The organism is Allobosea sp. GW821-FHT10B12 (assembly GCF_059415545.1).
The window spans coordinates 111,340-165,956 of the sequence record NZ_JBWKNL010000007.1 but is presented as its reverse complement, the minus strand read 5'-3'; the positions used below and the strand labels follow the sequence as shown (position 1 = coordinate 165,956).

Annotated in this window: 54 protein-coding genes, 1 tRNA gene and 1 pseudogene (1 of these 56 running past the window's edge); 23 read left to right on the top strand and 33 right to left on the bottom strand. The window is 66.2% G+C overall.

Going from position 1 to position 54,617, the window contains the following annotated elements; translation table 11 throughout:
- Window positions 1-424 precede the first annotated feature (424 nt).
- Both AC07O0_RS23085 and AC07O0_RS23080 read left to right on the top strand, forming a co-directional pair.
- Window positions 425-813: pseudogene (locus tag AC07O0_RS23085) on the top strand (transposase); the annotation flags it as partial.
- A 424-nt stretch (window positions 814-1,237) separates the two neighbouring features.
- Entirely contained in the window at window positions 1,238-2,938 is a 1,701-nt protein-coding gene (locus AC07O0_RS23080) for a phospholipase D-like domain-containing protein (RefSeq protein WP_494626060.1), read from the top strand.
- 103 nt (window positions 2,939-3,041) lie between these two features.
- Here the strand turns inward: AC07O0_RS23080 and AC07O0_RS23075 are convergent, their stop codons facing one another.
- From AC07O0_RS23075 to AC07O0_RS23065, 3 genes are all read right to left on the bottom strand, one after another.
- Window positions 3,042-3,302: a hypothetical protein gene (locus AC07O0_RS23075; protein WP_494626059.1), complete on the bottom strand. Its 261-nt coding sequence runs from the start codon at window positions 3,300-3,302 to the stop codon at window positions 3,042-3,044.
- Between the two features lie 48 nt (window positions 3,303-3,350).
- Complete coding sequence (locus AC07O0_RS23070) at window positions 3,351-3,581, bottom strand: DUF6538 domain-containing protein (protein ID WP_494626057.1); 231 nt, start codon at window positions 3,579-3,581, stop codon at window positions 3,351-3,353.
- A 105-nt stretch (window positions 3,582-3,686) separates the two neighbouring features.
- A tRNA-Leu gene (locus tag AC07O0_RS23065) sits at window positions 3,687-3,771 on the bottom strand.
- Window positions 3,772-3,888: 117 nt separating this feature from the next.
- Here AC07O0_RS23065 and AC07O0_RS23060 point away from each other — a divergent pair.
- From AC07O0_RS23060 to AC07O0_RS23050, 3 genes are all read left to right on the top strand, one after another.
- Window positions 3,889-4,500, top strand: coding sequence for a YqaA family protein (locus AC07O0_RS23060; RefSeq protein ID WP_454028193.1), 612 nt, complete (start codon window positions 3,889-3,891; stop codon window positions 4,498-4,500).
- Window positions 4,501-4,508: 8 nt separating this feature from the next.
- Window positions 4,509-5,042 carry a disulfide bond formation protein B gene (locus AC07O0_RS23055; RefSeq protein WP_494626055.1) on the top strand — a complete coding sequence of 178 codons (534 nt, stop codon included), beginning with the start codon at window positions 4,509-4,511 and terminating at the stop codon, window positions 5,040-5,042.
- Between the two features lie 140 nt (window positions 5,043-5,182).
- The gene (locus AC07O0_RS23050) at window positions 5,183-6,733 is read left to right on the top strand and encodes an ABC transporter substrate-binding protein (protein WP_494626053.1); all 1,551 of its coding nucleotides are present in this window, start codon (window positions 5,183-5,185) and stop codon (window positions 6,731-6,733) included.
- 183 nt (window positions 6,734-6,916) lie between these two features.
- On the opposite strand, the gene AC07O0_RS23045 is transcribed toward AC07O0_RS23050, so the two are convergent.
- Complete coding sequence (locus tag AC07O0_RS23045) at window positions 6,917-7,840, bottom strand: LysR substrate-binding domain-containing protein (protein WP_494626051.1); 924 nt, start codon at window positions 7,838-7,840, stop codon at window positions 6,917-6,919.
- 90 nt (window positions 7,841-7,930) lie between these two features.
- Here AC07O0_RS23045 and AC07O0_RS23040 point away from each other — a divergent pair, with 90 nt between their 5' ends.
- The 6 genes from AC07O0_RS23040 to AC07O0_RS23015 are packed head-to-tail and all read left to right on the top strand — an operon-like array spanning window position 7,931 to window position 13,654.
- Entirely contained in the window at window positions 7,931-9,049 is a 1,119-nt protein-coding gene (locus tag AC07O0_RS23040) for an NAD(P)/FAD-dependent oxidoreductase (RefSeq protein WP_494626049.1), read from the top strand.
- On the top strand, window positions 9,030-9,326 hold the full coding sequence (locus AC07O0_RS23035; protein ID WP_494626047.1) for a (2Fe-2S)-binding protein: 297 nt from the start codon (window positions 9,030-9,032) through the stop codon (window positions 9,324-9,326). The genes AC07O0_RS23040 and AC07O0_RS23035 overlap by 20 nt, the downstream gene beginning before the upstream one ends.
- Window positions 9,323-10,723: an FAD/NAD(P)-dependent oxidoreductase gene (locus AC07O0_RS23030; protein WP_494626045.1), complete on the top strand. Its 1,401-nt coding sequence runs from the start codon at window positions 9,323-9,325 to the stop codon at window positions 10,721-10,723. The genes AC07O0_RS23035 and AC07O0_RS23030 overlap by 4 nt, the downstream gene beginning before the upstream one ends.
- Complete coding sequence (locus tag AC07O0_RS23025) at window positions 10,720-11,850, top strand: NAD(P)/FAD-dependent oxidoreductase (protein WP_494626043.1); 1,131 nt, start codon at window positions 10,720-10,722, stop codon at window positions 11,848-11,850. Before AC07O0_RS23030 ends, AC07O0_RS23025 begins: the two co-directional genes overlap by 4 nt.
- Window positions 11,847-12,791: an ABC transporter permease gene (locus tag AC07O0_RS23020; RefSeq protein WP_494626041.1), complete on the top strand. Its 945-nt coding sequence runs from the start codon at window positions 11,847-11,849 to the stop codon at window positions 12,789-12,791. The genes AC07O0_RS23025 and AC07O0_RS23020 overlap by 4 nt, the downstream gene beginning before the upstream one ends.
- Window positions 12,788-13,654: an ABC transporter permease gene (locus AC07O0_RS23015; protein ID WP_494626039.1), complete on the top strand. Its 867-nt coding sequence runs from the start codon at window positions 12,788-12,790 to the stop codon at window positions 13,652-13,654. Before AC07O0_RS23020 ends, AC07O0_RS23015 begins: the two co-directional genes overlap by 4 nt.
- Before the next feature lie 23 nt (window positions 13,655-13,677).
- Here the strand turns inward: AC07O0_RS23015 and AC07O0_RS23010 are convergent, their stop codons facing one another.
- The gene (locus tag AC07O0_RS23010) at window positions 13,678-14,646 is read right to left on the bottom strand and encodes a LysR family transcriptional regulator (protein WP_494626037.1); all 969 of its coding nucleotides are present in this window, start codon (window positions 14,644-14,646) and stop codon (window positions 13,678-13,680) included.
- Between the two features lie 29 nt (window positions 14,647-14,675).
- Between AC07O0_RS23010 and AC07O0_RS23005 the strand changes: the two genes are divergently transcribed.
- On the top strand, window positions 14,676-14,966 hold the full coding sequence (locus AC07O0_RS23005) for a hypothetical protein (RefSeq protein ID WP_494626036.1): 291 nt from the start codon (window positions 14,676-14,678) through the stop codon (window positions 14,964-14,966).
- 12 nt (window positions 14,967-14,978) lie between these two features.
- Here AC07O0_RS23005 and AC07O0_RS23000 read toward each other — a convergent pair whose 3' ends face one another.
- The 7 genes from AC07O0_RS23000 to AC07O0_RS22970 all read right to left on the bottom strand — a co-directional run bounded on the left by AC07O0_RS23000 (window position 14,979) and on the right by AC07O0_RS22970 (window position 20,336).
- Entirely contained in the window at window positions 14,979-15,536 is a 558-nt protein-coding gene (locus AC07O0_RS23000; protein ID WP_152013598.1) for an HNH endonuclease, read from the bottom strand.
- 213 nt (window positions 15,537-15,749) lie between these two features.
- Window positions 15,750-16,631 (bottom strand): 3-hydroxybutyryl-CoA dehydrogenase, encoded by an 882-nt coding sequence (locus tag AC07O0_RS22995; protein WP_494626034.1) that lies wholly within the window; start codon window positions 16,629-16,631, stop codon window positions 15,750-15,752.
- A gap of 74 nt (window positions 16,632-16,705) precedes the next feature.
- Window positions 16,706-17,653: an electron transfer flavoprotein subunit alpha/FixB family protein gene (locus tag AC07O0_RS22990; RefSeq protein ID WP_494626033.1), complete on the bottom strand. Its 948-nt coding sequence runs from the start codon at window positions 17,651-17,653 to the stop codon at window positions 16,706-16,708.
- The gene (locus AC07O0_RS22985; protein ID WP_494626031.1) at window positions 17,653-18,399 is read right to left on the bottom strand and encodes an electron transfer flavoprotein subunit beta/FixA family protein; all 747 of its coding nucleotides are present in this window, start codon (window positions 18,397-18,399) and stop codon (window positions 17,653-17,655) included. The genes AC07O0_RS22990 and AC07O0_RS22985 overlap by 1 nt, the downstream gene beginning before the upstream one ends.
- A gap of 135 nt (window positions 18,400-18,534) precedes the next feature.
- Window positions 18,535-19,236, bottom strand: coding sequence for a rhomboid family intramembrane serine protease (locus AC07O0_RS22980; RefSeq protein WP_494626029.1), 702 nt, complete (start codon window positions 19,234-19,236; stop codon window positions 18,535-18,537).
- A 4-nt stretch (window positions 19,237-19,240) separates the two neighbouring features.
- Window positions 19,241-19,822: a cob(I)yrinic acid a,c-diamide adenosyltransferase gene (locus tag AC07O0_RS22975; RefSeq protein WP_454028176.1), complete on the bottom strand. Its 582-nt coding sequence runs from the start codon at window positions 19,820-19,822 to the stop codon at window positions 19,241-19,243.
- Window positions 19,823-19,865: 43 nt separating this feature from the next.
- The gene (locus AC07O0_RS22970) at window positions 19,866-20,336 is read right to left on the bottom strand and encodes an Lrp/AsnC family transcriptional regulator (RefSeq protein ID WP_494626027.1); all 471 of its coding nucleotides are present in this window, start codon (window positions 20,334-20,336) and stop codon (window positions 19,866-19,868) included.
- 128 nt (window positions 20,337-20,464) lie between these two features.
- Between AC07O0_RS22970 and hppD the strand changes: the two genes are divergently transcribed.
- The gene (gene hppD / locus AC07O0_RS22965; protein ID WP_494626025.1) at window positions 20,465-21,598 is read left to right on the top strand and encodes a 4-hydroxyphenylpyruvate dioxygenase; all 1,134 of its coding nucleotides are present in this window, start codon (window positions 20,465-20,467) and stop codon (window positions 21,596-21,598) included.
- 147 nt (window positions 21,599-21,745) lie between these two features.
- Window positions 21,746-23,071, top strand: a complete 1,326-nt coding sequence (locus tag AC07O0_RS22960; RefSeq protein ID WP_494626024.1) for a dicarboxylate/amino acid:cation symporter — start codon at window positions 21,746-21,748, stop codon at window positions 23,069-23,071.
- An 11-nt stretch (window positions 23,072-23,082) separates the two neighbouring features.
- Here AC07O0_RS22960 and AC07O0_RS22955 read toward each other — a convergent pair whose 3' ends face one another.
- Complete coding sequence (locus AC07O0_RS22955; protein WP_494626022.1) at window positions 23,083-23,949, bottom strand: LysR family transcriptional regulator; 867 nt, start codon at window positions 23,947-23,949, stop codon at window positions 23,083-23,085.
- 130 nt (window positions 23,950-24,079) lie between these two features.
- Here AC07O0_RS22955 and AC07O0_RS22950 point away from each other — a divergent pair, with 130 nt between their 5' ends.
- Window positions 24,080-24,976: a DMT family transporter gene (locus AC07O0_RS22950; RefSeq protein WP_494626020.1), complete on the top strand. Its 897-nt coding sequence runs from the start codon at window positions 24,080-24,082 to the stop codon at window positions 24,974-24,976.
- A gap of 174 nt (window positions 24,977-25,150) precedes the next feature.
- Entirely contained in the window at window positions 25,151-25,594 is a 444-nt protein-coding gene (locus AC07O0_RS22945) for a hypothetical protein (RefSeq protein ID WP_494626018.1), read from the top strand.
- 94 nt (window positions 25,595-25,688) lie between these two features.
- Here the strand turns inward: AC07O0_RS22945 and AC07O0_RS22940 are convergent, their stop codons facing one another.
- Window positions 25,689-26,249 (bottom strand): dihydrofolate reductase family protein, encoded by a 561-nt coding sequence (locus tag AC07O0_RS22940; protein WP_494626017.1) that lies wholly within the window; start codon window positions 26,247-26,249, stop codon window positions 25,689-25,691.
- A 111-nt stretch (window positions 26,250-26,360) separates the two neighbouring features.
- On the opposite strand from AC07O0_RS22940, the gene AC07O0_RS22935 reads away from it, so the two are divergent.
- On the top strand, window positions 26,361-26,879 hold the full coding sequence (locus AC07O0_RS22935) for a winged helix-turn-helix transcriptional regulator (protein ID WP_494626016.1): 519 nt from the start codon (window positions 26,361-26,363) through the stop codon (window positions 26,877-26,879).
- An 80-nt stretch (window positions 26,880-26,959) separates the two neighbouring features.
- Complete coding sequence (locus AC07O0_RS22930) at window positions 26,960-27,484, top strand: hypothetical protein (protein WP_494626014.1); 525 nt, start codon at window positions 26,960-26,962, stop codon at window positions 27,482-27,484.
- Between the two features lie 48 nt (window positions 27,485-27,532).
- On the opposite strand, the gene AC07O0_RS22925 is transcribed toward AC07O0_RS22930, so the two are convergent.
- The 3 genes from AC07O0_RS22925 to AC07O0_RS22915 are packed head-to-tail and all read right to left on the bottom strand — an operon-like array spanning window position 27,533 to window position 32,609.
- Entirely contained in the window at window positions 27,533-30,757 is a 3,225-nt protein-coding gene (locus AC07O0_RS22925; RefSeq protein ID WP_494626012.1) for an efflux RND transporter permease subunit, read from the bottom strand.
- A gap of 11 nt (window positions 30,758-30,768) precedes the next feature.
- A complete protein-coding gene (locus AC07O0_RS22920; RefSeq protein WP_494626011.1) occupies window positions 30,769-31,953 on the bottom strand; it encodes an efflux RND transporter periplasmic adaptor subunit in 1,185 nt (394 codons plus the stop codon).
- 14 nt (window positions 31,954-31,967) lie between these two features.
- Complete coding sequence (locus AC07O0_RS22915) at window positions 31,968-32,609, bottom strand: TetR/AcrR family transcriptional regulator (RefSeq protein WP_494626010.1); 642 nt, start codon at window positions 32,607-32,609, stop codon at window positions 31,968-31,970.
- Between the two features lie 250 nt (window positions 32,610-32,859).
- On the opposite strand from AC07O0_RS22915, the gene AC07O0_RS22910 reads away from it, so the two are divergent.
- Together AC07O0_RS22910 and AC07O0_RS22905 are read left to right on the top strand one after the other, a co-directional pair.
- Entirely contained in the window at window positions 32,860-33,651 is a 792-nt protein-coding gene (locus AC07O0_RS22910) for a glutamine amidotransferase (RefSeq protein ID WP_494626009.1), read from the top strand.
- Entirely contained in the window at window positions 33,648-34,892 is a 1,245-nt protein-coding gene (locus AC07O0_RS22905) for an NAD(P)/FAD-dependent oxidoreductase (protein WP_494626007.1), read from the top strand. Before AC07O0_RS22910 ends, AC07O0_RS22905 begins: the two co-directional genes overlap by 4 nt.
- Window positions 34,893-34,895: 3 nt before the next feature.
- On the opposite strand, the gene creD is transcribed toward AC07O0_RS22905, so the two are convergent.
- The 6 genes from creD to sdhC form a co-directional block, all read right to left on the bottom strand.
- Entirely contained in the window at window positions 34,896-36,317 is a 1,422-nt protein-coding gene (creD, locus tag AC07O0_RS22900) for a cell envelope integrity protein CreD (RefSeq protein ID WP_494626006.1), read from the bottom strand.
- A 137-nt stretch (window positions 36,318-36,454) separates the two neighbouring features.
- A complete protein-coding gene (locus AC07O0_RS22895; RefSeq protein WP_494626004.1) occupies window positions 36,455-36,934 on the bottom strand; it encodes a macro domain-containing protein in 480 nt (159 codons plus the stop codon).
- 86 nt (window positions 36,935-37,020) lie between these two features.
- Window positions 37,021-37,806, bottom strand: coding sequence for a succinate dehydrogenase iron-sulfur subunit (locus tag AC07O0_RS22890; RefSeq protein ID WP_494626002.1), 786 nt, complete (start codon window positions 37,804-37,806; stop codon window positions 37,021-37,023).
- Between the two features lie 14 nt (window positions 37,807-37,820).
- Window positions 37,821-39,653: a succinate dehydrogenase flavoprotein subunit gene (gene sdhA / locus AC07O0_RS22885; protein WP_494626000.1), complete on the bottom strand. Its 1,833-nt coding sequence runs from the start codon at window positions 39,651-39,653 to the stop codon at window positions 37,821-37,823.
- Window positions 39,654-39,655: 2 nt separating this feature from the next.
- Window positions 39,656-40,048, bottom strand: coding sequence for a succinate dehydrogenase, hydrophobic membrane anchor protein (sdhD, locus tag AC07O0_RS22880; protein ID WP_494625998.1), 393 nt, complete (start codon window positions 40,046-40,048; stop codon window positions 39,656-39,658).
- A 12-nt stretch (window positions 40,049-40,060) separates the two neighbouring features.
- A complete protein-coding gene (gene sdhC, locus AC07O0_RS22875) occupies window positions 40,061-40,453 on the bottom strand; it encodes a succinate dehydrogenase, cytochrome b556 subunit (RefSeq protein ID WP_494625996.1) in 393 nt (130 codons plus the stop codon).
- A gap of 263 nt (window positions 40,454-40,716) precedes the next feature.
- Here sdhC and AC07O0_RS22870 point away from each other — a divergent pair, with 263 nt between their 5' ends.
- Together AC07O0_RS22870 and AC07O0_RS22865 are read left to right on the top strand one after the other, a co-directional pair.
- Window positions 40,717-41,541 (top strand): hypothetical protein, encoded by an 825-nt coding sequence (locus AC07O0_RS22870; RefSeq protein ID WP_494625994.1) that lies wholly within the window; start codon window positions 40,717-40,719, stop codon window positions 41,539-41,541.
- A gap of 47 nt (window positions 41,542-41,588) precedes the next feature.
- Window positions 41,589-41,897: a hypothetical protein gene (locus AC07O0_RS22865; protein ID WP_494625992.1), complete on the top strand. Its 309-nt coding sequence runs from the start codon at window positions 41,589-41,591 to the stop codon at window positions 41,895-41,897.
- A gap of 15 nt (window positions 41,898-41,912) precedes the next feature.
- On the opposite strand, the gene AC07O0_RS22860 is transcribed toward AC07O0_RS22865, so the two are convergent.
- The 3 genes from AC07O0_RS22860 to AC07O0_RS22850 all read right to left on the bottom strand — a co-directional run bounded on the left by AC07O0_RS22860 (window position 41,913) and on the right by AC07O0_RS22850 (window position 45,483).
- A complete protein-coding gene (locus tag AC07O0_RS22860) occupies window positions 41,913-42,974 on the bottom strand; it encodes a MaoC family dehydratase (RefSeq protein WP_494625990.1) in 1,062 nt (353 codons plus the stop codon).
- Window positions 42,975-43,051: 77 nt separating this feature from the next.
- Complete coding sequence (locus AC07O0_RS22855; RefSeq protein WP_494625988.1) at window positions 43,052-43,780, bottom strand: aspartate/glutamate racemase family protein; 729 nt, start codon at window positions 43,778-43,780, stop codon at window positions 43,052-43,054.
- Complete coding sequence (locus AC07O0_RS22850; protein WP_494625986.1) at window positions 43,777-45,483, bottom strand: serine/threonine dehydratase; 1,707 nt, start codon at window positions 45,481-45,483, stop codon at window positions 43,777-43,779. Before AC07O0_RS22850 ends, AC07O0_RS22855 begins: the two co-directional genes overlap by 4 nt.
- 101 nt (window positions 45,484-45,584) lie before the next feature.
- On the opposite strand from AC07O0_RS22850, the gene AC07O0_RS22845 reads away from it, so the two are divergent.
- Window positions 45,585-46,460 carry an HpcH/HpaI aldolase/citrate lyase family protein gene (locus AC07O0_RS22845; protein ID WP_494625984.1) on the top strand — a complete coding sequence of 292 codons (876 nt, stop codon included), beginning with the start codon at window positions 45,585-45,587 and terminating at the stop codon, window positions 46,458-46,460.
- 84 nt (window positions 46,461-46,544) lie between these two features.
- Here the strand turns inward: AC07O0_RS22845 and AC07O0_RS22840 are convergent, their stop codons facing one another.
- The 7 genes from AC07O0_RS22840 to AC07O0_RS22810 form a co-directional block, all read right to left on the bottom strand.
- Complete coding sequence (locus AC07O0_RS22840) at window positions 46,545-46,958, bottom strand: F0F1 ATP synthase subunit epsilon (RefSeq protein WP_494625982.1); 414 nt, start codon at window positions 46,956-46,958, stop codon at window positions 46,545-46,547.
- Between the two features lie 152 nt (window positions 46,959-47,110).
- Window positions 47,111-48,571 (bottom strand): F0F1 ATP synthase subunit beta, encoded by a 1,461-nt coding sequence (gene atpD, locus AC07O0_RS22835; RefSeq protein ID WP_494625980.1) that lies wholly within the window; start codon window positions 48,569-48,571, stop codon window positions 47,111-47,113.
- Between the two features lie 64 nt (window positions 48,572-48,635).
- Window positions 48,636-49,505 (bottom strand): F0F1 ATP synthase subunit gamma, encoded by an 870-nt coding sequence (locus AC07O0_RS22830; RefSeq protein WP_494625978.1) that lies wholly within the window; start codon window positions 49,503-49,505, stop codon window positions 48,636-48,638.
- Window positions 49,506-49,603: 98 nt separating this feature from the next.
- A complete protein-coding gene (gene atpA, locus AC07O0_RS22825) occupies window positions 49,604-51,136 on the bottom strand; it encodes a F0F1 ATP synthase subunit alpha (protein WP_494625976.1) in 1,533 nt (510 codons plus the stop codon).
- Entirely contained in the window at window positions 51,136-51,708 is a 573-nt protein-coding gene (locus AC07O0_RS22820) for a F0F1 ATP synthase subunit delta (protein WP_494625974.1), read from the bottom strand. Before AC07O0_RS22820 ends, atpA begins: the two co-directional genes overlap by 1 nt.
- A 257-nt stretch (window positions 51,709-51,965) precedes the next feature.
- On the bottom strand, window positions 51,966-54,155 hold the full coding sequence (locus tag AC07O0_RS22815) for a primosomal protein N' (protein ID WP_494625973.1): 2,190 nt from the start codon (window positions 54,153-54,155) through the stop codon (window positions 51,966-51,968).
- 237 nt (window positions 54,156-54,392) lie between these two features.
- Window positions 54,393-54,617, bottom strand: the 3' end of a protein-coding gene (locus AC07O0_RS22810; RefSeq protein WP_494625972.1) for a tripartite tricarboxylate transporter permease. Its footprint extends 1,278 nt past the window's final position; 225 of the gene's 1,503 nt are visible here — the last part of the coding sequence; its start codon lies off the right edge, out of view; the stop codon is at window positions 54,393-54,395.

The window sequence follows — 54,617 nt, the reverse complement described above, 5'->3', positions numbered from 1 at the left end:
TCGCGGCGAACAAGGGCGCTACGAAGCGGAGCCGTATCGGCGCCCGGTCGGCGGCAAGGCATAGTGGAAAATGGTAACCTGGCCGGGACCAAAAAAATTTATCTCAGCATCAGAATAATATGATGAAAAATACTACGCCTCTTCGCTCAGGCCAACGAATAAGCCGACGCTTTTTTCTGCCATCGAGCGGCGCGACTACATTCCGACCATGAAGGGCGCCTATCCTCGACTGCTGGGCAAACTCGGCCCACAAGTGTCGACATAACCGTCAGGGGCAACCTGGCAGCCAAGTTCCAGGAAATCGAATCAAAGATCTCTATTTCCAACATTCCGAAAATATCGATTGACTCCGTCACAGGCGCTGAGCTGAGACCCTGATCCTTCTCCAGATTTGAGGAGAGTCCGTCACTCACGGAGACGGACAATGCGCGCCTCACGATTGACGGAAGAGCAGATCATCGGGCTGCTGAAGGAGCAGAAGGCTGGAGCTGCGACAGCGGCTGTCTGCCGCAAGCACGGCATCTCTTCGGCGACCTTCTACAAGTTCAAGGCGAAGTATGGCGGGATGGACGTGTCGGATGCGCGCCGGCTGAAGACCCTCGAGGACGTCGCGATAAACCCGGAACGGGTTTACGCTGTGAACACCCGCCTCAAGAAGCTACTGGCCGAACAAATGCTCGACAACGCGATCCTGAAGGATGTCGCCGCAAAAAAATGGTGACGCCCGATGCGAAGCGGAAGGCGGTGGCTCATGCCTGCAACGTGCATGCCGTGAGCCAGCGTCGGGCGTGCCTGGCCTTGACGATCGACCGCTACTCCGAGCGCAAGCAGAAGCAGATCGTCCTTGATCCTGCCGCAGATCTTTCGGCAATCGCCACCGCTGATCAACGTCGCATATGGGCGGTAAGCTCGACCGCTAACGGTCTCAGCGGCCCGGCGTTTCGAGGCAAGTGGAAGCGGAAGGCGCGATGTCGATCGACCTCTTCCGGTCAACGCGACAAGCCGACGCCCAGCATATAAGTCATGGATGTTTCTACTGTTGGCCGCCAATGAACCGGCAGCTAATAGGGCGAGGTTGCCCCAAGCGGTTATTTAGCTGTCTATCTGATGGACTCTTTTTCCATTCCGAAATTCGTATTCTGATCTATGGTGGATTCGACAGCGTAGCGTCAGAAAGTAAATAGCACTTGCGAGGCGCCGCAGTACCATCAATATTGATGATACGATGGAGGGTGCGATGCGCGCGCGAGCAAGTAACAATGGCATCTCCGTGCATGCCATCGCCGGCACGGACGTCGTGATGTTCGCGTTCGACGCAACCAAGGCCGCGAGAAAGAACCTGCTCGGCTTTGCTATACATCGGGCCGAAGACGGCGTCCCCGGGGATGGCATCTGGCTCAAGGCGTCTAAGGTATTCAAGGCTCTTGAGCCGACGCCGGCGAAAGGAGAAACCTACCCGACGAGCGACCACCCCATGCAGAGCTTCCTCTGGGGTGACTACATCGCGGACGAGGGTCGACGCTACACCTACTCGGTTTATCCGATGTATGGTCCGTTCGCGAACAGGAAATTGGGCGAGCCGGTAGTCCTGGAGGTGAAGACCGAAGAGGATGACGACGGCGACCATGCCGTGTTCTTCAATCGAGGCGCCGTCGCGACGCAAGGCTACATGAAGCGGTTCGGCAACACCTTGCGTCCTCCCGAGCCGGACAATCCCGACCATCCGCAAACGGCTTGGTTGTCGCGCGGCCTGTACGAAGGGTTGAAGCGGTTCGTCGACGATGCGGGACCGGGCGACGCGCTGAGAGTCGCTGCCTACGAATTCCACTACAGGCCGGTCATCGAACTGCTACGAAACGCTCAGGAGCGTGGTGTTGACGTCAAGGTCGTCTACGAAGCCGGAACGGAGACAAAAGAGGGCGTCGTTGTGGAAACACAGGCGACGAAGTCCAACAACAAAGCACTCGCCAAGCCGTGGGCAAATTTCAAATCTGCCACACTGATCAAGAGGACCAACCGTTCCTCGATCCCACACAACAAGTTCATCCTGAAACTGCGGAACGGGAAGGCGATCTCGGTCTGGACCGGTTCGACGAACTTCTCGGCTTCGGGCTTCATAGGCCAGGCGAACACCGGACACCTCGTCCGCGACAAGGATGTCGCCGCCAAGTTCCTCGACTATTGGAGCGTGCTGGCGGATGATCCCCTGCCGGAGGACTTCAAGGCCTGGGCAAGCAAGAATTCGCCGAATCCAGGCGACGACCTGAAGCTTGGCACCACCGTTGTCTTCAGCCCGCGTGTCGGCGCGAAAATGCTGAAGTGGTACGGCCAGCGCGCGGCCGAACGCCAAAAGCCGTGGTTCTTCACCGCGGCCTTCGGTATGAACCCGGCCACGAACGCCATGCACGAGCTGTTGCTACTGCCGCGGGATCATTTGCGCTTCGTGCTGATGGAAAGCGACGAAAAGAATGTGGTGCCCGGTTTCCGCAAGGCCGATCCGAACATCTGGTTCGCTATCGGCTCGCTTCTTGGGCGCAAAAAACGCACAGATAAGAATGCTCTCGATCTGGAAAACTGGCTGGTTGAGCAACACCACAAGAGCAGCGGACACGTTTTCTATGTGCACCAGAAATTTATCCTGATCGACCCTCTCGGCGACGACCCACTAGTATTCGCCGGATCGGCCAATTTTTCGCCCGCCTCGCTGTCGAGCAATGACGAGAACATGCTGCTTATTCGAGGAGACCGGCGGGTCGCTGATATCTATTTGACCGAGTTCGACCGCCTGTATCGTCACTTCCTCTATCGGGGAGCGGCGAATCGCAACAAGCCGCAGAAGATCGACAGCGACCGTTTCCTGGCCACCGATGACAGCTGGGTGGAAAAGCACTTCAAGCCGGGCTCCTATCAAACACAACGGCGGGAGATGTTCGCATAGGGCCATTTGCGGATGCGCTCAGGTCCCTTGCGATAGTCGCGACGGGGTTAGCCGTCGGGGCCGCTGCCGCGGTGCCGACCATGCGAAAAGGGCAGATCTCCAATTAGGTCCGATCGAAGGATAGTCCGCTCGCCGCCACCAATCCCACCAGCGCCCCGGCGATCTGCGCAAGCACGAACATCGGCACATGCTCAATCGCGATGCCGGCGAAGCTCGTGGTGAAACCACGCGCCAGAGTCACCGCCGGGTTGGCAAAGGAGGTCGATGCCGTGAACCAATAGGTCGCGGTGATGGTCGGCCCGACTATCAGCGGCACGCTGTCCGGTCGCGCCTTGAGCGAGCCGAAGATGGCGAGCACGAGCATGAAGGTCGAATACCCGTCGACGTAGTAAAAGCAGGAAACATCTTAATGTCATCTACTTCCGAAGGCACTCCACTTTGACGCCCACAAGGCATCGTCAACCGCCGCAAGCTTCGCGACCTTCTTAAGCGCCTCGCGCTCATCAGCGATCTTTAGGCTCTGAACCCGAAATCGCTTGCGCCCGCAGTGACCCAGTAGGTCCTTCGGGATGCGCCGGTAATAGTAGAACAGGCCGCTTGCGCGACGTTTGAAGATAGTTCGCTGACACCGTGAGGAACCCACGGCCCAGGAAGATTAGTGCCACTCTGTGTCACCCGCTGTATTACCGCGAGCGTCAAGCGAGATATGATAAAGCTTTGGAGAAGCTGAACAAATCAGCGAAAGCCTTGGTGCCCCTGGCCGGGATCGAACCAGCACTCCTTGCGGAACTCGATTTTGAGTCGAGCGCGTCTACCAATTCCGCCACAGGGGCCCCTTTCGGGCCGGCGGACTATAGCGATCGGCAAGGGCCGGTCAATCTCGCGTGATCGCCTTTCTCTGTGGCGCCCGCGCCATGGACGGACGCCCCGGCGCCCGCTAAGGGGCAGCGATGTTCGAACGCCTTTATCTCTGGACGCTCTCGCTCGCCGCCCGCCGCAGCGCGCAGGTCTGGCTCGCCGTCGTCGCCTTCATCGAGAGCTCCTTCTTCCTGATCCCGGCCGACGTGCTGTTCGTGCCGATGGCTCTCGCCAAGCCCGCGCGGGCCTATCGCCTCGCCCTGATCGCGACCATCTTCTCGACGCTCGGCGGCATCGCCGGCTACGCGCTCGGTTACTACGCCTTCGACGCGCTGGCCCGGCCGGTGCTCGCCTTCTACGGCAAGCTCGGCGCCTTCGAGCAATTGCGCGCCTGCGCCAGCCCGGACATGACGCTGCTACTCCTGACCACCTCCGGCCTGGCGCATCTGCCGCCGATCAAGGTGGTGACCATCCTGGCTGGCGCCGTCCATATCGGGCTCGGCTTCTTCGTCCTCTCCTGCATTCTCGCCCGCGGCGCCCGCTTCTTCGCCCTCGCCTTCCTGCTGCGTCGTTATGGCGAGACGATCCGGCACTTCATCGAGAAGCGGCTGAAGCTGATCGCGCTCGGCGGCGCCGCCTTGCTGATCCTGCTCTATTTCGGCCTCAAGCTGCTGACAGGCTCGGGCCAGATGTTCTCCTGCTGAGTTACGCCATGACCGGCTCCTTCTCGCGCCTGCTTGCTGATCCCCGCCGCCTGATCGCGCTGATCGGGATCGTGAGCCTCGCCTTGATCGCCGGCGCCTGGTTCTTCGAGCTGGTCCTGCATTTGCGGCCCTGCAAACTCTGCCTCGAGCAGCGCGCGCCGCATTACGCCGCGATCGGGCTTGCCGCGCTGGCGCTGGTTTTCGCCCGCTCGCGCCGCCTTCAGGTCGTCGCGCTGATCGGCCTCGCGCTGCTGATGGCCTGGAGCACCGGGCTCGGTATCTATCACTCCGGCGTGGAATGGGGCGTCTTCGCCGGTCCGAACGATTGCGGAGGCACGCCCGCGCCGGCCGCGGCCGGCGTCCAGGACCTGATGAAGCAGTTGCAGACGACCCGCATCGTCTCCTGCACCGAAGCCGCCTGGCGCTTCCTCGGCCTCTCGCTCGCCGGCTGGAACGCACTGGCCTCGCTCGCACTGTTGGCGCTGACGTTGCTGGGACTGAGCAACCTCGCCCGACGGCAGTCGGGCAAAGCAGCGGCCTGATTCGCGGTTCTGCCAGCCGGCCACGGCGCGGCGCCGATCACGCCATAACCTGACAGAATACCCCATCCCCGATTTCGACTTGGACAGACTGGGAGGGCGATCCCCACTATCGCGTCAACAATGATCGAGGGGATCAAACCATGAAGACGCATGTCGCAGGGCTTGCGGGCCTGATGCTGTTCGCGGGCCTTCCGGGGCAGGCCAGCGCACAGGAAACCATCCTCAGGGTCAGCTCCGGCGCCAGCAATGTCTCGACCCTCGACGCCCACCGCGCCAGCGCGACCGACGACAAATCGCTGATCGGCTGGCTCTATAATGGCCTCGTCCGCTTCAAGCCCGGCAGCGCCGATCCCAAGGACCTCGAACCCGATCTCGCCGAGCGCTGGGAGACCTCGCCGGACGGCAAGGTCTGGACCTTCCATTTGCGCAAGGGCGTCAAGTTCCATGGTGACTGGGGCACGCTCAATGCCGACGACGTGGTCTATTCCCTGCAGCGCGCCGGCGACCCGAAGCGCTCGACCTTCTCGTCCGACTTCTCGGCGATCGACAGGGTCGAGAAGGTCGACGACCTCACCGTCCGGGTCACGCTGAAGTACCCGGACGTCAACTTCCTCGGCCGCGTCTCGAATTACCATGGCGGCAACATCGTCAGCCGCAAGGCCGGCGAGGAGCTCGGCGATCGCTATGGCGCCAAGCCCGTCGGCACCGGTCCCTTCACCTTCGTCGAGCAGGTGACCCAGCAATATGTGAAGCTCGCCGCCAACCCCGATTATTTCCGCGGCAAGCCCAAGATCGACACGATCATGATGCGCGCGATTCCCTCGGACAGCGCCCGCGAGCTCGCCTTCACCTCTGGCGAGCTCGACCTGTTCTACGGCAAGCGCGAGCAGCGCTGGGTCGATTCCGCCCGCCGCCGCCCAGGCTTCAACGTCGAGATCTTCCAGCCCGGCGAATACCGTTTGCTGCACATCAACCGCAGCCAGCCGCCGCTCGACGACATCCGCGTGCGCCGCGCCATCGCCGCCGCCGTCAACGTCGACGACCTCGTGCGCTTCGTCGGCAAGGATGTCGGCCCCAAGGGCTGCTCCGTCGTCCCGCCCGGCTATCTCGGCGAGGATTGCACGGTCCGCTATGGCTTCGACCTCGCCAAGGCCAAGGCCCTGCTCGCCGAGGCCGGCCACAAGGACGGCATCACCATCAAGGCGATCGTCTCCAATATCTCGGCGCAGCAGCCCTTCATGGAGATCATCCAGGCGCAGCTCGCCAAGGCCGGGATCAAGCTGGAGATGCAGGTCGTCGACCACGCGACCTATCAGAGCCAGAGCCGCAAGGATCTGAGCGGGCTGGTCTTCTACGGCGCGGCGCGCTTCCCGATCGCCGACACCTATCTCAGCGAGTTCTTCCACTCGCGCGCGACGGTCAACACGCCGACCGCCGCGACCAACTTCTCGCACTGCGCCATCGCCGACAAGGAGATCGAGGAAGCGCGGGTTGCACCCAATGCAGACGCCCAGAAGGCGCTCTGGAAGGAAGCGCAGCGCAAGATCATGGACGATGTCTGCGCGATTCCCCTGTTCGAACTGCGCCAGGTCTGGGCCCGCAGCGACAAGCTCGATTTCGGCTACGAACTGAAGGGCGCGCTCAACCTCGCCCCGCCGATCACCGAGGCGACGACGCTGAAGGCGCGCTAGGTTGTGCGGACTCCAGGCTTACTGACTTACCGAGAGACCACACCGTCATCCCGGGCTTGACCCGGATCCATGCCAGAGCGCGTCCGATTAAGGTTCGGGCATGGATCCCGGCTCTACGCTTCGCTCCAGCCGGAATGACACGCGTTTCCACGATTAATCAGCAAGTTCTGGACCTCAACGCGCTTAAGCCGGAGTCGGCATCAGGATAGTCCGCGAGATCTCCGCCGCCGCTTCGCGGGCGCTTTCCAGAAAGGCGGCGACCAGCCTGGCATTGCGGCTGTCGCGGTTGCGGCAGAGCTGGAAGTCGAGCTGGAATTCCGGCTCGAAACGGCGGATCGCGATCTTGTCGCGCAGGCCGCCGACGATCAGCGGATGCACCAGCGAGACGCCGACGCCGGCCGCGACGAACTCGCAGAGTGTCGGCGAGACATTCGCGACCATCACCACTTCCGGCGTGACGCCATGGCCCTCCAGCACCCGGCTGATGCTGCGGTGGGTATGGCTCTCCGGATCGAACGAGATGAACGGCACGCCGGCGAGATCGCGCGGGGTGATCACGTCCTTGGCCGTCAGCTTATGGCCGAGCGGCAGGATGCAGACCACCGGATGGCCCATCATCGGCTCGGCGGCGACATAGGGGTTGTCGACCGGGGCGATGATCAGGCCGACATCGAGCCTGTGGGTGACGAGCGCGTCGGAGATCCATTGCGAGCTGCGCGACTGCACCGAGCAGAACACGCCGGGCTGCCTGGCGAGGAAGCGCGAGGTCGCCTCCTGGATGAAGGAGCCGGAGAGCGCCGGCATCACCCCGATCAGGAGCCGGCTCTGCTCGTCGCGGCGGATCGCCTCGACCGCGTTCTCGACCTGGCGCACGCCGGCGAAGATCCGGTCGATCTCCTCATAGAGGCGCATGCCGCGCCGCGTCGCCACCAGCCGGCCCTTGACCCGGTCGAACAGGCGTAGAGCCGTATCCTCTTCGAGATGGGCGATCAGCTTGCTCATCGCCGGCTGCGAGACGTTCATCATCTCGGCCGCGCGGCTGACGGTGCCGTACTCGATCACGGCTTTGAAGGCCTCGACCTGGCGCAGGTTGAGCCGCCTCACCATGGCATAACCTCCGGGAATAGACTGCAGAGAAAAACGACTTTGACGAAATACAATGTCCCTCCCTAACGTCAAAGGGCGAAAGGGATTTTCATGCGGCCGGACATCGTCGTCATCGGGGGAGGAACGGTCGGCGCCGCCATCGCCTATGGCCTTGCCCGCAAGCAGGAGAAGGTGCTGCTGCTCGACGGCGACGATAGCGATTTTCGTGCAGCACGGGCGAATTTCGGACTGGTCTGGCTGCAGGGCAAGGGTCTCGGCATGCCGGCCTATCAGGCCCTGACCCGCGATAGCATCGCGCTCTGGCGCGGTTTCACCGAGCAGCTCGAGACCGAGACCACGATCGATCTCGCCTATGAGCAGAATGGCGGCCTCGCCTTCTGCCTCGGCGAAGAAGGCTATGAGAAGCGCCGTATCGACCTCCTGCGCCTCCATAACCAGCGCGGCGACGACGAGCCGGATTGGGAGATGCTCGATCGCTCCGCGCTAGCGCGGCTGCTGCCGAAGGTGACGCTCGGTCCGGATGTCGCAGGCGCCAGCTTCGGGCGGCACGACGGGCACACCAACCCGTTGCGGCTACTGGCGGCGCTGCATGCCGGTGTCCTTAGCCATGGCGGCGCGCTTCGCCATCGCGCCAAGGTTCAGCGGGTCGAGCGCGCCGGCGCCGACTTCAGGCTCGTGCTCGATGGCGAGACATTGACGGCGCCACGCATCGTCATTGCTGCCGGACTCGGCTCGCCCGAACTGGCCCGTCAGGTCGGGCTCGACGTGCCGCTACGACCGGAGCGCGGCCAGGTGCTGGTCACCGAGCGGCTCGCACCCTTCCTGCCGCTGCCGGCGAGCGGCCTGCGCCAGACCGGCGAGGGTACGGTGATGATCGGCGCGACCAAGGACGATCCCGGCTACGACGTCTCGACCACCGGCGAGGCGGCGGCACATCTCAGCCGCAAGACGGTGCAGATTGTCCCAGCCTTGGCCAAGGTCGGCCTTGTCAGGCAATGGGCCGGCCTGCGCATCATGACGCCCGACAGCTACCCGATCTATGCGCAGTCGCAGAGCCATCCCGGCGCCTTCGTCGCGCTCTGCCATTCCGGCGTGACGCTCGCCGCTCTCCATGCCGAGGACCTCGCCGCGGCCATCGCCGCGGGCAGCCTGCCCGAGCGCTTTTCTCCCTTCCACCAGAGTCGGTTCGATGTTCCGCAAGCTGCATGATCCGGGGCCGCAGGCGGTCACCATCTTCATCGACGGGCGCCCGGCCGCCGCCGAACTCGGCGAAAGCGTCGCCGCGGTGCTGCTGCGCCAGCGGGAAGGCTGGAGCCGGACCACTCCGGTCACGCAGAGCCCGCGCGCACCCTACTGCATGATGGGTGTCTGCTTCGAATGCCTGGTCGAGGTCGACGGCCAGGGCTCGGTCCAGAGCTGCCTGACGCCGGTCGCCGACGGCATGCGCATTGCCCGCCAGCAGGGCCGCCGGAGCCTGTCGGCATGAGGGACCATACCGATCTCCTGATTGTTGGCGCCGGCCCCGCCGGCATGGCCGCCGCCGTCACCGCCCGCCGCCATGGCCTCTCCGTCCGCGTCGTCGACGACCAGCCGGCGCCCGGCGGCCAGATCTGGCGTGGAATCGAGACCGTGGCCGCGACGCCGCGCGCCAGGCGGCTCGGCGAGAGCTACCTCTCCGGGGCCAAACGGGCCGCGGCCTTCCGCGCCTGCGGTGCACTCTACGAGTCCGAAAGCCAGCTCTGGCAGATCGAGCCGGGCTTCCGCGCTTTCATCACGCGAGGCGGCAAGGCGCGCACGGTAACGGCGCAGGCGATCATCCTCGCCACCGGCGCACAGGAGCGCCCCATGCCCTTCCCCGGCTGGACGCTGCCTGGCGTGCTGACGGTGGGCGCCGCGCAGATTCTGCTGAAGACCGCCGATTCCGTGCCGGAGAAGCCGGTCTGGATCGCCGGCTGCGGACCGCTGCCACTGCTCTACATGACCCAGCTCCTGGCTGCGGGCGGCCGCATCGCCGGCTTCCTCGACACCACCCCGCGTGGTCGCGTTGGAGCGGCGCTGCGCCACCTGCCGCAGGGCCTCGGCCGTCTCGGCGACCTCATGAAGGGTCTGTCCTGGTCGCTGGCGCTGCGCCGCGCCGGCGTCCCGATCATCCGCCATGTCGCCGAGCTTCGGGCCGAAGGGGAAGGGTGCCTGCAGCGCCTGCGCTACCGCACGGAAGACGGCCGCGAGGCCGAAGTTCCTGCCGAGGTGCTGCTCGTCCATGAGGGCGTGGTGCCGAACATCCATGCGCCGCTGGCGCTCGGCTGTGCCGTGCGCTGGCATGCCGGCCAGCAGTGCTATGTCCCGGTGCTCGACGCCTGGGGCGAGAGCTCGCAGGCGAACATCTTCGTCGCCGGCGACGGCGCCGGCATCGGCGGGGCCGAGGCGGCCGAACCGCGCGGGCGGCTCGCGGTACTCCGGATCGCAGCGAAGCTCGGTCGGCTCGACGATGCCGCCGCCGAAGCTGCTGCTGTCCGCGAACGAAGCGCCCTCGCCAGCGCGCTCGCGCTGCGGCCCTTCCTCGATGCGCTCTATGCACCACGCCCGCAGCTCTATGCTCCGCCGGACGAGACGCTGGTCTGCCGCTGCGAAGAGGTCACGGCCGGCGAATTGCGTGCCCGCGCGGTCGAGGGGCGGCCTGGCCCCAACCAGCTCAAGGCCTTCACCCGCGCCGGCATGGGCCCCTGCCAGGGCCGGCAATGCGGTTACCCCATGGCCCATATCGTCGCGGCGGCACAGGGCCGCCCGGTCGAGGAGGTCGGCTTCTACCGGATCAGGCCGCCACTGAAGCCGGTGACGCTCGGCGAGCTCGCCAGTCTCGACGAGCAGGAGCCGGCGGCATGAGCGAGGCCGCATTCGACGTGATCGTGGTCGGCGGCGGCCTGCACGGCCTCTCGGCCGCGCTGCACCTCGCCCGCGCCGGCCGCAAGGTCGCGCTGGTCGAGCGACGCTGGACCGGGCGCCACGCCTCAGGCGCCACCGCGGCCGGTGTCCGCACCCTCGGCCGCGACATCGCCGAGATCCCGATCTCGCTCGAGGCGATGGCGATGTGGCACCGGATCGAGACGATCGTCGGCGATCATTGCGGCTTCCATGCCCATGGCCAGCTGCGCGTCGCCGAGAAAGCCGAGCACATGCCGGCGCTGATCGAGCGACAGGCCCGCACCAGCGCCCTCGGCTACAGCCATGAGGAGCTGATCGACGCCGCCGAATTGCGCCGCCTCGTGCCGGCTCTCAGCCCGCATTGCATCGGCGCTCTGGTCGCGCGCCGCGACGGCGCCGCCGACCCGCATCGCACCATCGCCGCCTTCCGCCGTTCCTGCGAGCTTGAAGGCGTCGCCATCGCCGAAGGTTGCGGCGTCGAGGCGATCGATCGGCAAGGTGGCGACTGGCTGCTGGTCTGTGGCGAGCGCCGTTTTCGCGCGCCCCAGATCGTCAACGCCGCCGGCGCCTGGGCGGGCCGGCTCGCCGCCCTGTTCGGCGACGCCATACCGCTCGGCGTCCGCGCGTCGATGATGATCGTCACCGAGCGGCTCGCGCCCTTGCTCGATCCGGTCGTCAGCGTCGTCGGCCGCGCCCTCTCCTTCAAGCAGGCGGACCAGGGCACGCTGGTGATTGGTGGTGGCCTGCAGGGCTCGGCCGATCTCGACCGCGAGCGCAGCACCGTCGATTTCCGCCAGCTCGCCAGGGGCGCGCGCGCCGCCAGCGATCTCTTCCCTTCCGTGCGCGGCGTGCGCATCGCCCGCTGCTGGACCGGCATCGAGGCTGAGACGCGCGACCACATCCCGGTGATCGGCTTCTCGCCGAATGCGCCCGGCCTCGTGCATGCCTTCGGCTTCTCCGGCCATGGCTTCCAGCTCGTCCCGGTGGTCGGTGCGATCCTGGCGGAGCTCATCTGCGAAGGCCGGACGCGGCGCGAGATCGCCGCCTTCGCGCCCGGACGTCTGATGCAGGAAAGGGCGGTGGCATGATCGGCTATCTGGTCAGGCGCATATTGCTCGCCATTCCCACCCTGTTCGTGATGCTGACCGCGATCTTCGTGCTGGTCCGCCTCGTGCCGGGCGATGCGGCTTCGGTCATCCTCGGCGACCAGGCCAGCGCCGCCTCGCTCGCCGCGCTCCGTGAGAAGCTCGGCCTCGACCAGCCGGTCCATGTCCAGTACCTCGCCTTCCTCGGCAAAATCCTCACTGGTGATTTCGGCCAGTCGCTGTCGAGCGGGCGCAGCGTCATCCGCGAGGTGCTGCTCGTGCTGCCCTCGACGATCGAACTGACCGTCGCCGCCATCACGATCGGCCTTCTTTTCGGCCTGCCGCTCGGCGTCGCCGCCGCGCTCAGCCGCAATGGCTGGGTCGACTATGTCTCGCGCGTAGTCTCGCTGGTCGGCCTGTCCTTCCCGGCCTTCGTCTCCGGCATCCTGATGCTGATCGTGTTTTCGATCCAGCTCGGCTGGTTCCCGGTGCTCGGCAACACCAGCGGCACTGGGGGCTTCGCCGAGCGGATGCGGGCGCTGGCCCTGCCCGCGCTCAACCTCGGCATCATCATGACGGCGTATGTGATGCGCGTGACCCGCGCCGCGATGCTCGGCGTCTTGACCGAGGACTATATCCGCACCGCCCGCGCCAAGGGCGTCGGCCCGGCCCAGCTCGTCATCACTCACGCCCTGCGCAACGGGCTGATCCCGATCATCACCGTGGTCGGGCTCTATTTCGGCACGCTGATCGGCAATTCCGTACTGACCGAGATCATCTTCAACCGGCCCGGCCTCGGCAAACTGATCATCGGCGCGCTCAATGCCCGCGACTACACCCTGCTGCAGGGGCTGATGATCATCTTCGCGATCTGCGTGATCGTCGTGAACACGCTGACCGATCTCGCCTACGGCCTCGTCGATCCCAGGGTGAAGTACTCATGAGCGCCGCCGACACCCCCGTCGCGATCCAACCCGGCGGGCTCTGGCTCGCCTTTACGCAGAACCGGCTCGCCTGGGTCGGGCTCGTCCTGCTGGCGCTGATCGTCAGCATCGCGCTGTTCGCGCCCTGGCTCGCGCCCTATGACCCGCTCGAGCAGAACATCGTCGCACGGCTCGAGCCGCCTTCGGCAGAATTCTGGCTCGGTACCGATTCCTATGGCCGCGACGTGCTCTCGCGGCTGATCTACGGCGCCCGCATCTCGCTCTTCGTCGGCTTCGTCGCCATCCTGATCGCCATGCTGGTCGGCACCGCGATCGGCGTGCTCGCCGGCTATGTCGGCGGCGTCTTCGACCAACTCGTCATGGGCGTGCTCGACGTGCTGCTCGCCTTCCCGACCCTGCTGCTCGGCCTGATGATCGCCGCCATGCTCGGCGCCAGCCTGGAGAACCTGATCATCGCCATCGCGGTGACCGAGGTCGCGCCCTTCGCCCGCGTCGCCCGCGCCCCGACGATCACCCTGCGCCAGCGCGACTTCGTCGAGGCGAGCCGCTCCTATGGCTGCGGCCCATTCCGGATCATGACGCGGCACATCCTGCCGAACATGATCTCGGACGTCGTGGTGATGAGCTCGCTCTGGCTGGCCTCGGCGATCCGCACCGAGGCCTCGCTCAGCTTCATCGGGCTGGGCGTGCCGCCGCCCGCTCCTACCTGGGGTGCGATGATCCGCGAGGGCTTCGAGAACATCTTGGACGCCTGGTGGCTCGCGGTCTTCCCGAGCCTTGCCATCCTCGTCACGGTGCTGGCGCTCAACCTGCTAGGTGATGCGCTACGAGATGCGTCGGATCCGCGCTCGCGGTCGCGCTGACGTCGGCGAGGTACTCTAGGCCGTCACAAGGGCGCCTGCGAGCTATCGTTACGGGCTTCGGCTTTGAGCCAGGCCAGCAGCTTGCGCGTCGCCGCCTTCGGCTCCCGGCGCGGATGCGGGAAGGCGACCAGCCCGTCCTCGATGGTCAGGACACCGAGCGGCGCGATCAGGCGGCCGTCGGCCAGCTCCGGCTGCGCAAGGCGCGTCTCGATCAGCGTCACGCCGAGCCCGCCGACGGCAGCCTCGATGCACATATGGGTATGCGGAAAGGTCAGGCTCCGCGCCACGATCGGCACGACGAGCGGATGATCGCGATAGGATGGCTGGATGGTGATCGGGAAATTGCCGATCAGCTGTGTCTCGGCCGAGAGCCGCCCGGCCTCGACGCGGAACCGGTAGCCCGGCGCACAGACCAGCGCGAATGCGACATCCCCCAGCACGTGATAGACCTGATCGTCAGGCAGGTTGTAGCCGAGCCGGTTCCAGCTGGTGACGATGTCATAGTCCTCGACCTCGAAGATCGAGGCGCCGACCATCGTCAGCCTTATCGAGATTTCCGGGTGAGCCGCATAGAAGCGTGGCAGGCGCGGCACCAGCCAGCGCGTCGCCAGGCTCGAGCCGATGGCGAGCGTCACGGTCTCGCCGCCCTGCGCCGGCCGGAGCTGCCCCATGCAGCTGTCGAACGCCTCGAAAGCCATCCGCGTCGTGGCATAGAGCGCCTTGCCGGCAGCAGTCAGCCCCAGCGGCGCCACGCCTCGATCGAGCAGCTGCAGGCCCAAAGCCTCCTCCAGCGCCTTGATCTGCCGGCTGATCGCGCTGTGGGTGCGGCCGAGCTCCTCGGCGGCGAGCGTCATCGACCCGAGCCGCGCGGTGGCCTCGAAGGCGGGCAGCGGCGAGAGCGGCGGCAACCGGAGCTGGCCGATGTTCGCGAAACGCACGCCGATGTTCGAATTCATCGTGTGCGCGTCGCTCTCGCTGCCGCTACCGGTCATCGCATCACGTCTTTCGCCGGGAGGCTGCAATGGGTGAGGCCCTGTCCGCGCAAGTCATATCGCTGGGCGCGCGTGTCGTCGCGGAGCGATCCGGAGCTGTCAAGATCGGGCGAGCAAGTCGCATCGCCAACACCGATCTGCTGCGGCCATCGTTCGAAACCGAGCTCACGGCGGGGCCGCGGCTCTGGCTGCGACGCCTGCTCTGGCGCCGCCGACTGCACGCCGCTTTCCATGGTGAAGCCGATACGGTGCTGGAGGATTTCGGCCTGTCGCGGGCTCGCCTAGAACGCTACCTGGCGCAGCCCTTCTGGCGCGCATAGGCAGCAGCGCGACTACGGCTCCAGTTCGGAATCCCAGTAGAGATAGTCGAGCCAGCTATCGTGCAGATAATTCGGTGGGAACAGCTTGCCGTTGCGGTGCAGGTCGTTGATCGACGGCGCGAACGGCTTCTGCATCGGGATCATGCCAACCGCCGTCGGCATCTTGTCGCCCTTCATCAGATTGCAGGGCGAGCAGGCGGCGACGACGTTCTCCCAGGTGGTGAGCCCGCCCTTGGAGCGCGGCACGACATGGTCGAAGGTCAGTTCGTCGCGCGTGCCGCAATACTGGCAGGCGAAGCGGTCGCGCAGGAAGACGTTGAAGCGGGTGAAGGCGGGGGTGCGCGAGGGCTTGATATAAGTCTTGAGCGAGACCACCGAGGGCAGCTTCATGTTGAAGCTCGGGCTGCGCACCACCGTGTCGTATTCGGAGACGATGTTGACGCGGTCCATGAAGACCGCCTTGATCGCGTCCTGCCAGCTCCACAATGACAGCGGGTAGTAGCTCAACGGCCGGAAATCCGCGTTGAGCACCAGCGCCGGACAACCGTCCGGCGAGGCCATCGGATGCATCACATGCGCCGTCACCCGTATCGCGCCTCCGCTTCTAGGGCTCGCACGAATCCTGCCGCATCAATGTAAGCGCGATGCGACAGGAATGTGAAGCGACGATGTTGCGGCGCGAATGCGCATCCTCCGCAGGCGAAAGCCTACGGAGGAGCGAAATTGGCGGAGACTGATTTCAGGACGAGGCGCTTAGCTCGTATCCGGGCGCGACAGCCCGTTTCAGCGCGTCGGAATCGGCTTTTCGCCGCGATAATCGTAGAAGCCGCGCTTGGTCTTGCGGCCGAGCCAGCCCGCCTCGACATATTTCACCAGCAGCGGGCACGGCCGATACTTCGAGTCGGCCAGGCCGTCATGCAGCACCTGCATCACCGACAGGCAGGTGTCGAGACCGATGAAGTCGGCGAGCTGAAGCGGGCCCATCGGGTGATTCGCCCCGAGCCTCATCGCCGTGTCGATCGCCTCAACCGAGCCGACGCCCTCATAGAGCGTGTAGACGGCCTCGTTGATCATCGGCAGCAGGATGCGGTTGACGATGAAGGCCGGGAAGTCCTCGGAGACCGACGCCGTCTTGTGCAGCGAGGCGACGAAGTCCTTGGCGCGTTCGAAGGTGCCATCGTCCGTGGCGATGCCGCGGATCAGCTCGACGAGCTGCATCAGCGGCACCGGGTTCATGAAATGGATGCCGATGAAGTGTTCCGGCCGATCGGTCGCTGCGGCGAGCCGCGTGATCGAGATCGACGAGGTGTTCGAGGCCAGGATCGCGTCGGGCCGCAGATAGGGGCAGATCGCGGTGAAGATCTTGCGCTTCACCTCCTCGCTCTCGGTCGCAGCCTCGATCACGAGATCGCACGGCCCCAGATCCTCCAGCTTCGGCGCCGAGATGATCCGCGCCATTGCGGTACGGCGGTCCTCGTCGGCGATGGCGCCCTTGGCGACCTGCCGGGCCATGTTGCCGTCGATCGTCGCCAGCGCCGCGTTGATGCGGTCTTCGGCGATGTCGTGCAGCCTGATGTCGAAGCCCGCGACCGAAGCGACATGGGCGATGCCGTTGCCCATCTGCCCGGCCCCGATGATGCCGACGGTCTTGATCTGGTGATCCATGTGACGCTTCTGTTCCCCGGGGGAGCTGGCGCGAGCGGCCCCATGGCCGCCCGCGGCGCGACTTAACTTTCCGGCTACTTGCCGGCCTTTTCGAGTTCTTTCTCGAGTTCTGGCATGATGGCGAATAGATCGCCGACGAGGCCGTAATCGGCGATCTGGAAGATCGGCGCCTCCTCGTCCTTGTTGATCGCGACGATGACCTTCGAATCCTTCATGCCGGCGAGATGCTGGATGGCGCCGGAGATGCCGACCGCGACATAGAGCTCGGGCGCCACCACCTTGCCGGTCTGGCCGACCTGCCAGTCGTTCGGGGCATAGCCGGCATCGACCGCGGCGCGCGAGGCGCCCATCGCGGCGCCGAGCCGATCCGCCACCGGCTCGATCACCTTGGCGAAGTTCTCGGCCGAGGCGAGCGCCCGCCCGCCCGAGACGATGATCTTGGCCGAGGCCAGCTCCGGCCGGTCGGACTTGGCGACCTCCTCGCCCTTGAAGGACGAGGTACCGGGGTTCGCGGCCGCCGAGACGCTCTCGATCGGAGCGCTGGCGGAACCGTCGCCGGTCGCCTGGAAGGAGGCACCGCGCACGGTGATCACCTTCTTGGCATCGCCCGACTGCACCGTCTGGATGGCGTTGCCGGCATAGATCGGCCGCTCGAAGGTGTCGGCGGAGACGATCTTGGTGACTTCCGAGACCTGCATCACATCGAGCAGCGCGGCGACGCGCGGCATCACGTTCTTGCCGGTGGTGGTGCCGGGTGCGACCAGCGCGTCATAGCCGGGTGCGAGCGAGACGATCAGCGCCGCCAGCGGCTCGGCCAAGCGATGCTCGTAAGATCCGTCGTCGGCGAGTAGCACCTTCTCGACGCCGTCGAGCTTGGCGGCGGCTTCGGCGACGCCCTTGGCATTGTGGCCGGCGACCAGCACGTGCACCGGCGCGCCCAGATCCTTGGCAGCGGTCAGGGCCTTGCGGGTGGCCTCGTTGAGGCTCTTGTTGTCGTGCTTGGCGAGCAGAAGGGTCGGCATCACAGCACCCCGGCAGTCTTGAGCTTGGAGACGAGTTCGGCGGCATTGGCCACCTTGACGCCGGCGGAGCGCCCGGCCGGCTCGGCCGTCTTCAGCACCTTGAGGCGCGGGCTGACGTCGACGCCGAGCGTCTCGGGCGTGGTCTCGTCGAGCGGCTTCTTCTTCGCCTTCATGATGTTGGGCAGGGAGGCATAGCGCGGCTCGTTGAGGCGCAGATCCGTGGTCACGATCGCCGGCAGCTTGAGCTGCACGGTCTGCAGGCCGCCATCGACCTCGCGGGTGACGTCAGCCGAACCGCCGTCCAGAACCACCTTCGAGGCAAAGGTTCCCTGCGGCCAGCCGAGCAGGGCGGCGAGCATCTGGCCGGTCTGGTTGCAGTCGTCGTCGATCGCCTGCTTGCCGAGGATGACGAGCTCAGGCGTCTCCTGCTCGACGATCTTCTTCAGCAGCTTGGCGACCGCCAGCGGCTCGACGGGCGCATCCGTCTTCACCAGGATGCCGCGATCGGCGCCCATGGCGAGGCCGGTGCGGATCGTCTCGGCCGCCTGCGCCGGGCCGACCGAGACCACGATCACTTCGCTCGCCTTGCCCGCTTCCTTCAGCCGCAGCGCCTCTTCGACGGCGATCTCGTCGAACGGGTTCATCGACATCTTCACATTGGCCAGCTCGACCCCCGATCCGTCGCCCTTCACCCGGATCTTCACGTTGAAGTCGACCACTCGCTTCACTGGCACAAGTATCTTCATAAGGGCGTCACCGGTTGCGGAAAGATGCGATCGGATGCCGATCCGCCGGCCAGGCGATGACCGGCATCGCGGCGCGCGGCAGAAATGCGGACGGACCGTAGCGACGGGAATTTACGCTTGTCAACGCCATGAAAGTCACGGCAGCCCCCGCACGCCGCGGCCGAAGAGGCGCAGCTCGCGCCGGATCAGCAACGGCGTCAGCGCCGCCCCGGCGCCGAGCCCGCCGAGATGCGCCCACCAGCCGACCGCGCCCTGCTGGTCGAACAGCGCAGACAGCAACTGGAACAGGATCCAGGCACCGAGCGCGTACATCGCCGGGATGTGCAGCGGAATCCATTTGAAGGCGAGGCCCCAAACACGCACGCGCGGGTAGAGCATGAGATAGGAGGCGATCACGCCCGAGATCGCGCCGGAAGCGCCGATCAGCGGCTGCTCCGATTCGGGATTCATCAGCGCGTGCAAGATCGCGCCCGCCATACCGCAAAGAACGAAGAAGAGGAGGAAGCGCAGATGCCCCATCGCATCCTCGACATTGTCGCCGAAGACCCAGAGGAACAGCATGTTGCCGATCAGATGGGCGAAGCTGGCATGCAGCATCACGCCGGTCATCAGTGTCAGCCAGGGCGGCGCCCGCAGCAGCTCCGGCGGCAATTGCGCCTGGCCGAACAGCACCGCGGGAATCGTGCCGAAGCCGGCCATGATCGCGATCTCGCTCGCCTCGCTGGTCCAGTACATCAGCATGAGCCGCAGCACGATGCAGATCGCGATCAGCGCATAGGTGACATAGGCGACGCGGATGAAGCGCATCGGAACGCCATCATGCAGCGGCACGAACATGGAATTACCGGTTCTGGCCGGGCGTCCAGAGCACGTCGCCCCCAGCCCTGGCATTGAGGTGGCGGGAAGCGACGAAAAGAAAATCCGAGAGTCGGTTGATGAATTTCAGCGCCGGCTGGGCGACGCTTTCGCCCTCCCCCTGCGACAATTCGACCATCAGCCTTTCGGCCCGGCGGCTGACCGTACGGGCAAGATGCAGATGCGCCGCACCCGGCGTGCCACCCGGCAGCACAAACGAGCGCAGCGTCCCGAGCGGTCGGTTGAGCAGGTCGATCTCGGCCTCGAGCCGGTCGACCTGCGCCTGCACGATGCGCAACGGCTCGAAGGCAGGCTTCTCGCCGGTATCGGGCGAGGCGAGCTCGGCGCCGAGATCGAAGAGATCGTTCTGGATGCGGCCGAGCATCGCGTCGAGCTGCGGATCCTCGCCGGCGCAATGCAGGCGCGCCAGGCCGATGCAGGCATTGGTCTCGTCGACCGTGCCATAGGCGGAGACGCGCAGATCGAATTTCGGCCGGCGAGCGCCGGTGGCGAGCGCCGTGGTGCCGTCGTCGCCGGTGCGGGTGTAGATGCGGTTGAGAACGACCATCAGCGAGTTATAGCGCGCTGCAGCATCGGCGGAAGGGGCAATCTCACCCCATCGCGAGCGGCAGAAGTCCCGGCTCCTTCAGCGTCTCCAGCGCGATCTCCGACCGCACTCGCGCGACGCTCTCATGCGGCAGCAGCACCTCGTTGACCAGGCGCGCCAATTCCTTGAGGTCGCCGACCGCCACCTTCAGCATGTAGTCGGCCTCGCCGGTCAAGGCATGCGCCTCCAGCACCGACGGCGTCAGCTTCACCAGATCGCGGAAGCGCCGGGCGTTGTCGCGTGAATGGGTGTTGAGCGCGACATGGATGAAGACGGTGACGGAGAGCCCGATCGCCTCCGGATCGATCAGCGCGCGATAGCCGCGGATCACACCTGAGTTTTCCAGCGCCTGCCGCCGTCGCGAGACCTGGCTGGCGGAGAGGCCGACGCGCTCGGCGAGCGCGCCATTGGTCAGCGAGGCATCCTGCTGCAGGGCTTCGAGCAGGCGCCAGTCGAAAGCGTCGAGCTGCGGCATTCCGTGAGCTTTCCTGCGCATCGATGCACGATCCGTGCAAATTCAATCCGAGAGCGCGGGATTTTGCAAACCTTTCGCCATCCGGATGCGCGACGATCAATCAAGCGCACAGTCAAGGAGGACACACCATGGGCCCGTTCCCGCACGATTCCGCCCCGCCGGCCATCTCCGACGCCAATCCAATGGGCACCGACGGCTTCGAGTTCGTCGAATATGCCCATCCCGAACCGGAGAAGCTCGGCGCGCTGTTCGAGACCATGGGCTTCACCAAGGTCGCCAGGCACCGCTCCAAGAACGTCACGCTCTATCGCCAGGGCGACGTCAATTTCATCGTCAATGCGGAGCCGGATTCCTTCGCCCAGGGCTTCGCCGCCGAGCACGGCCCCTGCGCCTGCGCCATGGCTTTCCGTGTCGTCGATGCAAAGCACGCTTTCGATCGCGCCGTCTCGCTCGGCGCCGAGCCCTATGAGAGCAAGGTCGGCCCCGGCGAACTGCAGATCCCGGCGGTGAAGGGCATCGGCGGCTCGCTGCTCTATTTCGTCGACCGCTATGGCGCGAAAGGCTCGATCTACGATGTCGACTTCGAGTGGCTCGGCGAGAGCGACCCGCATCCCGAGCAGGCCGGGATGTATTATCTCGACCACCTCACCCATAACGTCATGCGCGGCCGCATGGACCATTGGGCCGACTGGTATGGCGAGCTCTTCAATTTCCGCGAGATCCGCTTCTTCAACATCGAGGGCAAGCTCACCGGCCTGATCTCGCGGGCGCTGACTTCGCCCTGCGGCAAGATCCGCATCCCGATCAACGAGTCCCTCGACGACAAGAGCCAGATCGAGGAGTACCTGCGCCAGTACAAGGGCGAGGGCATCCAGCATGTCGCGCTCGGCTCGCGAGACATCTACACGAGCGTCGAGCAACTTCGGCACAACGGCCTACCCTTCATGCCCTCCCCGCCTGAGACCTATTACGAGAAGGTCGATGGCCGCGTGCCGAACCATGGCGAGCCGGTGCCGCGGCTCAAGCAGAACGGCATCCTGATCGACGGCGAGGGCGCGGTCGCGCTCGGCGAGAAGGCCGGCCGGATGAGCAAGGTCTTGCTGCAGATCTTCTCGGCCACCGTGGTCGGGCCGATCTTCTTCGAGTTCATCCAGCGCAAGGGCGATGACGGCTTCGGCGAGGGCAATTTCCGCGCTTTGTTCGAGTCGATCGAGGAAGACCAGATCCGCCGTGGCGTGCTGAAGCCGCAGGCAGCGGAGTAACGTACCAGTGCCCTCTCCCTAACTGGGAGAGGGCACTCGCTTGCCGGTGATCGACAGACCTCAACCCAGGCTTGCCGCCTCCCGGGAATGGGCGTAGCCCTTTGCTGACGCACTGCACAACAGGTGCGCCAGCAAGAGGAAGCGGCCATGGCGACGACGTCGGCAGAGGTCATGCGGGGCCATCAGGGCCCATGGTGGACCCATCTCTATGTCCAGGTGCTGACCGCGATCGCCATCGGCGTGCTGCTCGGCCATTTCTATCCCCAGACCGGCGAAGCGATGAAGCCGCTGGGTGACGCCTTCATCAAGGCGATCAAGATGATCATCGCCCCGATCATCTTCCTCACCGTCGTCCATGGCGTCGCCTCGATGGACGACATGAAGAAGGTCGGCCGCGTCGGCCTGAAGGCGCTGATCTATTTCGAGGCCGTCACCACGCTGGCGCTGATCGTCGGCCTCGTCGTGGTCAATCTCTGGAAGCCGGGCGCCGGCATGAACGTCGATCCCTCGACGATCAACACCTCCGGCATCGCCGCCTTCACCGCCAAGGCGCATGACCAGAGCACCACGGCCTTCCTGCTCAACATCATCCCGGACACGGTGGTCGGCGCCTTCGCCAATGGCGAGATCCTGCAGGTGCTGTTCTTCGCCCTGCTCTTCGCCTTCGGCCTGCAAATGCTCGGCGAGCGCGGCAAGGCTGTGCTGCATTTCATCGACGACATCGCCCAGATCTTCTTCAAGATCGTCGGCATCATCATGAAGGCCGCCCCGATCGGCGCCTTCGGCGCCATGGCCTTCACCATCGGCAAGTTCGGCGTCGGGACCCTGGTCTCGCTCGGTTCCTTCATGGCCGCGTTCTACGCGACCTGCCTGATCTTCATCTTCCTGGTGCTCGGCACGATCGCGCGGCTGACCGGCTTCTCGATCCTGAAGTTCATCGCCTTCATCAAGGAAGAGCTCCTGATCGTGCTCGGCACCTCATCCTCCGAGAGCGTGCTGCCGCGCATGATCGCCAAGATGACTCATCTCGGCTGCAAGGAGAGCGTGGTCGGCCTGGTCATCCCGACCGGCTATTCCTTCAATCTCGACGGCACCTGCATCTATCTCACAATGGCCGCCGTCTTCCTGGCGCAGGCGACCAACACCGACCTCACCCTCGCCCAGGAGATCGGCATCATCGCCGTGCTGCTGCTGACCTCGAAGGGCGCTGCCGGCGTCACCGGCTCGGGTTTCATCGTGCTGGCCGCGACACTGGCCACCGTCGGCCATATCCCGGTCGCCTCGATCGCGCTGATCCTCGGCATCGACCGCTTCATGTCGGAAGCACGCGCCCTCACCAATCTGATCGGCAACGGCGTCGCCACGATCGTCGTCTCGAAATGGGAGAACTCGCTCGACGAAGCCAGGATGCAGCGCATCCTCGCCAAGGAGACCGGCTACGACGCCGACGAGCCGGAGCGGATCGCGGTCTGACCCGACCCCCGTCAGGCCGCCAGCCGCGGCGACGCCATTGCCTCGCGCAGCGCCTGCGCGAAATGGCGCGCCGCGACACCGGCCTGCGGCGCGATCACCAGCGCGACCGAGAGTTCGAACAGCGACGGCAGGTTCTCGGACGGCTCGAGCCGACGCAATGACGCCGGCGCGGCGCTCTCCGTGATCGCGGTGACGCACAGGCCGGCCTCCACCGCCGAGAGCAGGCCGGCCATGTGCGAGGAGGAGAACACCAGCCGGTGCGCTCGCTCCGCCACTTGCAACGCATTCAGGATGCGCGGACGGGCCCGGCAGCCCTCGTTGAACAGGCCGAGCGGCAGCACTTCGCTGAGTTCCGGCCGGTGGCCGCGTGCCGCGACCCAGACCAGCGGCTCGCGCCTGAGCCGCTCGCCCTTCGGTCGGCCAGGGTCCTGGGTGATCACCGCAAGGTCGAGCTCGCCCGCTGCCACTGCCGGCTCGATCCGCTTCGAGAGCTCGCAATGCACCTCGATCTCGACGCGCGGATGTTCCTCGGCGAAGCGCACGATCAGCGGCCTGAGGTAAGCGTCTACATAATCGTCGGGCAGGCCGATGCGCAGGCGACCCACGGCCTTGTCGCCCTCGAGTTCGGCGCGCGCCTCGCGCTCAATCGCGAGCAGGCGGCGGGCCTGGGCGAGCAATCGCTCGCCGGCTTCGGTCGGCGTGACGCCGCGGCGAGAGCGCTCCAGCAATTGCTTGCCCAGCGCAGCCTCCAGATCCTGGATGCGGCCCGAAACCGCCGATTGCGTGCGCCCGAGCTTCTGGCCGGCCGCGGTGAAGCCGCCGGTCTCGGCGACGGCGACGAGCATGGCGAGCGCATCGAGATCGAGATGGGTTGACATCATCGTTCCAACGGAAATGACGATAGATGAATCAGGATAATCCGTTTTTCCGATTGCCGTAAGCACCCTATATCGAGGGTCGGATCACCAGCTTTTCAGATTGTGCATCATGTCCGCCCCGAGCCTTTCCGTGCCTGATCGTCCCGCCACGCCGGCGCTCGCCATGTTCCTGGTGTTGCTGCTGGGCGCGACCTGTATCGGCTTCTCCGGCATTTTCGTGCGCTTTGCCGATGTCGGCCCGGCCGCCGCCGGCTTCTGGCGCATGGCCTTCGCGCTGCCGGTGCTGGCGGCCTGGATGGCGCTGGAGGACCGCCGTGAGCAGGCCGAAGGCGTGAAGCCCGGCGCCATGCTGCCGATCGCACTCGCCGGCCTCGCCTTCGGTGTGGACGTCGTGCTCTACAACGCCTCGCTCGGCTTCACCTCGATCGCCAACGCCTCGCTGCTCGGCAATCTCTCGCCGGTCGGCGTCATCCTCGGCGGCTGGCTGCTGTTCCGCGAGAAGCCGACGCGGCGCATCCTCGGCGCGCTGCTGCTCGCCATTGGCGGCGCTGGCCTGCTGGTGCTGCCGAAGCTGACGGGAAGTGCCGTGACGCCGCTTTCGGGCGCTGGCTTGTTCGGCGACGGCCTCGCCATCGGCGCCGCCTTCTCCTACGCCGCCTATATCCTCGCTGTCCGCCGCGCCCGCAACCGCGCCGCCGCCGGCCGGATCGGCCTGATCTCCAGCGCGATCTGCGCCGTATTCTGCCTCGTCGCCGCCCTCGGCCTGAGTGAGACCATCCTGCCGCAGAGCCTGACCGGCTGGCTCGCCGTCGCCGCGCTCGGCCTGGTCTCGCATGCCATGGGCCAGGGCCTGATCACGCTGGCGCTTGGCCACTACGGGGCGAACGCCGCCTCGCTGGTCATGGTCTGGCCGGCTTTAGTCTCGGTGCTCGCCGCTTGGGCGATCTTCGCCGAGCAGCCCTCGCCTGCGCAGGCCTTCGGCGGTGTCGCGATCCTGGCAGCGGTGCTGATGGTGCGGAAGGGCTGAAATCGCACGGAGCCCGCTGTCCTGACGATGTGTCGGGCGACAGGAGCGTATTTGCCGCGCCGACCTGCACCTGCTGCACGGTCGACCGGCAATGCAGAATAAAATGCCGTTTGACCCCTGATGTTTCCGGCGCACAGTCGACTCTGCTTCATCATGAGGCAGGGAGAAACAGCCATGATCGCTCGGGTTTCCGCTTTTATCTTCACTTGCCTCTTGGTCAGCACTCCAGCAAGTGCGCAGCCACGGCAGTTCGGCCCGGCGACCGGAACCGTCTCCATCCGGCAGGTGCAGGTGGCCTTCATCGGCTCGGGTGCGATCGGCGGTGGCACGCTGCGCTTCAACAAGCGCAACTACGAGATCACCGTCGGCGGCCTCGGCATCGGCGGCATCGGCGCCTCGCGCCTGACCGCGACCGGCTCAGTCTACCGCCTGGCCAATGCCGAGGACTTCACTGGAGCCTATCTCCAGATTCGCGAAGGCTGGGCGATCGGCGACGAGGGCCGCGGCACGCTCTGGCTGCGCAATGCCAAGGGCGTGGTCATGCGGCTTGCGACGAAACGCCGGGGCCTGCAGCTCTCACTCGGCGCCGACGGCGTTCTGATCGGCTTCAAGCAGTAGGCACGAGAGACAGGACACGCCGCCGGCCTTCGGCAGCGGTGCTGATGGTGCGGAAGGGTAGTAGCGCCCTTCCGCGTGCCGGCCAGCCACGCCATCAGTTCCCGGCGGCGTAGCGCAGGATCACCGTGCCGTTCTTGAGCGGCCGGTTCTCCAGCAGATCAAGCTTCTGGCGCTCGCCACCGGCTTTGAAGAACGGCGTGCCCGCGCCGAGCCGCACCGGCACCACCGCCAGCATCAGCTCGTCGATCTGCTTCGCCGCCAACAGCGTGTCGATCAGCTCGGCGCTGCCGAAGACCAGGATGTCCTTGCCCGGCGCGGCCCGCAGCTTGGCGATCTCGCCCGCGATGTCGGCGGTGACGCGGGTGTTGTTCCAGCCCGAGCTCTGGATGCTGCGCGAGGCGACCAGCTTGGGCAGCGCGTTCATGTAGCGCGTGACCTCGCTGTCCTCCTTGGCCTCGGCCGAGGTCCAATACGCCTTCATCCCGTCATGGGTGACACGGCCGAAAACCAGGACTTGGGCGCGCTTGCCGAATTCCTTGCTGAGCGCGTCGAGCTCTTCACCCCAGGCGTCGTTGTGAAACGACAGATCCCATTTTTCCGTGCCCTCGAAATAGCCATCGAGCGTCACGAGGTTCCAGACAATCACCTTGGCCATCACACCCTCCATCCAGGCGCTACCTTGGCGCCAGCAAAACCGCTTGCGATTTGCAAGCAGTTGGCTTCTAGCGAAACCGATTGTAGAATGCAAGCGGTTTTGGAGATGCACATGCGAGAGACCGGCCGTTCGGGCTGCCCGATCAATCTGACGCTCGAAATCCTCGGGGATCGCTGGAGCCTGATCGTCCTGCGCGACATGATGTTCGGCAATCGCCGGCATTTCCGCGAATTGCTGGCGAAATCGGACGAAGGCATCGCCTCGAACATTCTCGCCGACCGGCTTAAGCGGCTGCTCGAGAACGGTCTGATCTCGCGCCGTGACGACGCCAGCCACAAGCAGAAGGGCATCTACAGCCTGACCGAAATGGGGATCTCGCTGGTGCCGGTCTTCGCCGCCATGGCCGACTGGGGCCGCCGCTTCCTGCCGGTGACGCCGGAGATGTCGATCCGCGCCGAGATCCTCGCCGAAGGCGGCCCGGCGCTCTGGCAGAAGTTCATGGACGAGCTGCGCTTTCTCCATCTCGACGCGCCGCGGCCGGCGCAATCCGTGCTCGACGAGCTGACCGCAGCCTATTGTGAGGCTGTCGAGCGCCGATGCGCGGCCGAGGTCGAGCCGGAAGCGGTGTGAGGCCTCGCCCGATCCCCTGATCTCGCATGCACATTGATCAAAATCGCTCCTGAGACGTTTAGCCGGCAGGAGGTGCGATCATGATGCGACATCACCTGACGAAAGCCTTCGCAGCGGCGGCGCTGCTGATCCTGGCGCAGCCGGGCGTCGCCGAGCAGGAGGCCAACAGCGGCGAAACCGGCTTCCTCAGCTCGCTGGAGGGCCGCTTCAGCGGCAATGGCACGCTCCAGAATGCCGGCGGCGGCAGCCGTTCGCTGAAATGCGAATTCAACGGCGACCAGGAGGGCGCGCGCCTCAGCCTCGACGGCAGCTGTAGCGCTGCCGCGATCTTCAGCGCGACGATCCGAATCGAGCTGCGCCATGATCCGAGGACCGGCCGCTATGCCGGCACCTTCAAGGAGAGCACCGGCACGGTGGCGAATCTATCCGGTACGCGACAGGGCCAGCGCCTGTCGCTCGCCTTCAACGAGACCGCGGAGAGCATCCGCCCGAACCCGCCGGCGACGCTGACAATCTCGCGCCAGCAGAGCGGAGTGGCGCTGACCCTGCGCGGCAGCCAGCCAGGCAAAGGGCAGAATCTCGACCTGTCGCTGCAGGAGAAATAACCGCGCAAATGGAAAGGCCGGCCTAATCGGCCGGCCCCGTCCTGGTTCTCACTCCGCCGCCAGCCTCGGCGGCGGCAGCTTGCCGGCCATCGCCTTGGCGCTGGCTTCGCCCGGCGTCTCCTCGTCGCTGATCGCGGTCCAGCTGCTCTCATCCTCGGCCTTGCCGAGGAAGCGGCCGAAGATCCAGCCGGTCAGGCGGCCGAGATCGTCCATCACCACATAGAAGGACGGCACGAAGACGAGGCTGAGCACGGTCGAGACGATCAGACCGCCGATCACCGCGATCGCCATCGGCGCACGGAACTCGCCGCCATCGCCGACGCCATAGGCCGAAGGCAGCATGCCGGCGGCCATGGCGATGGTGGTCATCACGATCGGCCGGGCCCGCTTGTGGCCGGCTTCCAGCAGCGCCGTCAGCCGGTCCTTGCCACGCGCGACCTCCTCGACCGCGAAATCGACCAGCATGATCGCGTTCTTGGTGACGATGCCCATCAGCATCAGCAGGCCGATATAGACCGGCATCGAGACCGGGTTGTGGGTGGCCAGCAGCGCGATCACCACGCCGCCGAAGGAGAGCGGCAGCGAGAGCAGGATGGTGATCGGCTGGAAGACCGAGCCGAACAGCAGGATCAGCACGGCGAGCACCAGCATCAGGCCGGTGGTCATCGCGGTGATGAAGCCCTCGACCACCTCGCCCTGGATCTCGGCGTCGCCGGTGGCGGCGATGCGCACGCCTTCGGGCAGTCCGACTTCCTTGACGATCTCCTGGAACTTCTCCTGTGCCGTGCCAAGCTCGAAGCCGCGCTTCAGGTCGGCGCCGATGGCGGCGCGGCGGACGCGGTCATAGCGATCGATCGAGGACGGGCCCTCGCCGAAGCCGATCTCGGCGACGGCGGTAAGCGGGATCGAGACACCGGAAGCGCTGATGACGCGCAGCGCCGCGATGTTGCGGATGTCGGTGCGGGCCTGCTCGTCGAGCTGGACGCGGATCGGCACCAGCCGGTCGCCGGCGTTGAACTTGGCGAGGTTGGGGCCGATGTCGCCGATGGTGGCGACGCGCAGCGCCTCGGAGATCGCCTCGGGCGTGACGCCGAGATTGGCGGCCTGTTCGAGCTTCGGCGTGACGCGCATCTCCGGCCGGCTCAGCGAGCCGGCGGTGGCGACGTTGAGATAACCATCGACCTGGCGCATGCGCGCCTCGATCTTCGCCACCGTCTCGTCGAGCGCATCGCCATCCTTGGACAGGATCGAGAATGCCATCTCGCGCTCGCCGCGCTCGTTGACATACCAGGCGCGAACGTCGGGCACACTCGCCAGCTTCTCGGCGATGGTGACCTTGAGCTCCTTCTGCGGGACGTCGCGCCCAGCCTTCGGTGTCAGCATGATGAAGACCGCGGCGCGGCGGACCTCGCGCTGCCCGGTCGGCGAGGCCCCGCCAAGCACGAAGACGTTGGTCACCTGTGGGATCTCGCGCAGCTTGTCGACGATCTTGTCGGTGGCGACGGTGGTGTCCTCCAGCGTCGCGCCGGGCGGTAATTCGACCGATGCGACGATGCGTGCGGTGTCCTCCTCCGGGAAGAAGCCGGTCGGCAGCAGCGCGGTCGCCTGGATCGAGACGAACAGGAAGCCGAAGCCGGCGATCAGCGTGAGATAGGCCGTGTTGAACGGCAGCTTGCGCCAGGTCCGCGAGCCGTCGAAGCGCGGCAGCACTGGGATGCGCCGCTTCCTCAGCGAGGCCTCAAGCAACCAGGCGTAAGCGCGCATCACGAAGCCATCCTTGGCGTCGTGGTGCTTCACAGGCTTGAACAGATAGGCCGCCATCATCGGCGTGATCAGGCGCGCGACCAGGAGCGAGAACAGCACCGCGATCGCGACCGTCAGGCCGAACTGGCGGAAATACTGGCCGGCGATGCCGCCCATGAAGGACACGGGCGCAAAGATCGCGACGATGGTCAGCGTGATTGCGATGACCGCGAGCCCGATCTCGTCGGCCGCTTCCATCGCGGCGCGATAGGGCGATTTGCCCATCCTCATGTGTCGGACGATGTTCTCGATCTCGACGATGGCGTCGTCGACCAGGATGCCGGTCACCAGGGTGATGCCGAGCAGGCTGACGAGGTTCAGCGAGAAGCCGAGGATCTCCATCGCCCAGAAGGTCGGGATCGCTGACAGCGGCAATGCGATCGCGGTGATCAGCGTCGCCCGCCAGTTGCGCAGGAAGACGAAGACGACGAGCACGGCGAGCGCTGCGCCCTCCAGCAGCGTCTCCATCGCCGCCTTGTAGTTGCCGTAGGTGTAGGCGACGGCATCGTCGATCGGCGCAAGCTTGATCGTCGGGTAGCGCTTGTTGAGATCGTCGATCTTGGCCGCGACGACGTCCTTGACCGAGAGCTCGCTCGAGCCCTTCGAACGGAACACGGCGAAGGAGACGACCGGCTGCTTGTTGAGCCGGCCGAAGGCGCGCGGCTCGGAACTGGCGTCCTCGACGCGGCCGAGCTCCTTCAGGCGGACCTCGCGCCCGCCGGTGAGCTGAATCTTGCTGTCGGCCAGTTCAGCGACGGTCTTGGCGCTGGCAAGCGTGCGGATCGCCTGTTCCTGGCCACCAACCTCGCCGCGCCCGCCGGCGAGGTCGACATTGGTGGCGCGAATCTGGCGATTGACCTCGCCAGCAGTGGTGCCGAGCGCGAGCAAACGATCGGGATCGAGCGAAATCCTGATCTCGCGGTCGACGCCGCCATAACGCTCGACCCGGCCGACGCCCTTCAGCCCCTGCAATTCGCGCGAAACGACATCGTCGACATGCCAGGAGATCTGCTCCAGCGTCATGCCGGGCGAGGAAGCGCCATAGGTCAGGATCGACTGGCCCTCGACATCGATGCGCTGGATCACCGGCTCGTCGATGGTACGCGGCAGCTCGGCCCGGATCTTGGCGATCGCATCCTTGACGTCGTTGACCGCACGGTCGGTATTGGTTTCGAGCCTGAACTCGACCAGTGTCACCGAAGAGCCATCGGTCAGCGTCGACATCACATGCTTGACGCCGGTGATGTTGGCGACTGCGTCCTCGACGCGCTTCGAAACCTGGCTCTCGAGCTCGGCCGGGGCGGCGCCCGACTGGGTTACCGTCACCGAGACGAAGGGCACGTCGATGTTCGGGAAGCGCGTCACCGGCAGCTTCGAGAACGACAGCAGCCCGAGCACGCAGAGCACGACGAAGAGCAGGATCGACGGAACCGGTTTCCGGATCGACCAGGCGGAGAAATTGACGTTCACGCGAGGCTCCGTCAGTTCGTCGCGATCGGCGTGATCATGTCGCCGTCACGCACGAAGGTGCCGGCACGCGCCACCACGCTCTCGCCCTCGGCGAGGCCGGACGCGATCTCGGCGCGCCCGCCGCCGATCAGCCCGAGCGTGACCTTCTTGGTCGTCACCTTTCCATCCTTGACGGACTGGACCATGGCGCCACCGCGCGCATAGGTGATCGCCGAAAGCGGCAGCACGATGCTGGTCTTGCGGCCAGTCTCGATCACGCCGCGGGCGAACGAGCCGACGGCGACCGGCGGATTGCCCGTCAACGTGATGCGCAGCCGCCCGAGCCGCGAGGCCTTGTCGACCTCCGGCGAGATCAGCCGGATCTGGCCGGCGAGCGGCTTGTCGGATCCCGCCGGCGTGACCGCGACCGCCTGGCCGACCTTGAGATTGGGCAGCTCGACCTCTGCGACATCGGCTTCGAGCTCGATCGCGCCATCGGCGATGATCTTGAACAGCGGCTCAGCGGCCGCCATCGTCGCCATCGCGCCGAGCCTGGCATTGCGGCGGCTGACGATGCCGGCCTTGGGCGCCTTGATCTCGGTGCGGGCGAGCTTGACGTCAATGTCGCGTCCCTGGGCCTGGGCCAGCGTCAGGTCGGCCGTGGTGATCGCAAGCGCCTGCTTCATCGAGTTCAGTCGCGCCTGCCCGCCCCGCGCCGCAGCGGCGCGCTGGTCGAAGGTCTCTAGGCTCGCATTGCCGTTGTCGCGCAGGGCCTTGGTGCGGTCGAAGGCGTTGTTGGCCTGGACGAGATTGGCTTCGGCCTCGACGATCTGGGCCTTGGCCTGGTCGACCGCCGCCTCGGCGCGCTTGATCTGCGCCTCGTTCTGGGAGCGCTGCACTTCAAGCGTGGTGCGCGACAGCCGCGCCAATACCTGGCCGGCGGTCACGCGGTCGCCCTCTTCGGCAAGCAGCTCGGTGATGACGACGCCGTCGATCTCGGGGGCGACCATGATCTCGTCGCGCGCGATCATCGAGCCGGAGACGACGACGCTCTGCACGATCTCGTCGCGCTTGGCATTCGTCACTGTGATGGCAGGTCCGGCGGAAGGCTGCTGAGACGTAGCGGCGGCGGCCGGAGCCTGAGCGAAAGCCGTCACAGGCGCGCAGGCGAGCGCGACGAGCGGCAGCAGGGCGAGGGTCTTGGTCGAGACGGGCATGGTCGGTCTTCGTCTTATGGGGTTGGATCGCCGGCGGGCGGCAGCAGCATGGTCTGCGCCATCGCGCGCATCGCGGCGAACAGGGCTTCGGCGCCGGAAGCGGCGTCGAAATTGGGATCGACAGCGCGCCGGCAGAAGAAGCCGTCCGCCATCATGAACAGCGCCTGCAGGAAACGCGCTTGATCGAGATTGCTCGGCAGCTCCCCGGTTTGCTTGGCGGCCTCGACGGCTGCGCCGAGCCCGAGCTCGACCACCTCGTCGAAGCCGGCGCAGATCTGCGCCATCTCGGGCGTACGCGAGGCCTCGGCCCAGATCTGCAGCGCGATGATCGCCTTCTCGCGCGGCTTGCGCACCATGTGCTGGCGGCCGAGCTCCTCGAGCTGGTCGAGCAATCCGCCCTTGGTCGGATCGAGCTGGGCGAAATCGGCGGCGACTTCCGTTCGGTCGCGTTCGCTCATGCCGGCGATGATCGCGTCCTTCGACGAGAAGTAGCGGTAGAGATTGCCCGGGCTCATCCCGGCCTCCACCGCAATGTCGTTCATCGTCGCCGCATGGAAGCCGGCGCGCGCGAAGACGCGCTCAGCCGCATCGAGGATGCGGACATGGCGCTCCGAGAGACCACGCTCGGCCGGGAATGAGGTGACGACCTGCGACATGCTTCTTTCGAATGATGAGAATGAATGTTCATTCTCATGCCTGAGGCTGCTTCGGAAGTCAACCGGGATGATCACTGCGGGTTGCATTACCGGACGAGTATTGAGGCAAGATTGCACGGAGCATGCACGGCGCTGGCCTCGGCCATGTCGGCGCGTGGCGCATAATTTGCTTGCTGCAAAGGCCGGCAAACAGCATTTTAGGCATGTCCGGCGGGAGAATCCGGTCTCGGGAGCGCAATCGAACGCCGCGATGAACGACCTGTCCTATCGCTTCGAGGCCCGCCGCCGGCTCCGCACCCGCCTCGGCACCCAGCCGCGGCGCAAACCCGTCCTGATCGTGCTCCATCAGGAGCATTCGACGTCCGGCCGCGTCGGCCGCTTGATCGCCGAGCGCGGCCACGCCCTCGACATTCGCAAGCCACGTTTCGGCGACCCTCTGCCGCAAACCATGCAGGGCCATGCCGGCGCAGTGATCTTCGGCGGGCCGATGAGCGCCAACGACCCCGACGATTTCGTCAAGGCCGAGACCGACTGGATCGGCGTCTGCCTAAAGGAGGAGGCACCCTTCCTCGGCCTCTGCCTCGGTGCGCAGATGCTGGCCCGCCATCTCGGCGCAACCGTCTACACCCATGCGCAGGGCCGGGCCGAGATCGGCTATTACCCGCTCAGCCTGACCGAAGCCGGGCATGCCGACGCCAATGCGTCCGGCAGCCCCTGGCCCGCAACCGTCTATCAATGGCACCGCGAAGGCTTCGATTGCCCGACCGGCGCCGAATGCCTGGCGACCGGCGGTGACTTCCCAGTCCAGGCCATCCGCACCGGCCGCAAGGCCTATGGCCTGCAATTCCACCCCGAGGTGACGCTGGCGATGATGTGCCGCTGGTCAGTGCGCGCCCATGAGCGCACGCTGATGCCGGGCGCGCAACTGCGCCACCAGCATCTCGAAGGCTGGTACCAGTATGATCCGGCCGTGCGCACCTGGCTCGACGGCTTCCTCGATCACTGGCTGAAAGAGCCGGCCGAGCAGGATCTCATCGCGTGAATCGCAGCGTCATCGTCCTCGGCGCCGGCATGGTCGGCGTCTCCTGCGCGCTCGCTCTGCAGAAGCGTGGCCTCAAGGTTACGCTGATCGACCGGCGCGAGCCCGGCCGCGAGACCTCCTACGGCAATGCCGGCGTGATCAGCCGCTCCTCGATCATGCCACTCAACAATCCCGGCCTGTGGAAGAACCTGCCGAAATATCTGAGCAACCGGCATGCGGCCGTGCGCTATCGGCTCAGCCATCTCCTGGCCAATCCTGGCTGGATCCTTGGCTTCCTCAACGAAGCCAAGCCCGATCGACTCAGCCACCGCGTTGCGGCGCTGGAAAGCCTGATCGCGCCCTCTCTGCCGCTGCACAAGCGGCTGATGACGGAAGCCGGCATCGCCTGGCGCCTGCGCGACACCGGCTTCCTCGAGCTCTGGCGCAGCGAGGCCGGCCGGGCAGCCGCCGAGGCGCGCCGAACCTTCCTCGAAAATCACGGCGTGCGCGTCGAGGCGCTTGATCGCCAGGCCCTCTCGGCTCTGGAGCCCAGCCTGAACCCGATCTTCTCGGCCGCGCTGCTGCACAAGGACAGCGCCTCGGTCGATTGGCCGGGCGCGGTCGTCGAGGCCTATGCGGCGCTGTTCGCCGCCCGCGGCGGTACGATCCTGCGCGACGAGGTCACCGCCCTGTCGAAGCAGGGTGAAGGCTGGCGCGTCACTGCCAAGGGCGCCCAACACGACGCCGATCTCGCCGTCGTCGCGCTCGGACCCTGGAGCGCCGATCTGCTGCGGCCGCTCGGCTTCAAGGTGCCGCTCAATGTCGAGCGCGGCTATCACCGCCATTACAAGGCGGCGCAGGGGCGCTTCCTCAACCGCCCGATCTATGATGTCGAGGCGTCCTACATGCTGGCGCCGATGGAGCTCGGCCTGCGCCTGACCAGTGGCGTCGAGCTCGCCCATCGCGACGCGCCGGACAACCATGCCCAGATCGATCAGGTGCTGCCGCGGGCGCGCGAGGCCTTCCCGCTGACGGAGCCGGCGGAAGACACGACCTGGCGCGGCTCGCGCCCGACCCTGCCGGATTCATTGCCGATGATCGGCGAGGCGCCGCGCCATCCCGGCCTCTGGCTCGCCTTCGGCAACCAGCATATCGGCTTCTCGACCGGGCCCGTGACGGGGGAGCTGCTCGCCGCTCTGGTCTGCGGCGAAGCGGCTCCGGCCGACCCGGCGCCTTTCGCGCCGGGCCGCTATTTGTCCTAGGCGTCACGCCGGCGCGCTCGGTCGCGCCGGATCGCTGGTGACAGGTTTGGCCACATTGTCACCGAGGCCTGACCAGTTGACCCTGGCCGTGGCGAGCATCAGCGTCGCCAGCGCGATGAAGGCACCGATCGCCCCGGCCAGCAAAGCGAAGTCCTCGGACTTCAGCAGCGCGTAGACCAGCCCGTAACCGGTGGCGAGGATCAGGCCCAGCACGGCCCCGCGTGCGAAACTGCGCAGGACGAGACCTATGTAGAGCGCGATGAGGGCCGTCGTTGCGGCTGCGGCCACGAGATAGGCCGTCAGGAAGCCGAGATGCTCGGCCAGCGACAGCAGCAGCACATAGAACAGCACCAGCGCGAAGCCGACGAGCGTGTACTGGACGGCATGGAGGTTGTCGCGCGCCACCAATTCCAGCCCGAACACGGCAAGAAAGACCGCGCCGACGAAGAGGATGCCGTATTTGATGGCGCGATCGACCAGCTGGTAGAGATCGACCGGCTGGTAGAAACGGGCACCGACGCCGCCGGCGAGGAAGGTCGCATCAGCGCGCCGGTTGTCATGGCTGAAGGCCAGCGGCAGGTTGCGCGCCAGATGCGAGACCCGCCAGGACGCCGAGAAGCCGTTGGCGTCGATCACCCGGTCATCCGGCAGATGCGCGCCGGAGAAGCTCGGATGCTGCCAGTTCGAGCTCATCCGGATGGCGCTGTTCTTGGCCAGCGGCACGATCGACAGGCTGCGCGAGCCGTTGAGATCGAGCCCGACCTCGACCGAGAGCGGCCTGGTCAGGTCGATGCCGCGCATGGCGGCATGGATGCCGTTGCCGTCGCGGATGCCGGCGCCCAAAGTCGGTTCGAACTCGATCGCCGCGCCGTCACGAATTTGCGCGGTGGCGCGGTTCTTCAGGCCGCGGACATCGCCGACCCCAACGGCGAGCACCGCCTCGTTCCAGAGCGGCTGCACCGCCTCGGAGGTGATCGCCTTGAAGTCCGGCGGCAGGAAGCGCGCATTCAGCGCGACCTTGCCGCGATAGACCGGCACGTCGAAGATCGAGCGCCGCCGGATCTCGGTCTGCGCCTCCGAGCTCGCCTGGAGATCGTCCGGCAGGAAGACCGCGACCTCGCGCGTCGGCGCGGCATTGGCGATCTTGGGCGGCACCAGATAGGGCACCAGCAGGGCCGGGCCGCCGACGATCTGCTCGCGGCCCCAGGCATCGCCGATCTCGCGGGCCGCCTGATTGGCAGTGGCCGAGCGCTCGCCGCGCAGGCTGGAAACGAACATTAGCGGGATCAGCAGCAGCAGCGCCAGGAAGCCGATGACGAAGAATTTCAGGCCAGGGCTGCGCCCGAACCGCCGCGGCGTGATGCCGAGGGACAGGATCGGAGGTTCAGGCTTGCTCTCGGTCTGTTGCCCTTGCTCTTGCGACATGATTCGCCCTCATGCAGTGACTTAGCGTCAGCAAGAGAGCGCGGCGTCTTGTCGCGGGCGTGATCGAGTCGAGGCCGAAACCGGCGGAATCGGCGGCGGAATTGCGGAAAGCGACGCTCAACGTCAGGCACGCGAACTCAGGCAGGCCTGCCACCGTCCATTTCATGGCTGTAGTCTTCATAGACCACGAAGACGCTAGGATGGTCGCGGAAGCTCTCAATTAGAAGGGGTTTCACTTCCTCCGGCCACGAGAGCTTTCCAAGCCCGGCCCCGATTTTCGGCAGCGCTACGGATTCGACAGCCGACGCATTCGCCCAGTTCGTCAACTTCCTGATTGAGCGTCGAAGAAACGGCAGCGTGGCGTGATACATGTCCGGTTGGGTCGCGAGGTAAACGAAGCCGGGGCCGCGCTCCACAGGCGGGTGGACCCAGATGTCTCCACCATTGAATCGCCCTTGTCGGGCATGGCGCTTGAACGCAGCCTGGACCTGCGGCCATCGCGACGAGATCTTGAAAGCCAGACCGGTTCCGAGGCCTTCCTGATTACCAGTCGCGACACCTTGCGCGATGTACTGCTCGCGAGCCTGGAGAATATCGCCGGAAACGAAGCGGATCATGGCGACAAGCGTAGCGGCCATACAACCCAGAAGCCATACGGCCCAAAACCCGGTGGCCTCTCTGCGCTCGTAATGACCGATTCAGCTCAGACCTGTCTCGCCACCATCATCTTCTTGACTTCCGCGATCGCCTTGGCCGGGTTGAGGCCCTTCGGGCAGGCGTTGGCGCAGTTCATGATGGTGTGGCAGCGATAGAGCCGGAACGGATCCTCGAGATCGTCGAGGCGCTCGCCGGTGGCTTCGTCGCGGCTGTCGATCAGCCAACGATAGGCCTGCAGCAGCGCCGCGGGGCCAAGATAGCGATCACCATTCCACCAATAGCTCGGGCACGAGGTCGAGCAGCAGGCGCAGAGGATGCACTCATAGAGGCCGTCGAGCTTCTCGCGGTCGTCCTTGGCCTGCTTCCATTCCTTCTCGGGCGCCGGCGTCGTCGTCTTGAGCCAGGGCTCGATCGAGGCGTGCTGGGCGTAGAAGCGGGTAAGATCGGGAACGAGGTCCTTGACCACCGGCATGTGCGGCAGCGGATAGATCGCGACCTTGCCCTTGGCGCCGCATTCGTCGATGCCGGTGGTGCAGGCGAGGCCGTTCTTGCCGTCCATGTTCATGGCGCAGGAACCGCAGATGCCCTCGCGGCAGGAACGCCGGAAGGTCAGCGTCGGGTCGACCTTGTTCTTGATCCAGATCAGCGCGTCGAGCACCATCGGCCCGCAATCGTCGCGGTCGACATAATAGGTGTCGGTGCGCGGATTGGCGGTATCGTCAGGATTCCAGCGATAGATCTTGAACTCGGTGACCTTCTTGGCGGCAGCCGGCTTCGGCCAGGCCTTGCCTTCGGTCAGGCGGGAGTTCTGCGGAAGCGTGAATTCGGCCATCTGTCAGATCGTCCTCAGTACACCCGCGCCTTCGGCTTGATGTATTCGATGTCGTTCGAGAGCGTGTAGGTGTGCACCGGACGATCATCGAGCGTGACCGTGCGCTTCTCGTCGTCGATCCAGGCGAGCGTGTGCTTCATCCAGTCCTTGTCGTCGCGGTTCGGATAGTCCTCGCGGGCATGGGCGCCGCGGCTTTCCGGACGCTGCAGCGCCGAGTCCATCGTGACCACCGCCTGGGTGATCAGGTTCTCGAATTCCAGCGTCTCGATCAGATCCGAGTTCCAGATCAGCGAGCGATCGGTCGTGCCGATGTCGGTGATGCCGGCCCAGACCTCGTGGATTGCCTTGTGGCCAGCCTCAAGTGTCTCGCCGGTCCGATAGACGGCGCAATCGGACTGCATCGTCCGCTGCATCTTGTCGCGCAGCACCGCCGTCGGCGTGCCGCCCTTGGCGTTGCGGTACTTGTCGAGGCGGGTCAGCGAGAGATCGGCCGAGTTCGCCGGCAGCTCCGGCTGCTTCTCACCGGCCTTGACGGTCTCGGCGCAGCGCAGGCCAGCCGCCCGGCCGAAGACGACGAGGTCGATCAGCGAGTTCGAGCCGAGGCGGTTGGCGCCGTGGACGGAGACGCAAGCGGCTTCGCCGATCGCCATCAGGCCCGGCACGACCCGGTCCGGATCGCCATCGACCTTGGTCAGCACCTCGCCGTGGAAGTTCGTCGGGATGCCGCCCATGTTGTAGTGCACGGTCGGGATCACCGGGATCGGCTCGCGTGTCACGTCGACGCCGGCGAAGATTTTGGCGCTTTCCGAGATGCCCGGCAGGCGCTCATGCAGGATCTTCGGGTCGAGATGATCGAGATGCAGGTAGATGTGATCCTTATCCTTGCCGACGCCGCGGCCGGCCCGGATCTCCATCGTCATCGAGCGTGAGACGACGTCGCGCGAGGCGAGGTCCTTGGCTGATGGCGCATAGCGCTCCATGAAGCGCTCGCCCTCGGAATTGGTGAGATAGCCGCCCTCGCCGCGCGCGCCCTCGGTGATCAGGCAGCCCGAGCCGTAGATGCCGGTCGGGTGGAACTGCACGAACTCCATGTCCTGCATCGGCAGGCCGGCGCGCAGCACCATGCCGCCGCCATCGCCGGTGCAGGTATGGGCCGAGGTCGCCGAGAAATAGGCGCGGCCATAGCCGCCGGTCGCAAGAATCGTCTGCTGCGAGCGGAAGCGGTGCAGCGTGCCGTCATCGAGCTTCAGCGCGATCACGCCGCGGCAATGGCCGTCCTCGTCCATGATCAGGTCGATGGCGAAGTATTCGATGAAGAACTCGGTATTGTAGCGCAGCGCCTGGCCATAGAGCGTGTGCAGCATGGCGTGGCCGGTGCGGTCGGCGGCGGCGCAGGTGCGCTGCGCCGGCGGACCGTTGCCGAAATCGGTGGTCATGCCGCCGAAGGGGCGCTGGTAGATCTTACCGTCCTCGGTGCGCGAGAACGGCACGCCCCAATGCTCGAGCTCGTAGACGGCCGCCGGCGCGTTGCGCACGAGATACTCGATCGCGTCCTGGTCGCCGAGCCAGTCCGACCCCTTGACGGTGTCGTACATGTGCCACTGCCAGGTGTCCTTGCCCATATTGCCGAGCGAGGCGGCGACGCCGCCCTGGGCCGCGACCGTGTGCGAGCGGGTCGGGAAGACCTTGCTGATGCAGGCGGTGCGCAGGCCGGCCTGCGAGCAGCCGACCGTGGCGCGAAGCCCGGCGCCGCCGGCGCCGACGACGACGACGTCGAAGGTGTGGTCGGTGATGGCATAGGCCTGGCCGGTATAGGCCGGGACGGGGCGGGCGCGGGTGATCGCCATGATCAGCCTCCGAACGAGATCTTCAGGAGCGCGAAGGCGCAGGCGGCGCCGACGGCGATCGCAAAGAAGGTGTTGGCCATCACCGCGACGAGCTTCAGCCCCTCATGGTGAACGTAGTCCTCGATGACGACCTGCATGCCGAGGCGCATATGCACGGCGCCGGACACCACGAAGAGCAGCATCAGGATGGCGACGATCGGGTTCGACAGCGTCGCGATGGCGGCGCCGTAGGGCTTGCCGATCAGCGAAATGACCACGCACAGGAAAGCGAGAGTCAGGATGACATTGGCGACGGCGGTGACCCGCTGCAGCCAGAAATGGCCGGTGCCGGACTTGGCCGAGCCGAGGCCGCGAACGCGGCCGAGCGGAGTGCGCATCGAGGAGTTGGAGAGCATCGGCTTAGTTCCTCAGCGCGTCAGGACGACGAGCCAGACCAGCACAGTGAGCACGCCGGAGACGACGAGGTTGTACTTGGCCAGGTTCGTACGGGTCTGCGGGTCGAAGCCGTAGCCGAGATCCCAGACGAAATGGCGGAGCCCGCCGACCATGTGGTGCAGGAGCACGAAGGTGTAGCCGAACAGCACGAGCCGGCCGAGGATGGAACCGGCGATCCACTGCGCGGTCTCGTAGGCGGCGGGGCCGGAGGCGGCGGCGATGAGCCAGAGCGCGATCAGCAGCGTGCCGCCATAAAGCGCCGAACCGGTAGCGCGATGGGCGATCGACATCGCCATGGTCCAGGACCAGCGATAGATCTGCAGATGCGGTGAAAGCGGGCGTGCCGCCGGTCTGGACTCGGCCAAGTTTGAAACTCCCGACCTTTCGAAACTCATCAAGCGAAGATCGCTTGGTATCGTTCTAGAGTGAATGGTTGTCTAACGAAACCGCCCCCATGCTGCAATGCGGCAGACGGAAGCGCAGTTACAGAAATTGAAATCTGTAACTTCACCTGCTCCGGAGGCTGCCGAGAGCCGGCTGGCGAAAACAGCCTAAAGCCGGACAAGCGCCATCCGCCACCTATCCTCAAGGCGTATCGCACCGGCGAGGACCATTCATGAAACTGGGCATGAGCCTTTCACAGTTCGAAGCCGAACTGAATACCGATTGCTGCGACCCTTACAACAACGCCGAGCTGACGTTGACGCTCAAGCTCGGCTTCCGGCAGATCAATCCCGCCGGCGGCGCGGCCGAGGGCACCTATCACGATTACGGGCGCGCCACCGCGCCGACCCGCAAGATCGTCAAATGGACGGTCGGCAGCTGGAATCTGTGGCGGAAGAACTTCGTCGACACCGCCGCCCGCTTCTGGAACGGCAAGTTCTGGCTGTCCAACAACTTCCCGGTCTACGAATTCGAGAAGAACGGCACGAAGTATCGGCCCAACATCTGGTGCCTGCTCAAGATCGAGGATCGCGACGTCGCGCTCGGCGGCCACCATCACGTCATCGATGTGGTCCGGCTGCACAGGAGCGAGACCTGGTTCGGCTCGCATGCCAAACTCTATGACAGCCTCGACACCAACTCGGTGCAAAAGGGCACGGACAGCAAGGGCAAAGCGATCATGCAGCGGGCTCATGTCCACGAGGTCGGTCATCTGCTCGGGCTCGGCCATGTCGACATCGGCAAGGCGCATTGCCCGCCCGGCGGCGACACCAACGCCTCGAATTGCTACGGCGTCGCCGACGTCGACAAATATTCCGTCATGGGCCAGGGCATGCAGCTGCGACAGACGCACGCAACCCCGTGGCGCAAGGCGATGGTCGCATTGTCCAGCAAGGGCAATGTGCTGACGGCGACTGACTGGGAGGCCAAGATGCAGCGCATCTACCCGCGCATTCCGGCCGAAGTCGCGACCAACGCGATGCTCACGCACCGGCCCATGCGCAAATGACGCCCGGCTGGCCCGCCATGACACGAACCGCCCCGCGAAACCTTTCGATGCTCATTCTCGTTCTGAGCGGAATGGCCGGCCTGCTCGGCCCCGCCCACGCCATAGGAAAGCGCTGCCAAATGAACGCGATCGAACGCTCCAAATGCATTATCGAGGCGATCCTGGCCGATATCAGCCGGACCTATAAGCAGGTGGGCGGCGGCGGGATCAGCGCGATCAAGCAGAACTCTACCACGTCCTTCACCGTGTCCATTTCACAGGAAGAACGGGTCGATCTCCTGACCTACGAGGCGGCGATCGACGGCAAGGGCAAGGTCAGCGTCAGGAAGACCGGCGAAAATACGCAGTCTCCCTGAGGCTTGCCAGACCGTTCAACGCGGCAGCAGCGCCCAGTAGTCGAAGTCGAGGATCACGCCATCGGCATACTGGTCGGCGTGCTTCAGCGGATATTCGTTGCAGGGCAGGTTCTTGGTCGCGACGAGGCGTAAGCGCAGCCCGCCGACATCCTCGCGCCCCGGCACCGCCGCCGTCTCCAGCACCTCGCTCCAGGCGAAGACGGTGTCGCCGGCGAAGAGCGGCGAGACGTGCCGCCCGGCATTGATCGCGGCGATATGGAAGGCATTGCCGAGACCGTTGAAGGACAGGGCCCGCGCCAGGCTGATGACGTGGCCGCCATAGATCAGGCGCTTGCCGAAGCGGGTCTCGCGCGCGCCATAGCCGTCGAAATGCACCTTGGCGGTGTTCTGGTAGAGCCGGGTCGCGATCTGGTGCTCGGCTTCCTCGACGGTCATGCCGTCGACATGGTCGATCCGCTCGCCCGCCCGGTAGTCACCCCAGCGGAAGGGCGAGCCGGCGAGCGCGTCGTCATAGGCGGCGGGATGCAGCGGCGGGCAGCCCTCGCCCAGCGCCTCCGGCGCGACGCTCTTCGGCAGCTCCGGCACCAGCTCGAACGCGGCCGGCGTGCCGGGCTGCCGCTTGCGCACCAGCACCCAGCGGGCGTAACTCAGCACGATCTCGGCATGCTGGTTGCGGCCGATCGAGCGGACATAGACGATGCCGGCATCGCCGCCCGAGGTCTGCTTCAGCCCGATCACCTCCGAAGTCGTCGACAGCGTGTCGCCCGGGAAGACCGGCTTGAGGAAGCGGCCATCGGCATAGCCGAGATTGGCGACGGCATTGAGCGAGACGTCCGGCACGGTCTTGCCGAAGACGATGTGGAAGACCAGGAGGTCGTCGACCGGCGCAGCGGGATAGCCGATCGCCTTGGCGAAGGCGTCGGAGGACTGCGCGGCGAAACGCGGCCCGTAGAGCGCGGTGTAGAGCGACACGTCCCCGACCGTGACCGTGCGCGGCGTCGCGTGGACAATCGTCTCGCCGAGCCGGAAATCCTCGAAGAAGCGGCCGGTACTGGTCTTGCTGCTGATCTCGGACATCGGCTTGGCTCTCGCGGCGGGCCTTCATTGTGCGCTGCGGCGCGGCTCGCCGTAAAGCTCGTCCAATGGCGGAGCGTTTATCGGAAGTCGCGCGGCCTCAAACCCGCATGGAACCAGGTGATCATCGAATAGATGTCGTAGACTGGCAGCCCCGTCGCCGCCTGCACCGCCGCCGCATAGGGTGGCATGTTGGTGCATTCGAGCACGATGGCGCCAACCTCGGGATGTGCCGCGACCAAGCGCTGGGCCGCTTCGACCACGTCCTGCTCGGCGAGGTCGATATCCATCTCCTCCTTCTCGGCCTTGATCAGGACGCGAAAGAACTCGCGCCCGTTCTCGGTGCCGGTCACCGGCGTGTCGGCGGGAACGCCGACTGCGGTCAGATGCTGCGGCGTCAGCGTCGCGGCCGAAACGGTGACGAGGCCGACGCGCTTGCCCGGAGGCAAGGTCGCCTGCACCCAGGGCACCTGCATCAGCGAGGAGGTCGCGACGGGGACGCCGACCGCTGCCGCCAGCTCCCGCTGGAACAGCGAGAGGAAGCCGCAATTGGTGGTGATCGCCTCGGCGCCGAGCCGAACCAACTCCTGCGCCGCCGCGATGAAGTCGGGCAGCAGCCCGGCCGCCCCCTGCAGCACGACCTTCTCCGGGCTCGCACCCGAGACGACGCGGTAGAGCACCGGGAAGGGCCAGGTCGCGGCATTGCCCATGTCGCCGAAGATGCGCGGGAAGCGCGCCTCCAGCATCAGCACGCCGAGCGGCGCGCCATAGACCGCCTTGCCGCCCTGCGCGATGCCCCGCTTGCTCATGCCGTGATCTCGACCAGCTTGGTGAGGTCGACATTGGCACCGCAGACCAGCACGCCGAGACGCTCGCCGGGCTGCGGCTTGTAGGTGCCGCCGATCAGCGCGCCGAGCGCCGCGGCGCCGCCAGGCTCGACCGCCAGGCGGAAATCGCGCCAGAGCACGCGCTGCGCCTCGACGATCGCCGCATCCGGCACCAGCGCGACATGATCGACAGCGTCCTTGCAGACATCATAGACGAGCTGGCCGACATTGCGGGCCCCCAGCGAGTCGGCCGCGACCGAGGCGACGGTCACCGTCACCGGCCCCTTCGCCTCGAGCGCGGCCTGCAGCGCCCGCGAACCCTCCGGCTCGACGCCGACGACCTTGACGCTGGTGCCGGCGAACCAGGCGGCGATGCCCGAGATCAAACCACCACCGCCGACCGCGACCAGCACCGTGTCGAGATCGGGCTCCTGCTTGTGCCATTCGCGGCCGAGCGTGCCCTGGCCTGCGATCGTCTCCTTGGCCGAGAAGGGATGGATCTTCAGCGCCCCGGTCTCGGCCACGAACCTGTCGCAGGCCGCCTGCGCGTCGTCATATTGCGCGCCGCCGATCCGGACCTCGGCGCCGAAACGGCGGATCGCTTCGATCTTCGCCGCCGGCGAGATCTCCGGCACGAAAATCGTCGCCTTCACGCCGCGTTTGCCGGCGGCATAGGCGACGGCGGCGCCGTGATTGCCGCCTGAAGCCGCAGCGACACCGGCAGCCGGCACATCGAGCGAGAGCAGGTTGTTGAAGGCGCCGCGCGTCTTGAACGAGCCGGCATGCTGCAGGCATTCGAGCTTGAGCGAGACATCGGCGCGCGAGCCGAAGGCGCCGGTGCCGAGGCGCATCACCGGGGTGGTGCGGGCATGGCCGGCAATGCGGTCGGCCGCGGCCTCGATCATCGGGCGCGGCACGGGCTTCTCTGTCATGGCGGTGTCCTGGACGAGGGAGCGATCATAGGTCCAGATCGCGATAGGTAGACCGTGGCTATCGCGTCCCGGCGGATCGGGGAAGGGCTTCCCGCGCCCGGCGGCAATGTGCCGGGCGACGACCAGCGCCGCGAGCGCGTCGAGCGCATCGTCGGCGGCGGCACCACGCGGCGGTCTGGCGTGAACGATGTCAGCCGACAGCCCTGCTGCCAGCAGCAAGGCCCGGCGTTCGGCCATCCCCGCCGGATTGACCACGCCCTTGATCTTCTTCGGGTGCAGGAGCGGCGCGCCGCGCATGGTCGCGAAGGCGAGTTCGGGATGGGTCTCGAAGATGCGCGCGCGCCAGCCCGGCTCGTCCCGCAGCAGCGCGTCGATCTCGCGGATGCGCGGGAAGAGATGGAAGCCCTGCTTCGAGACCTTGCGTGGCGGCTCGGATGACGCCACCGCCAGCCGGCAGGCCTCGGCATAATCGGCCGCATGGACGGCGCTGCGCGATGGAATCGAGAACACCGAGGATTGCCGCTCGCCGAGCAAGGCGCGCACCGCCTGCTCCGGCCCGCGCCCCGAGCCGGCGATGAGATCCGGCAGGCCGATCGGCATGTCGACCGCGATCAGATCCGGCACAGGCGAGCTGGCGAGCAGATCGCTCCAGCGGGGAAAGACGCGGAAGAAGGGCGCCTCCGCTCCCGAGAGGTCAGCGAAGGCCGCGATCCAGCCTGCCTTGCAGCCATCCACCCCGGCGATCCAGCCCATCACAGCCCCGTCATCCGTCTTTCGCAGAACTGACATTGCATTGCGGCGCAGCTTAGTGTGCACTGCAGCGAACCCGGCGACCCTCAATCCGGAGAGACATAATGACCGACATCCGTCCGCGCCGCAGCGTCCTCTATATGCCGGGCTCCAATGCCCGCGCGCTCGAGAAGGCCCGCGATATCGCTGCCGATGCGCTGATCCTCGATCTCGAGGACGCGGTCGCGCCGGACGCCAAGGAACTGGCGCGCGAGCAGGTCTGCGCCGCGGTCAAGGCCGGCGGCTATGGCCGGCGCGAACTGGTCATCCGCACCAACGGCATCGACACGCCCTGGTTCGACGCCGATCTCGCCGCCGCGACGGAAGCGGCGCCCGACGCGATCCTGATCCCGAAGGTCTCCTCGCCCGAGACGCTGGTCGAGATCGGGCACCGCCTGACCGGGCTCTGGGCCAAGCCGGAGACTCAGGTCTGGGCGATGATCGAGACGCCGCTCGCCATCCTCGATTGCGAAAAGATCGCCCGCGCCGCCCGCGATCCCTCGACCCGCCTCGCCTGCTTCATCCTCGGCACCAACGACCTTGCCAAGGAGACGCGCGCCCGCTTCGTGCCGGGCCGCGCGCCGATGTTGCCCTGGCTGACCACCGCGATCCTCGCCGCCCGCGCCCATGGCGTCGACGTCGTCGACGGCGTCTACAACGACCTGAAGGACGAGGCCGGCTTCAAGGCCGAATGCGAGCAGGCCCGCGACCTCGGCTTCGACGGCAAGACCCTGATCCATCCGAACCAGGTCGCGCTGGCGAACACCGTCTTCGCACCGGAGGAGAGCGAGCTCGCCCGGGCGCGGGCGATCATCTCGGCCTTCGCCGAACCGGCGAACGCCGACAAGGGCGCGATCCAGCTCGACGGCCGCATGGTCGAGCGCCTGCATGCCGAAATGGCCAAGCGCGTGGTGGCGCTGGCCGAAGCGATCGCAGCCTGAGGCTGGCCTCGCCGCAAATGGCCGAACACGAAAAAGGCCGGGAGTTTCCTCCCGGCCTTTTCAATTTCGTCCGATAGGTTTGGTTCAAGCTGCCTTGCGCTGCTCGAACACACCCTTGAACTCGCGCAGCTGCACGAGCTGATCGTGCAGGCGCTTCTTCTCGGCCTCGTCATGCGAACCGGCATGGCGGGTCTCGGCGGTCAGGATTTCCTGATCGAGCACGGCGTTGTCGACGTCCTCGATGAAGCGGGCCTGCTCGGCCAGGATGGTGACGCTCGTCGCGTTGACCTCGGCGAGGCCGCCCGAAACGAAGAATTCCTTGCCGTTGCTGGCGCCGGTCTGGACCAGGACGATGCCCGGCTTCAGCACGGCGACGACCGGCGCATGGCCGACGAGCACGGTCATCTCGCCTTCGACCGACGGCACGATGACGCTGACGGCATCACCCGAGAACAGGATGCGCTCCGGCGAGACGAGTTCGAATGTGAAGGTGGCCATCGCAAAATCTCTCCAGGCTCGTCATGGTCGGGCCTGACCCGACCAACTCTGAAACCAGTGTCTTCTCGTCCAGAGATTCTCGGGACAAGCCCGAGAATGACGCGTGTCAAGCCTCCCGGCCGGCTGACGCCGGCCGGGACGACCCGTGAAACTTACGCCGCCTCGGCAGCCAGGCGCTGAGCCTTCTCGATCGCTTCCTCGATCGAGCCAACCATGTAGAAGGCGGCTTCCGGCAGGTGATCGTACTTGCCCTCGACCAGGCCCTTGAAGCCCTTGATCGTGTCCTCGAGCGCGACGAGCTTGCCCGGCGATCCCGTGAAGACTTCGGCGACGAAGAAGGGCTGCGACAGGAAGCGCTCGATCTTGCGGGCGCGGGCGACAGCGAGCTTGTCCTCTTCCGAGAGCTCGTCCATGCCCAGGATCGCGATGATGTCCTGCAGAGCCTTGTAGCGCTGGAGGATCTGCTGGACCTGGCGGGCGACGCCGTAATGCTCGTCACCGACGATCGCGGCCGAGAGCATGCGCGAGGTCGAGTCGAGCGGGTCGACCGCCGGGTAGATGCCCTTTTCCGCGATCGAACGCGAGAGCACGGTCGTGGCGTCCAAGTGGGCGAAGGAGGTCGCGGGCGCCGGGTCGGTCAGGTCGTCCGCCGGGACGTAGATCGCCTGCACCGAGGTGATCGAGCCCTTGTTGGTGGTGGTGATCCGCTCCTGCAGATTGCCCATGTCCGTGGCGAGCGTCGGCTGATAGCCCACCGCCGACGGGATACGGCCGAGCAGCGCCGACACTTCCGAGCCCGCCTGGGTGAAGCGGAAGATGTTGTCGACGAAGAACAGCACGTCCTGGCCACGGTCGCGGAAGTCTTCCGCCACGGTGAGGCCGGACAGGGCGACGCGCATGCGGGCGCCCGGGGGCTCGTTCATCTGGCCGTAGACGAGGGCGCACTTCGAGCCTTCGCCGCCGCCCTTCTTGTTCACGCCCGACTCGATCATCTCGTGATAGAGGTCGTTGCCCTCGCGGGTGCGCTCGCCGACGCCGGCGAACACGGAATAACCACCGTGCGCCTTCGCGACGTTGTTGATCAGCTCCATGATCAGCACGGTCTTGCCGACGCCGGCGCCGCCGAACAGGCCGATCTTACCGCCCTTGGCGTAGGGCGCCAGCAGGTCGACGACCTTGATGCCGGTGACCAGGATCTGCGCTTCCGTCGCCTGGTCGGCATAGCTCGGAGCCGGCTGGTGGATGCCGCGGGTGCCCGAGGTCTTGATCGGACCGGCCTCGTCGACCGGCTCGCCGATGACGTTCATGATGCGGCCGAGGCACTCGTCGCCGACCGGGACCGCGATCGGCGCGCCGGTGTCGGTCACCGCCTGGCCGCGGACCAGACCTTCGGTCGAGTCCATGGCGATGGTGCGGACCGTGTTCTCGCCGAGATGCTGGGCGACCTCGAGGACGAGGCGGTTGCCGAGGTTGTCGGTCTCAAGCGCATTCAGGATCTCCGGCAGGACGCCGTCGAACTGCACGTCGACGACGGCGCCGATGACCTGCGCGACGCGGCCGGTGCCGGTGTTGGCGGACTTGTCGGTCTTGGTCTTGGTAGCGGCTTTGGCCATGGTTCGAACCTCGGATTCGCGTTCAGCGTGTCGGATGGCCGGCACGCCGGCCCAAATTAGGCGGTTAGAGCGCTTCCGCGCCGGAGATGATCTCGATCAGTTCCTTGGTGATCATCGCCTGGCGCGAGCGGTTGTAGAGCTGCGTCTGCTTCTTGATCATCTCGCCGGCGTTGCGTGTGGCGGAGTCCATCGCCGACATGCGCGCGCCCTGCTCGGAAGCGGCGTTCTCGAGCAGCGCCCGCAGCACCTGAACCGTCAGATTGCGCGGCAGCAGGGTCTCCAGGATCTCGCTCTCTTCCGGCTCGTAATCGTAGACCGCGTCGGTCGTCTTGGCGCCAGCCGGGATCTCGGCCGGGATGATCTGCTGCGCGGTCGGGATCTGCGAGATCACCGACTTGAACTTCGAGAAGAACAGCGTCGCGACGTCGAACTCGCCATTGGCGAAGCGCGTCAGGATGTTCTGCGCGATCGTCTCGGCATTGACGAAGCCGAGCTGCTTGAAGGCGCGCAGGTCGATGACTTCGATGATGTCGGCGGCGAACTGCCGACGCAGGATGTCGAAGCCCTTCTTGCCGACGCAGATGATCTTGACCGTCTTGCCCTCGGCCTTGAGCGCGTTCGCCTTGTCGCGGGCGAGACGAGCGATCGAGGAATTGAAGGCGCCGCACAGGCCGCGCTCGGCCGTGCAGACCACGAGCAGCTGGACCTTGTCAGAACCCGTGCCAGCGATCAGGCGCGGCGCGCTGCCATTGGCGAGGCCGCCGGCGAGATTGGCCAGCACCGCTTCCATGCGCTCGGCATAGGGGCGTGCCGCCTCGGCCGCGGTCTGCGCCCGGCGCAGCTTCGCCGCCGCGACCATCTGCATGGCCTTGGTGATCTTCTGCGTCGCCTTCACCGAGGCGATGCGGTTGCGTAGGTCCTTAAGGGACGGCATCCGGTCTTGATCCCCTATCCGTCATTGCGAGGGCACAACGACGAAGCAATCCAGAACTGGCGCAGCGGGGCTGGATTGCCTCGCTGCGCTCGCAAAGATCAGGCGAAGGACTTGGCGTAGCCTTCGACGATGCCCTTCAGCTTCGCCGCGTTCGCGTCCGAAAGGTCCTTTGTCGTGCCGATCTCGTTCAGCAGGTCGGCGTGCTTGCCGCGCACCAGCGAGAGCAGCCCGTCCTCGAAGGCGCGGACCTTGCTGACCGGCAGCGGATCGAGATAGCCGTTGACGCCGGCATAGATCACGACCGTCTGCTCTTCCATCTTCAGCGGCGAGAACTGGCCCTGCTTCAGGAGCTCGGTCAGGCGGGCGCCGCGGTTGAGCAGGCGCTGCGTGACGGCATCGAGATCGGAGCCGAACTGGGCGAAGGCCGCCATCTCGCGATACTGGGCGAGCTCGCCCTTGATCTTGCCCGCGACCTTCTTGGTCGCCTTGGTCTGGGCGGCCGAGCCGACGCGCGACACCGACAGGCCGACGTTCACCGCGGGGCGGATGCCCTGGTAGAACAGGTCGGTCTCCAGGAAGATCTGGCCGTCGGTGATCGAGATCACGTTGGTCGGGATATAAGCCGAGACGTCGTTGGCCTGGGTCTCGATGACCGGCAGCGCCGTCAGCGAGCCGTTGCCGGCGGCGTCGCCCATCTTGGCGGCGCGCTCGAGCAGGCGGGAGTGGAGATAGAACACGTCGCCCGGATACGCCTCGCGGCCCGGCGGGCGGCGCAGCAGCAGCGACATCTGGCGGTAGGCGACGGCCTGCTTCGACAGGTCGTCATAGATGATGACGGCGTGCATGCCGTTGTCGCGGAAGAACTCGCCCATCGAGCAGCCGGCGAACGGCGCCAGGAACTGCATCGGGGCCGGGTCGGAGGCGGTGGCCGCCACGACGATGGAATACTCCATCGCGCCGCGCTCCTCGAGCACCTTCACGAGCTGGGCGACGGTCGAGCGCTTCTGGCCGACGGCGACGTAGACGCAGTAGAGCTTCTGGCTCTCCGGGGCGCCTTCGACGTTGAGCGGCTTCTGGTTCAGGATCGTGTCGAGCGCCACGGCCGTCTTGCCGGTCTGGCGGTCGCCGATGATCAGCTCGCGCTGGCCGCGGCCGATCGGGATCAGGGCGTCGATCGCCTTGAGGCCGGTCGCCATCGGCTCGTGCACCGACTTGCGCGGGATGATGCCGGGCGCTTTCACGTCGACGCGGGCGCGGGTCTTGGTCTTGATCGGGCCCTTGCCGTCGATCGGGTTGCCGAGCGCGTCGACGACGCGGCCGAGCAGCTCCTTGCCAACGGGAACGTCGACGATGGCGCCGGTGCGCTTGACGGTCTGGCCTTCCTTGATCTCGCGGTCGGAGCCGAAGATGACGACGCCGACATTGTCGCTCTCGAGGTTGAGGGCCATGCCGCGCACGCCCGACTCGAACTCGACCATCTCACCGGCCTGGACCTTGTCGAGGCCGTAGACGCGGGCGATGCCGTCGCCGACGGAGAGAACCTGACCGACCTCGGTGACCGAGGCTTCCGAGCCGAAGTTCGAGATCTGCGACTTCAGGATAGCGGAGATTTCAGCGGCGCGGATGTCCATCAGCCGACCTCTTTCATGGCAAGACGAATAGAATTGAGCTTGGTTTTCAGGGACGCATCGACCATGCGCGAGCCCATCTTGACGACGAGACCGCCGATGATGGCCGGGTCGATCTTGACCGAAACGTCGACATCCTTGCCGGCGACCTCCTTGAGGGCGGCAGTGATGTCCTTGAGCTGAGCGGCCGAGGGCTGCTCGGCGAGCGTGACCTCGGCGCTGACCACGCCCTTGGCCTCGGCGACCTTGGCGCGGAAGGCGCGGATCATGCCGGGCAGCGCGAACAGGCGGCGCTTGCTGGCGACGAAGCCGATGAAATTGGCGGCAAGCCCGGCGATGCCGGCCTTGGCGGTGAGCGCGGTGATGGCGGAGACCTGGTCCTGCGCCGAGAAAGCCGGGCTCTCGATCAGGCGCTTGAGATCGTCGCTCTCGGCGATCATCGCGGCGAAGCCGTCGAGATCCTTGGCGACGGCGTCGACCGTCTTGGCCTCGCTGGCCAGTTCGAACAGAGCCGTCGCGTAACGCTCGGCTACGCCCGAGACAGGGGATTGTTCCTGCGATCCGCCCTCGGCCACGCTCTCGCTCTCTCTTCCAGGGGACCGCTCCGGCGACCTTCTGACGAAGGTGGAGTGCATGGCCCCGACGCTGCGATGATCAAGCGCGCGACAAACCTGTTCCAGGGCTTGCGGCGCTTGGATTGCGGCGGTGCGATAGCATGGGGTTTCGGGGTGTGCAACCGACGAAACACCCGCTTCTCATGCTTTGGATGCGGTCGAAAGAAGCAGTTGGTGCACGGCGCAGCGGCAGACGCGCCCACGCAGCCTGAATCCGGCTAAAGGAAGCTCTGTGGATCGACATCGACCGCGACCCTGACCGAACCCTTCGGCCGCGGCGCCCGTTTGAGCCAGGCGCGCAGGTAGTCCTGCAGGTTGATCTCGCGCGCCGTACGCACGATCAGCCGCATCCGGTGGCGCCCGCGCAGGATGGCGAGCGGCGCTTCCGCCGGTCCGAGCACGGCGACGCCGGCCGGGGCCTCGGCGCAGCGCGCCAGCGCCCGCGCATGCGTCTCGGCCTCTCCCTGCGAATTCGCCGAGATGATCAGCCCAGCGAGGCGGCCGAAGGGCGGCAGGCCGGCGGCCTCGCGCGCCGCGGTCTCAGCCGCGTAGAAGCGCTCGGGATCGCCCGAGATCAGCGCCTTCAGCACGGGATGGTTGGGGTCGTGGGTCTGCAGCAGCGCCCGTCCCGGCTTCTCGCCGCGCCCGGCCCGGCCAGTGACTTGCCTGAGCACCTGGAAGGTGCGCTCGGCCGCACGCGGATCGCCCGAAGTCAGGCCGAGATCGGCATCGATCACCCCGACCAGCGTCATCCCCGGGAAATTATGACCCTTGGCGACGAGCTGGGTGCCGATGACGATGTCGAACTCGCCTTCCGCCACCGCCATCAGCTCCTGCTTCAGGCGTTCGGTGCCGCCCGGAAAGTCGCTCGACAGCACGATTGAGCGCGCCTGCGGGAACAGGGTGGCGACCTCCTCGGCGAGGCGCTCGACGCCCGGTCCGCAGGCGACGAGGCTCTCGGGCTGGTGGCAGGCCGGGCACTCATGCGGCCGCCGCTCGACATGGCCGCAATGATGGCAGACCAGTGCCCGCCGGAAACGATGATCGACCAGCCAGGCCGAGCAGTTCGGGCACTGGAAGCGATGACCGCAATCGCGGCAGAGCGTCAGCGGCGCATAACCGCGCCGGTTGAGGAAGAGCAGCGACTGCTCCTTCGCCTCGAGATTGGCCTCGACCGCCTTGATCAGTTGCGACGAGAGCCAGCGCCCGCGCTCGGGCTTGTCCTTGCGCAGGTCGACCAGGCCGAGCGTCGGCAGTTCGCGCCCGCCATAGCGCTCCGGCAGCTTGAGATGGGTGTAGCGGCCGCGCTCGGCGTTGACCCGGGTTTCCAGCGAAGGCGTCGCCGAGGCCAGCACGACCGGCGCGTTCTCGATCTTGCCGCGCACCACCGCCATGTCGCGGGCATGATAGGCGACGCCGTCCTCCTGCTTATAGGCGGCCTCGTGCTCCTCATCGACGATGATCAGGCCGAGGTCCCGATAGGGCAGGAACAGGGCCGAGCGTGCACCGGCCACGACCAACGCCTCACCCTTGGCGATCGCCGCCTGCAGGCGCTCGCGCCTTCGCCCGCTTACGCCCGAATGCCACAGGCCCGGCCGGACACCGAAGCGCGCCTCGAAACGGTCGATGAACTGCGCGGTCAGCGCGATCTCCGGCATCAGGATGACGCTCTGCCGCCCGAGGCGGATCGCCTCGGCGACGGCCTCGAAATAGACCTCGGTCTTGCCGGAGCCGGTGACGCCTTCAAGCAGCGCGACCTGCCAGGCCTGCTTGCGCACGAGCTCGGCAAGGGCATCGCCGACTGCCTGCTGATCCTCGGAGAGCTGCGGCCTGGCGTGATCGGGATCGGGTCGGGCTGCGATCGCCTCCTGCGGCAATGGCTCGACGCTGAAGGTGCCGGCATCGACGAGAGAATCGATCACCGCCGTGCTGACCGAGGCGGCCTCGGCCAGGGCCGACTTGCCGATCAGCAGACCGCCCTCGGCCGCCGCGATGGCCCGCGCCCGGGCCGGCGTCATCCGCACCGGCGGCGCGCCGACCAGCCTGACACCGAGCTTCGGCCGCTCCGGCGTATCGTCGGGCGGGCGGCGCAGGGCGAGCGCCAGCACCGAGCCCTTGGCAGCGAGCGTGTACCAGGCGACCCAGTCGACCAGCTTGCGCAGGGCCGGGTCGAGCGGCGGCATGTCGAGCTTGCCGACGACCTTCTTCAGATTGCCGCCGCGGCCGGAGCCGGCCTCCCAGACGACGCCGACCGTCTCGCGCGGCCCGAGCGGCACCTGCACGACATCGCCCGGCACGAGCGTCAGCCCCGGCGGCACGGCATAGCTATAGGCCTGGTCGAGGCCGAGCGGGATCAGCACCTCGACCGTGCCGCCACCGCCCTGCCCTTCGTCGAGCGCATCGTCCATGCGCCCGTCTCTAGCATTGATTCGGGACCGAGGCGGGCAGGATGCGGCGGAGGCTCTCCAGGCTCGCGCGGAACCACCCCGTCTTTCCGGGGCTTCGCGTAGCGAAGAGCCCGGAACCCAGAACCGATGCCAGTTCCACAAGGGCCCGACGCTCGCAGCTCTTTTTGGACGCGACATCGGCTCTGGGTTCCGGGCTCAGGCCTGCGGCCTGCCCCGGAAAGACGGCGTGGTTCCCGTTCAGGCTGTCGCCGGCCGCTGCGTCATCAGCTTGCGCGTCGCCCAGACGAAGACCGGCCAGAGCAGCGCACCGAAGGTCATCGCCGCCAGCACCGAGGAGACCGGCCGGCTGAAGAAGGGCAGGATCGAGCCGTCCGACTTGATCAGCGAGGTCACGAAGCTCTGCTCCACCATCGTGCCCATGACGATGCCGAGCACCATCGCCGCGACCGGATAGCCGTTCTT

What these genes read in the sequence shown, in the direction of transcription:
- AC07O0_RS23080 (WP_494626060.1), top strand. Translation starts at nt 1,238, where the DNA reads ATGCGCGCGCGAGCAAGTAACAATGGCATCTCCGTGCATGCCATCGCC.
- AC07O0_RS23075 (WP_494626059.1), bottom strand. Translation starts at nt 3,302, where the DNA reads ATGCTCGTGCTCGCCATCTTCGGCTCGCTCAAGGCGCGACCGGACAGC.
- AC07O0_RS23060 (WP_454028193.1), top strand. Translation starts at nt 3,889, where the DNA reads ATGTTCGAACGCCTTTATCTCTGGACGCTCTCGCTCGCCGCCCGCCGC.
- AC07O0_RS23055 (WP_494626055.1), top strand. Translation starts at nt 4,509, where the DNA reads ATGACCGGCTCCTTCTCGCGCCTGCTTGCTGATCCCCGCCGCCTGATC.
- AC07O0_RS23050 (WP_494626053.1), top strand. Translation starts at nt 5,183, where the DNA reads ATGAAGACGCATGTCGCAGGGCTTGCGGGCCTGATGCTGTTCGCGGGC.
- AC07O0_RS23045 (WP_494626051.1), bottom strand. Translation starts at nt 7,840, where the DNA reads ATGGTGAGGCGGCTCAACCTGCGCCAGGTCGAGGCCTTCAAAGCCGTG.
- AC07O0_RS23040 (WP_494626049.1), top strand. Translation starts at nt 7,931, where the DNA reads ATGCGGCCGGACATCGTCGTCATCGGGGGAGGAACGGTCGGCGCCGCC.
- AC07O0_RS23035 (WP_494626047.1), top strand. Translation starts at nt 9,030, where the DNA reads ATGTTCCGCAAGCTGCATGATCCGGGGCCGCAGGCGGTCACCATCTTC.
- AC07O0_RS23030 (WP_494626045.1), top strand. Translation starts at nt 9,323, where the DNA reads ATGAGGGACCATACCGATCTCCTGATTGTTGGCGCCGGCCCCGCCGGC.
- AC07O0_RS23025 (WP_494626043.1), top strand. Translation starts at nt 10,720, where the DNA reads ATGAGCGAGGCCGCATTCGACGTGATCGTGGTCGGCGGCGGCCTGCAC.
- AC07O0_RS23020 (WP_494626041.1), top strand. Translation starts at nt 11,847, where the DNA reads ATGATCGGCTATCTGGTCAGGCGCATATTGCTCGCCATTCCCACCCTG.
- AC07O0_RS23015 (WP_494626039.1), top strand. Translation starts at nt 12,788, where the DNA reads ATGAGCGCCGCCGACACCCCCGTCGCGATCCAACCCGGCGGGCTCTGG.
- AC07O0_RS23010 (WP_494626037.1), bottom strand. Translation starts at nt 14,646, where the DNA reads ATGACCGGTAGCGGCAGCGAGAGCGACGCGCACACGATGAATTCGAAC.
- AC07O0_RS23005 (WP_494626036.1), top strand. Translation starts at nt 14,676, where the DNA reads ATGGGTGAGGCCCTGTCCGCGCAAGTCATATCGCTGGGCGCGCGTGTC.
- AC07O0_RS23000 (WP_152013598.1), bottom strand. Translation starts at nt 15,536, where the DNA reads ATGCATCCGATGGCCTCGCCGGACGGTTGTCCGGCGCTGGTGCTCAAC.
- AC07O0_RS22995 (WP_494626034.1), bottom strand. Translation starts at nt 16,631, where the DNA reads ATGGATCACCAGATCAAGACCGTCGGCATCATCGGGGCCGGGCAGATG.
- AC07O0_RS22990 (WP_494626033.1), bottom strand. Translation starts at nt 17,653, where the DNA reads ATGCCGACCCTTCTGCTCGCCAAGCACGACAACAAGAGCCTCAACGAG.
- AC07O0_RS22985 (WP_494626031.1), bottom strand. Translation starts at nt 18,399, where the DNA reads ATGAAGATACTTGTGCCAGTGAAGCGAGTGGTCGACTTCAACGTGAAG.
- AC07O0_RS22980 (WP_494626029.1), bottom strand. Translation starts at nt 19,236, where the DNA reads ATGTTCGTGCCGCTGCATGATGGCGTTCCGATGCGCTTCATCCGCGTC.
- AC07O0_RS22975 (WP_454028176.1), bottom strand. Translation starts at nt 19,822, where the DNA reads ATGGTCGTTCTCAACCGCATCTACACCCGCACCGGCGACGACGGCACC.
- AC07O0_RS22970 (WP_494626027.1), bottom strand. Translation starts at nt 20,336, where the DNA reads ATGCCGCAGCTCGACGCTTTCGACTGGCGCCTGCTCGAAGCCCTGCAG.
- hppD (WP_494626025.1), top strand. Translation starts at nt 20,465, where the DNA reads ATGGGCCCGTTCCCGCACGATTCCGCCCCGCCGGCCATCTCCGACGCC.
- AC07O0_RS22960 (WP_494626024.1), top strand. Translation starts at nt 21,746, where the DNA reads ATGGCGACGACGTCGGCAGAGGTCATGCGGGGCCATCAGGGCCCATGG.
- AC07O0_RS22955 (WP_494626022.1), bottom strand. Translation starts at nt 23,949, where the DNA reads ATGTCAACCCATCTCGATCTCGATGCGCTCGCCATGCTCGTCGCCGTC.
- AC07O0_RS22945 (WP_494626018.1), top strand. Translation starts at nt 25,151, where the DNA reads ATGATCGCTCGGGTTTCCGCTTTTATCTTCACTTGCCTCTTGGTCAGC.
- AC07O0_RS22940 (WP_494626017.1), bottom strand. Translation starts at nt 26,249, where the DNA reads ATGGCCAAGGTGATTGTCTGGAACCTCGTGACGCTCGATGGCTATTTC.
- AC07O0_RS22935 (WP_494626016.1), top strand. Translation starts at nt 26,361, where the DNA reads ATGCGAGAGACCGGCCGTTCGGGCTGCCCGATCAATCTGACGCTCGAA.
- AC07O0_RS22930 (WP_494626014.1), top strand. Translation starts at nt 26,960, where the DNA reads ATGATGCGACATCACCTGACGAAAGCCTTCGCAGCGGCGGCGCTGCTG.
- AC07O0_RS22920 (WP_494626011.1), bottom strand. Translation starts at nt 31,953, where the DNA reads ATGCCCGTCTCGACCAAGACCCTCGCCCTGCTGCCGCTCGTCGCGCTC.
- AC07O0_RS22915 (WP_494626010.1), bottom strand. Translation starts at nt 32,609, where the DNA reads ATGTCGCAGGTCGTCACCTCATTCCCGGCCGAGCGTGGTCTCTCGGAG.
- AC07O0_RS22910 (WP_494626009.1), top strand. Translation starts at nt 32,860, where the DNA reads ATGAACGACCTGTCCTATCGCTTCGAGGCCCGCCGCCGGCTCCGCACC.
- creD (WP_494626006.1), bottom strand. Translation starts at nt 36,317, where the DNA reads ATGTCGCAAGAGCAAGGGCAACAGACCGAGAGCAAGCCTGAACCTCCG.
- AC07O0_RS22895 (WP_494626004.1), bottom strand. Translation starts at nt 36,934, where the DNA reads ATGATCCGCTTCGTTTCCGGCGATATTCTCCAGGCTCGCGAGCAGTAC.
- AC07O0_RS22890 (WP_494626002.1), bottom strand. Translation starts at nt 37,806, where the DNA reads ATGGCCGAATTCACGCTTCCGCAGAACTCCCGCCTGACCGAAGGCAAG.
- sdhA (WP_494626000.1), bottom strand. Translation starts at nt 39,653, where the DNA reads ATGGCGATCACCCGCGCCCGCCCCGTCCCGGCCTATACCGGCCAGGCC.
- sdhD (WP_494625998.1), bottom strand. Translation starts at nt 40,048, where the DNA reads ATGCTCTCCAACTCCTCGATGCGCACTCCGCTCGGCCGCGTTCGCGGC.
- AC07O0_RS22870 (WP_494625994.1), top strand. Translation starts at nt 40,717, where the DNA reads ATGAGCCTTTCACAGTTCGAAGCCGAACTGAATACCGATTGCTGCGAC.
- AC07O0_RS22865 (WP_494625992.1), top strand. Translation starts at nt 41,589, where the DNA reads ATGCTCATTCTCGTTCTGAGCGGAATGGCCGGCCTGCTCGGCCCCGCC.
- AC07O0_RS22860 (WP_494625990.1), bottom strand. Translation starts at nt 42,974, where the DNA reads ATGTCCGAGATCAGCAGCAAGACCAGTACCGGCCGCTTCTTCGAGGAT.
- AC07O0_RS22855 (WP_494625988.1), bottom strand. Translation starts at nt 43,780, where the DNA reads ATGAGCAAGCGGGGCATCGCGCAGGGCGGCAAGGCGGTCTATGGCGCG.
- AC07O0_RS22850 (WP_494625986.1), bottom strand. Translation starts at nt 45,483, where the DNA reads ATGGGCTGGATCGCCGGGGTGGATGGCTGCAAGGCAGGCTGGATCGCG.
- AC07O0_RS22845 (WP_494625984.1), top strand. Translation starts at nt 45,585, where the DNA reads ATGACCGACATCCGTCCGCGCCGCAGCGTCCTCTATATGCCGGGCTCC.
- AC07O0_RS22840 (WP_494625982.1), bottom strand. Translation starts at nt 46,958, where the DNA reads ATGGCCACCTTCACATTCGAACTCGTCTCGCCGGAGCGCATCCTGTTC.
- atpD (WP_494625980.1), bottom strand. Translation starts at nt 48,571, where the DNA reads ATGGCCAAAGCCGCTACCAAGACCAAGACCGACAAGTCCGCCAACACC.
- AC07O0_RS22830 (WP_494625978.1), bottom strand. Translation starts at nt 49,505, where the DNA reads ATGCCGTCCCTTAAGGACCTACGCAACCGCATCGCCTCGGTGAAGGCG.
- atpA (WP_494625976.1), bottom strand. Translation starts at nt 51,136, where the DNA reads ATGGACATCCGCGCCGCTGAAATCTCCGCTATCCTGAAGTCGCAGATC.
- AC07O0_RS22815 (WP_494625973.1), bottom strand. Translation starts at nt 54,155, where the DNA reads ATGGACGATGCGCTCGACGAAGGGCAGGGCGGTGGCGGCACGGTCGAG.